This window comes from Desulfofundulus sp. (genome assembly GCF_049701015.1).
Classification (GTDB): domain Bacteria; phylum Bacillota; class Desulfotomaculia; order Desulfotomaculales; family Desulfovirgulaceae; genus Desulfofundulus.
This window is the reverse complement of sequence record NZ_JBNATZ010000002.1, coordinates 1-44,039: the sequence shown is the minus strand read 5'-3', so window position 1 is coordinate 44,039 and position 44,039 is coordinate 1. Positions and strand designations below refer to the sequence as shown.

Annotated in this window: 37 protein-coding genes and 1 pseudogene; 3 read left to right on the top strand and 35 right to left on the bottom strand. The window is 55.4% G+C overall.

Going from position 1 to position 44,039, the window contains the following annotated elements; genetic code table 11:
• The 6 genes and pseudogenes from ACPLUI_RS00440 to ACPLUI_RS00415 all read right to left on the bottom strand — a co-directional run.
• Nucleotides 1–146 (bottom strand): annotated as a pseudogene (locus ACPLUI_RS00440) (ribonuclease PH); the annotation flags it as partial.
• A gap of 66 nt (nt 147–212) precedes the next feature.
• On the bottom strand, nt 213–986 hold the full coding sequence (locus ACPLUI_RS00435) for an MBL fold metallo-hydrolase (RefSeq protein WP_424658301.1): 774 nt from the start codon (nt 984–986) through the stop codon (nt 213–215).
• Nucleotides 987–1,030: 44 nt separating this feature from the next.
• Nucleotides 1,031–1,804, bottom strand: coding sequence for an acyl-CoA dehydratase activase (locus ACPLUI_RS00430; protein WP_424658300.1), 774 nt, complete (start codon nt 1,802–1,804; stop codon nt 1,031–1,033).
• A gap of 14 nt (nt 1,805–1,818) precedes the next feature.
• Complete coding sequence (locus tag ACPLUI_RS00425; RefSeq protein WP_424658299.1) at nt 1,819–2,835, bottom strand: 2-hydroxyacyl-CoA dehydratase family protein; 1,017 nt, start codon at nt 2,833–2,835, stop codon at nt 1,819–1,821.
• Between the two features lie 56 nt (nt 2,836–2,891).
• A complete protein-coding gene (murI, locus tag ACPLUI_RS00420; protein ID WP_424658298.1) occupies nt 2,892–3,695 on the bottom strand; it encodes a glutamate racemase in 804 nt (267 codons plus the stop codon).
• 164 nt (nt 3,696–3,859) lie between these two features.
• Nucleotides 3,860–5,701, bottom strand: coding sequence for an N-acetylmuramoyl-L-alanine amidase (locus ACPLUI_RS00415; protein ID WP_424658297.1), 1,842 nt, complete (start codon nt 5,699–5,701; stop codon nt 3,860–3,862).
• Nucleotides 5,702–6,038: 337 nt separating this feature from the next.
• On the opposite strand from ACPLUI_RS00415, the gene ACPLUI_RS00410 reads away from it, so the two are divergent.
• Nucleotides 6,039–6,947: a L,D-transpeptidase family protein gene (locus ACPLUI_RS00410; RefSeq protein WP_424658296.1), complete on the top strand. Its 909-nt coding sequence runs from the start codon at nt 6,039–6,041 to the stop codon at nt 6,945–6,947.
• Nucleotides 6,948–6,953: 6 nt separating this feature from the next.
• On the opposite strand, the gene ACPLUI_RS00405 is transcribed toward ACPLUI_RS00410, so the two are convergent.
• The 7 genes from ACPLUI_RS00405 to ACPLUI_RS00375 form a co-directional block, all read right to left on the bottom strand.
• The gene (locus ACPLUI_RS00405) at nt 6,954–8,315 is read right to left on the bottom strand and encodes an APC family permease (protein ID WP_424658295.1); all 1,362 of its coding nucleotides are present in this window, start codon (nt 8,313–8,315) and stop codon (nt 6,954–6,956) included.
• A 1-nt stretch (nt 8,316) separates the two neighbouring features.
• Nucleotides 8,317–8,670, bottom strand: coding sequence for an SCP2 sterol-binding domain-containing protein (locus tag ACPLUI_RS00400; RefSeq protein ID WP_424658294.1), 354 nt, complete (start codon nt 8,668–8,670; stop codon nt 8,317–8,319).
• A gap of 32 nt (nt 8,671–8,702) precedes the next feature.
• On the bottom strand, nt 8,703–9,614 hold the full coding sequence (locus ACPLUI_RS00395; protein WP_424658293.1) for a quinate 5-dehydrogenase: 912 nt from the start codon (nt 9,612–9,614) through the stop codon (nt 8,703–8,705).
• A gap of 56 nt (nt 9,615–9,670) precedes the next feature.
• Nucleotides 9,671–11,398 carry a phosphoenolpyruvate--protein phosphotransferase gene (ptsP, locus tag ACPLUI_RS00390; RefSeq protein WP_424658292.1) on the bottom strand — a complete coding sequence of 576 codons (1,728 nt, stop codon included), beginning with the start codon at nt 11,396–11,398 and terminating at the stop codon, nt 9,671–9,673.
• A 199-nt stretch (nt 11,399–11,597) separates the two neighbouring features.
• Nucleotides 11,598–11,816 (bottom strand): hypothetical protein, encoded by a 219-nt coding sequence (locus tag ACPLUI_RS00385; protein ID WP_424658291.1) that lies wholly within the window; start codon nt 11,814–11,816, stop codon nt 11,598–11,600.
• 15 nt (nt 11,817–11,831) lie between these two features.
• Entirely contained in the window at nt 11,832–12,227 is a 396-nt protein-coding gene (locus ACPLUI_RS00380; RefSeq protein WP_424658290.1) for a hypothetical protein, read from the bottom strand.
• 80 nt (nt 12,228–12,307) lie between these two features.
• On the bottom strand, nt 12,308–13,003 hold the full coding sequence (locus ACPLUI_RS00375) for a zinc dependent phospholipase C family protein (protein ID WP_424658289.1): 696 nt from the start codon (nt 13,001–13,003) through the stop codon (nt 12,308–12,310).
• A 334-nt stretch (nt 13,004–13,337) separates the two neighbouring features.
• Here ACPLUI_RS00375 and ACPLUI_RS00370 point away from each other — a divergent pair, with 334 nt between their 5' ends.
• A complete protein-coding gene (locus ACPLUI_RS00370) occupies nt 13,338–13,586 on the top strand; it encodes a hypothetical protein (protein ID WP_424658288.1) in 249 nt (82 codons plus the stop codon).
• A 72-nt stretch (nt 13,587–13,658) separates the two neighbouring features.
• Here ACPLUI_RS00370 and ACPLUI_RS00365 read toward each other — a convergent pair whose 3' ends face one another.
• From ACPLUI_RS00365 to ACPLUI_RS00305, 13 genes are all read right to left on the bottom strand, one after another.
• Nucleotides 13,659–14,867 (bottom strand): argininosuccinate synthase, encoded by a 1,209-nt coding sequence (locus ACPLUI_RS00365; protein WP_424658287.1) that lies wholly within the window; start codon nt 14,865–14,867, stop codon nt 13,659–13,661.
• A 58-nt stretch (nt 14,868–14,925) separates the two neighbouring features.
• Nucleotides 14,926–15,861: an ornithine carbamoyltransferase gene (gene argF, locus ACPLUI_RS00360; protein WP_424658286.1), complete on the bottom strand. Its 936-nt coding sequence runs from the start codon at nt 15,859–15,861 to the stop codon at nt 14,926–14,928.
• Between the two features lie 124 nt (nt 15,862–15,985).
• Complete coding sequence (gene carB, locus ACPLUI_RS00355; RefSeq protein ID WP_424658285.1) at nt 15,986–19,252, bottom strand: carbamoyl-phosphate synthase large subunit; 3,267 nt, start codon at nt 19,250–19,252, stop codon at nt 15,986–15,988.
• A 22-nt stretch (nt 19,253–19,274) separates the two neighbouring features.
• On the bottom strand, nt 19,275–20,471 hold the full coding sequence (locus ACPLUI_RS00350) for an acetylornithine transaminase (RefSeq protein WP_424658284.1): 1,197 nt from the start codon (nt 20,469–20,471) through the stop codon (nt 19,275–19,277).
• Nucleotides 20,472–20,488: 17 nt separating this feature from the next.
• Nucleotides 20,489–21,376, bottom strand: a complete 888-nt coding sequence (gene argB / locus ACPLUI_RS00345) for an acetylglutamate kinase (RefSeq protein ID WP_424658283.1) — start codon at nt 21,374–21,376, stop codon at nt 20,489–20,491.
• A gap of 49 nt (nt 21,377–21,425) precedes the next feature.
• Complete coding sequence (argJ, locus tag ACPLUI_RS00340) at nt 21,426–22,640, bottom strand: bifunctional glutamate N-acetyltransferase/amino-acid acetyltransferase ArgJ (protein ID WP_424658282.1); 1,215 nt, start codon at nt 22,638–22,640, stop codon at nt 21,426–21,428.
• Nucleotides 22,641–22,853: 213 nt separating this feature from the next.
• Nucleotides 22,854–23,897 (bottom strand): N-acetyl-gamma-glutamyl-phosphate reductase, encoded by a 1,044-nt coding sequence (gene argC, locus ACPLUI_RS00335; RefSeq protein WP_424658281.1) that lies wholly within the window; start codon nt 23,895–23,897, stop codon nt 22,854–22,856.
• A 188-nt stretch (nt 23,898–24,085) separates the two neighbouring features.
• On the bottom strand, nt 24,086–25,363 hold the full coding sequence (locus ACPLUI_RS00330; protein ID WP_424658280.1) for an MFS transporter: 1,278 nt from the start codon (nt 25,361–25,363) through the stop codon (nt 24,086–24,088).
• 338 nt (nt 25,364–25,701) lie between these two features.
• Nucleotides 25,702–26,043 (bottom strand): carboxymuconolactone decarboxylase family protein, encoded by a 342-nt coding sequence (locus ACPLUI_RS00325; protein ID WP_424658279.1) that lies wholly within the window; start codon nt 26,041–26,043, stop codon nt 25,702–25,704.
• Between the two features lie 95 nt (nt 26,044–26,138).
• Nucleotides 26,139–27,419 carry a Wadjet anti-phage system protein JetD domain-containing protein gene (locus ACPLUI_RS00320; protein WP_424658278.1) on the bottom strand — a complete coding sequence of 427 codons (1,281 nt, stop codon included), beginning with the start codon at nt 27,417–27,419 and terminating at the stop codon, nt 26,139–26,141.
• A 23-nt stretch (nt 27,420–27,442) separates the two neighbouring features.
• Nucleotides 27,443–30,829: an ATP-binding protein gene (locus ACPLUI_RS00315; RefSeq protein WP_424658277.1), complete on the bottom strand. Its 3,387-nt coding sequence runs from the start codon at nt 30,827–30,829 to the stop codon at nt 27,443–27,445.
• 213 nt (nt 30,830–31,042) lie between these two features.
• A complete protein-coding gene (locus ACPLUI_RS00310; protein WP_424658276.1) occupies nt 31,043–31,669 on the bottom strand; it encodes a DUF4194 domain-containing protein in 627 nt (208 codons plus the stop codon).
• 15 nt (nt 31,670–31,684) lie between these two features.
• Entirely contained in the window at nt 31,685–33,109 is a 1,425-nt protein-coding gene (locus ACPLUI_RS00305; RefSeq protein ID WP_424658275.1) for a Wadjet anti-phage system protein JetA family protein, read from the bottom strand.
• 264 nt (nt 33,110–33,373) lie between these two features.
• Between ACPLUI_RS00305 and ACPLUI_RS00300 the strand changes: the two genes are divergently transcribed.
• Nucleotides 33,374–34,255, top strand: a complete 882-nt coding sequence (locus ACPLUI_RS00300) for a DMT family transporter (protein WP_424658274.1) — start codon at nt 33,374–33,376, stop codon at nt 34,253–34,255.
• Between the two features lie 32 nt (nt 34,256–34,287).
• Here the strand turns inward: ACPLUI_RS00300 and ACPLUI_RS00295 are convergent, their stop codons facing one another.
• The 9 genes from ACPLUI_RS00295 to ACPLUI_RS00255 all read right to left on the bottom strand — a co-directional run.
• Nucleotides 34,288–34,722: a Zn-ribbon domain-containing OB-fold protein gene (locus ACPLUI_RS00295; RefSeq protein WP_424658273.1), complete on the bottom strand. Its 435-nt coding sequence runs from the start codon at nt 34,720–34,722 to the stop codon at nt 34,288–34,290.
• Between the two features lie 9 nt (nt 34,723–34,731).
• Nucleotides 34,732–35,739: a hydroxymethylglutaryl-CoA synthase gene (locus ACPLUI_RS00290; RefSeq protein WP_424658272.1), complete on the bottom strand. Its 1,008-nt coding sequence runs from the start codon at nt 35,737–35,739 to the stop codon at nt 34,732–34,734.
• Nucleotides 35,739–36,917 (bottom strand): thiolase domain-containing protein, encoded by a 1,179-nt coding sequence (locus tag ACPLUI_RS00285; RefSeq protein ID WP_424658271.1) that lies wholly within the window; start codon nt 36,915–36,917, stop codon nt 35,739–35,741. The genes ACPLUI_RS00290 and ACPLUI_RS00285 overlap by 1 nt, the downstream gene beginning before the upstream one ends.
• Before the next feature lie 27 nt (nt 36,918–36,944).
• On the bottom strand, nt 36,945–38,099 hold the full coding sequence (locus ACPLUI_RS00280) for an acyl-CoA dehydrogenase family protein (RefSeq protein ID WP_424658270.1): 1,155 nt from the start codon (nt 38,097–38,099) through the stop codon (nt 36,945–36,947).
• Nucleotides 38,100–38,133: 34 nt separating this feature from the next.
• Nucleotides 38,134–38,913 (bottom strand): enoyl-CoA hydratase-related protein, encoded by a 780-nt coding sequence (locus tag ACPLUI_RS00275; protein ID WP_424658269.1) that lies wholly within the window; start codon nt 38,911–38,913, stop codon nt 38,134–38,136.
• A gap of 156 nt (nt 38,914–39,069) precedes the next feature.
• Nucleotides 39,070–39,939: a 3-hydroxyacyl-CoA dehydrogenase family protein gene (locus tag ACPLUI_RS00270; RefSeq protein WP_424658268.1), complete on the bottom strand. Its 870-nt coding sequence runs from the start codon at nt 39,937–39,939 to the stop codon at nt 39,070–39,072.
• 30 nt (nt 39,940–39,969) lie between these two features.
• Entirely contained in the window at nt 39,970–41,325 is a 1,356-nt protein-coding gene (locus ACPLUI_RS00265; RefSeq protein WP_424658267.1) for an acetyl-CoA hydrolase/transferase family protein, read from the bottom strand.
• A gap of 51 nt (nt 41,326–41,376) precedes the next feature.
• On the bottom strand, nt 41,377–42,561 hold the full coding sequence (locus ACPLUI_RS00260; RefSeq protein WP_424658266.1) for a thiolase family protein: 1,185 nt from the start codon (nt 42,559–42,561) through the stop codon (nt 41,377–41,379).
• Between the two features lie 45 nt (nt 42,562–42,606).
• Nucleotides 42,607–44,039: acyl-CoA dehydrogenase (locus ACPLUI_RS00255; protein ID WP_424658265.1), on the bottom strand; the 1,433-nt coding region annotated here is incomplete at its 5' end.

The following is a 44,039-nucleotide window of genomic DNA, read 5'->3' as shown; positions in this document are numbered from 1 at the left end:
GGGACCCTGTCCTCAACCGTAGCCGTACAGATGACCCGCGTATCTCCCACTTCCACCAACACTGATCCTTCGGCATACTTGTTAAAATTCCTGGTGATCTTCACCGGCCTGATCTGACCCGGTTTCCTGCCGTCCACCCTCTCCATAATTCTCCCCCTGTCTCTCAATGTTCCATTACTCAAGGTTCCATTATAGTATATCCATCAACCGTATTAATACAGGAAATATGTATCCCCCTCAGCAGCCAGCTCCACCGTACCACCAAAACCCGCCTCGGCTTCGGCCTTTAAAACCGCGAGATCGTATTCAGGATAGAAATGCGTGATGATAAGTTCCTTCACCCGGGCCTGCCGGGCCAGGATTCCCGCCTCCCGGGCAGTCATGTGCCGGCCTGCCAGGAAACCGGCATCCTTATCCAGACCCGAGGCTTCACACAGGAAGATACCCGCTTCCCCGGCCAGGGCAGCCAGTTCTTCGGTGGGTGCGCTGTCGCCGGAGTAAACAAAATAACCTGACCCTTCCACCCCTACCGAATAGGCGGGCAGAGAATGGCGCGCCGGCAGGAAGAAAAGCCGTACGGGACCAACGGACCCGCACCGTACCTTTATGCCGGGCGGGACTTCCTCTTCCGGCAGGCATTCGATGGGTACCACATCAAAAGCATCGGTACAGGCGGAGAACTCCTCAAAAATATGTGCCGGTTCCGAAGGCAAAAAAAGCTGCACTTTACGCCAACGGTGCTTCTCCCGCAGCCCCGCGGCGGTGGCATGACGCAAGCAGTGCAGGTCCACATAGTGATCGGGATGCAGGTGGGTTATCACCGCAGCCCGCAGGTCGCAGTGGTGGATAAACTGTACGAGACGGCTGAAAGTACCGTGACCGGCATCCAGCAAGATATTACCCCCGCCGTCCTGAAGGAGATAACCTGAACAGGCCCCACCTGCAGCCGGGTAGGGAGCCCAGCAGCCCAGAACGGTGATCCGCATTTACACACCTCCCATTTCCCACTTTTCTTCCGACTTCGGACTTTTCACTTCTCACTTCCCAACCTGGCTTCTACACAACACCCCACCGCCCCGGTATACTGGGGATTCTCCGGCACCACCACCAGCACCCCCAGCTCTTCAGACAGGATTTTCCTTAAAGCTTCATTCCGGGCGACACCGCCCGTAAAAACCAGTGTGTCGCTGAAAAGGCGCATCAGCATGGGCCGGATACGTTTAAAAATGGTGTAATTCACCCCGGCGGCCAGGGAACCGGTAGAGTGACCTTCAAGAACTTTGCCGATCAGCTCCGTTTCCCCAAAAATGGCGCAGGTGGAATTGAGATCCACGGGGTTCCGGTGATGGCGGCTGAGCTCGTCCAGGCTGATGTTCAATACGGCCGCCATATTTTCCAGGTAACGCCCGGTACTGGCGGCGCATTTATCGTTGGTCAGGAAATCCACGAGCCGCCCGCCCCGCACCAGGGCCACCTTGCTGTCCTGCCCGCCCAGGTCCAGGAGGGTGAAATCGGACAGCCCGGTAAGGTGAATCGCACCCAGCACGTGGGCCTTGATCTCCGGAATCACCCTGGCTCCTTTCAGAGCCACGGTCTGGCGTCCATAACCGGTGCTGACCACCGCCCGTGGCCTGGTTCCAGCGGGCAGGAGGGCTCCTAAATCCACCGCCAGCTGACCCTCTTCCAGCCGGCCGTGCTCCCGGTAAAAAGCGATGGTATCGTATTTTAAGAATTCCAGGCGGCCTTCTTCATCCATCAGGGCGATTTTCACATTCCTGCTGCCCAGGTCAATACCACAATACAAAAGAATACACCCCGTTACTGCAACATTTCAATAAAAGCATCCAGGCGCATGCGTGTGCGGGCATCCAGGCGGTTGGGCCTGTCCCCCTCGAGGGTGAGAACGGGGAGCTTGAGCCTCTGTCGTACTATCAAATCTTCAATTTGGCGGAAGCAAAAACTCTGGGCGTAGTGGATGACACCGTGCACCCGGCGTTTTTCCAGTTCCCGGGAGATATCTTCCAGGCGGTAAAAGATACCGTACGGGTAACTGTACAAACGATAACGTTCCACCAGATCCGCGGTCTCAAAGGGCAGGGTAAACTGACGCTGGGTTTCGTTATAAACCACCCGGGCACCCCGCTCCTCCAGATAATCGTAAAGATCGTCCATAATTGGAGGTACGCCGATGTAAGCCAGGCGAATTCTTTCCTGCCGGGGCTGCGCTTCCTTCAGCCGGGCCAGAAAGTCATCCACTTCCTGTTCAAATACGTCCGGATTTCCTTTAAAGTCGCTGCAGTTGACCTGGTACAGGTGGTTGTCCCACCCTCCAACCAGGTTTTCCTGCCAGGTCAGCCTGTCTATCTCCCATACCTTGCGGCGGATTTGATCCAGGCGCTCCCGGGCGCGGTTGACCGCAGTCCCGTCCACGCCAAAGCGGTCCATAAGTTTTTCGATTTGCAGGGCCAGGAGGTCCCGGTCGCGGTCAAAGGGATAGGCAAAGGGGATTACTTCCACACCAATCAACTCCAGGGTCTCCATCAGGGCATGGGTGTTGCTGCAGTCACCCTGGGTGACCGCCACCAGGGTGCGGATATCCCGGTGCCGCAGGACAGTGCTGTAAATCCCTTTGATCCAGGCACAGACATTCCGCGGATAACCCGCAAGTTCCGCTTCCTCCACCAGTTCCCCGGGATTGGGACTGGTTATGAAGACATTGTTTAAATCAACCGGGATGCATCCCGCGGCGTATATGACCTCCACAGGCACAGTGGTAGTAATACCCACCCGCCGGGACTTAAACTGCAAAGTTTCTTGAGTGCTCCTGTCACCCATAATAATGTCTCCTGGTAAATTAACGTACTTTTTAGCAATACCCCATAAATTCGACTTCAGTCAAGTTTTACCTGCCGGACTTCCGGAAGCTCCTCACCCAGGAATAGGCGGGCTGTTTCTTTAAATGCCCGGGGGTCTCCGCTGACAAAATAACGGTGTCTGGCCGGACCACCGGGATTATTTAACAACCCCAGGCGAAGCATCTCATCCCGGGCGGCCATGGTAGTGGCTTCAGCCGGGTCCACCAGCTTCACCTCCGGGCCGAGCGCTTCCCGGAATTCAGTTTCCAGAAAAGGGTAATGAGTACAGCCCAAAATCAGTGTATCAATGCCGGCCTTTTTCAACGGCCGCACATACCCGGCAACCGCCTCCAGAGCCTCCCTGGTACCGGCCCTGCCCGCCTCTACCAGTGGTACCAGGCGGGGAGCAGCCTGACTGAAAACTGCCAGCTCAGGATTCAACTCTTTCAAGGCCCGCTGGTAGGCCCCGCTTTTGATGGTAGCCTCAGTGGCAATAACCCCGATACGTCCCCCGGTACTCACCCGCACCGCTTCCCTCACCCCCGGCTCGATCAGACCGATCATGGGCACCGCATAAAGTTCCCTTACCACGGGCAGGGAAATGGAAGAGTTGGTGTTGCAGGCAAAAATGACGTATTTGACTCCGCAGGACACCAGGAAGGTGAGGATGCTACCGGCAAACCCGATTAATTCTTCAGGACTGCGGGGTCCGTAGGGTACGTGTGCGTTGTCTCCAAAATAGACGGTAGATTCCCCGGGCATCAGGCGAAAGACCTGCCGTGAAACCGTGAGTCCCCCTACTCCCGAATCAAAAAGACCAATGGGCCTGGGATCGCTCAATTTTAGGCTCTCTCCTTATCCTTTTAAATTATGCTCAGGAAAATACAACTTATATTTATTCAAGCAGGCGTCATCTTAGTTCAAGGGCTTACCCGGTTCAAAAAAGACAGGCCCGTGCAAGGACCTGTACCATCATAACACAGATTTTTTCTTCTGGAAAGTAACTAGCCGCCGGTTCCCTGGCCCATACGCTCACCCAGGTAATCCACAATGCCCTGGACTATGCCCTGTGCAGTCTGCTCCACAAACCAGTCCTGAGTCAACAGGGCGGACTCGCGGGGGTTGGTGATGTAGGCAACTTCCACCAGCACCGCCGGCATCGCCGAAGTGCGCAGAACGGCAAAATTAGCCTCCAGGACTCCGTCATCTTCCAACCCAAGCCTTTGCACCAGCTGAGCCTGGATGCGCCCGGCCAGCCTGCGGCTCTCCTCCCGGCGGTTGGGGTCTCCGCCGCCGGCAGGACTCAGGATATAGGTAGCCGTCCCCTGGACATCAGGGTTTACGTTGGCGTTGATATGGATGCTCACGAAAATTTCAGCCCCCGCCCGGTTGGCCATGTCCGTTCGCTCGTACAGTCCCACATCATAATCGCCGCTTCTGGTAAGTAAGGGCCTGGCTCCGCGGGCTGAAAGCAACTCAGCCACCCGCTGGGAGATCTTCAACGTAATATCCTTTTCCTGCAAACCGTTTGCTATAGCACCCGGGTCTGGCCCTCCGTGTCCCGGATCGACGGCTATAATCACATCCCGCAGGACATCGCCGGGGTCCGGAATATAAATCTGCATTTCCAGTGTTTTACCGTCTGCCGACAGGCTGGCCCGGTACTGCACCGGCCCCTTCACGTCAAAGACCAGGCGGGTAACATCCGGGGACTGGCTGAACCAGCCCACCCGCAACCTATCAACCGCATCAGTGTTCACGGGCATTTCCTTCGGCAAGTTACCAGGACAAACACCTGTTAAATCCACCACGAGACGGTCGGGAGAAGCCAGCCTGAAAATATTGTAAGTCATGGCCCCTCCGGCCGTCACCGTCACCCTTGTGACCTTACCCGCCGCAGCAACATCAAGCCCGGTCACAGCCGGACTCTGGCTCTGTTCACCCGGGCCGGCCTGCGGCTGGGAGCCTTGAGGCTGCTGCCCGGGTGAACTGCCCGCATCCCGGGACTGACCGCCAGTGTCGCCGGTCTGGGGACGTCCGCCGGGCAAACTCCGGGAGCTTTCCTCCCCCTGCACGGGCGGCGCGGGAACCGGAGTGCTGCCAGAACCGGTACTCCGGCCTTCCTCCTGAACATACCAGGCTACAATCCAGCCCGTTCCCCCACCGGGCAGCTGCACCTGATACCAGTCGGGAACCTTTCCTAAAACAGCCAGGCGCTCACCGCGGTTCACCTGGGTCACCACCGGGTTCTGCAAGCCCGGGCCGCTGCGTACATTAACTCTATTGCCCTGTACAACCACCTGCCCCGCAATACCGGAGTCGGACTGCCCGCCCCCCGGCGGAGCCACCGGTTCCACCCGGACGGCAAGGCTTTGCTGGTCCCATTCGACGCGGTAACCCAGCACCTCGGCCACATAGCGTACCGGCAGGTAGCTGCGCCCGTCCTTGAGAAGCGGTGCCACATCCATTTCCTTAGCCTGTCCGTTCACTGTCATGGTCCTGCTGCCCACTGTAAGCTTTACGGTAAGATTGCCCTTTATCAGCAAAACAGTGCCGGTATTTTTATCCCAATGGATATCCTTCTCAGCCACATTTAGGGCCAGGGCCAGGTAACGTAAAGGCACGTAGGTGCGTCCCCCGGCAATGAAGGGCGAGGCATCCATGGCAAAACTTTGTTCACTTACGAAATAGTTCTTTTCCCCCACTTTAAAAACTACTTCCTGCGTTCCACCGGCCGGGGAAGTACCCGGCCAGGATAACAACAACAAGCCTGCGGTCAGACAGGCAAACATCCCGCGGCCTAAAGAACGATAAAGTTTTCTCTTTTTCGTGATCCCAATCTTCATTCTCCCAACCCCAGCAAATGTTCGTCATAATCTGACACTGCTGGGTAAAGAATTCTCCATTAATCCTGGAAATCCTGCCAGAAAAAAATCAAAAAAAGGACCAGCTGCCTTAACTGGTCATTTTCTGGATATCTTTCAGTCTGTGTCATCCCGTTCCAGGGGCCGGCTGCTATCGAGACGGCCCGCCGCTGGGGAACCGGGTGGGGGCATTGAATGATGGGACGATGTTCCAGCGCTGCCTTTATTATGAATACGTCCCGCATAAAAAACAGCAGGAGGCAAATAACTAAGAGAAAGGGGGGTGGGTACGACGGGGAAGAAGAAGTGGTGTTTCTTGTTGGCTTCACTTGTATTCCTGTTAAACGCAGCCTCGCCGGCCAGCGGGAAAACACTGTCTATGGAAAGCTGTTGCTGTGAGCAGGAAGAGGTCCTCCACATGACAGGCTCCAAAACAGCATCCTCCGATGTGGCCCACCTGCAAAGGTTGCTGAACCGGCTGGGGTATTATCACGGACCGGTAGACGGCATCTTTGGCCCGGCCACGGCCCGGGCCGTGGAGGACTTTCAAAAAAACCGCAATCTCACACCTGATGGAATAGTGGGGCCGGCCACCTGGAACGCCATCGGCAAAATTGTCACCACGCCAGCCACCAGCCGGCAGGAGAGCCCACCGTCAGAGGAGGTAAGCATCCTCATCGATACCACGCGTCGTACCCTGACGGTTTTAGCGGGCGGCCGGCCCTACCGGCAGTACCCCGTAGCGGTCGGCAAGTACGAAACACCGACACCCCTGGGCAACTTCCGGGTGGTACGCAAGGCCATGAACTGGGGAACGGGCTTCGGCTCGCGCTGGCTGGAGCTTAACGTACCGTGGGGTCTCTATGGCATCCACGGGACCAACAAACCCTGGTCTATCGGAAGCTATGCCAGTCACGGATGCATCCGCATGCACAACCGGGACGTGGAGGAACTTTATCCCCGGGTTCCCGTGGGGGCGCAGGTGGTTATTATCGGCAACCCCTTTACCTACCGGGAACCTCCTTTTCGGGACCTGCGCCGGGACTTCTGCGGTTCCGACGTCATGGAGGTCCAGCGGACATTGGCCCGGCTGGGGTTGTTCAAAGGCAAGATCGACGGCACCTGGCGCTGGGACATGGAAGAAAGCGTTTACCGTTTCCGTGCCATGCACGGCCTCTCCCGGGACAATGTGATAGATAAACCGGCCTACCGGGCAATGGGGTTTTAAAGGGGGCTAAGTTTTTTCGCAACCGGCATCGGCCGGTTCCACCGCCGGGCGGCGGCGACGTGCCGGCCGGCGGGGCTGGTACTTGTTCTTCAAAGCCGGAACCACCTGGTGGACGTACCACCAGAGGACGATAAAACCGGCCAGAAGGTAAAGGCTTACATACAAGTCCGTGCACATCACCGCCACGGCCAGCCCGGCAAAGACCAGCGAGGTGAGGGCGGGGATAACCACGCCCCCTTTTACCCGGTAGGAACACTCAGCCTCCGGTGTTTTCTGTCTCAACCGGATCACCGCCAGGCCCGCCAGGGCATATACCACCGACTCCATGGCAGCCGCCAGGTTAACCAGTACCAGGTAATGGTGAGTTACCAGAACTACCACAGAGATGGTAACACCGGTGATAAAGACGGTGAGGATGGCCACCCAGGGTGTAAAAAAGCGCATACTCAGGCGGGAAAAAACGGGAGGCAGGACATACTCCCGGGCGGAAGCGTAAATAAAACGTGAAACGCTGATTAAGCCCGCATTAAATGTAGTAATCGAAGCGGCAAGACTCAGGACCAGCATCCAGAACAACCCTGACGGCCCGAGAACATGGCGTGCAAAAACCATCTGGGGGGCGGGTGACCCCAGCAGCATCTCACGGGGGGTAGAAGCAGTCATGGCCACGGTAAAAAGAGCGTAAACCACGCTCAAAACCCCAATGGCAAGCAGCATCCCCCGGGATACAAGGCGGCTGTGGGTGACCTCCTCGGCCAGGGGTGTCACCCACTCGAATCCAACAAAGAGGAAAACCCCAACCGCCACAGCATTGATGAAAGCCAGGGCACCGCCCGGAGCCAGGGGTGCGGTGAGCCTGAAGCCTACTTTGCTCAGGGCGATAAAGGCCAGGACCAGGAGGGAACCCATAAGTCCGTAGGTGATGAGGTCCTGGAAGGTACCGGCGATTTTAACCCCCCGGATATTCAGGCCGGTAACCAGCAGGAACATGCCCATAATCCAGGCGAGGGGCGGTACTGCAGGCAACGCAGCATTAAGGGCGCACGCCAGCACATAGCTCTCGGCTCCCACAACCCCCATCACCACCGCCATATACAGCAGAGAAACGGTCAGAGCGAGCCGGTCGTTGAAAGCCCGGGAGAAATAAAGCCGGATGCCGGCAGCGGAAGGGAGGCGGGCATTGAGTTCGGAAAAACACAACGCGGCCCCCGCGCACAACAAGCCGCCCGTGAGAATGGCCAGCCAGGCACTGTCCCCGGCCAGGAAACCGGCCACCTGCACGGCGGCCACAAAAGAGGAACTGGCCAGAGTGAGGCCAGCACTGGTTGCCACTACGGTACGCAGGGTGAGTACCCTTTTTAAACCCATTCTACTCACCCCAGATCATCAGGGAGATAAAATCCAGCCGCACAATATCATCCTCTGAACCGATGATTTTCAGCGTACCGTTCATATAGGGTTCTGTAGGGGTAATGTCGCCGTAAAAAAGGTCCGCCAGGGTCTCGCTGTCGGCGATTACCGTCAGGTCGGCCCGGGAGGGTGCACCTTCTTTAACTGATAACTCCCCATTCCGCAACTCCAGGGTATGCTGGGAAGGAATGTCGCTTGCCTGCACCAGGACTATCCGGTCCCAATCCCGGTTCATTATTTTCAGCCGCTCGTTTTTGTTGTACCCCTCCTGGAAGGCCAGGAGGCTGGCAGTAATTTCTTCGTGACTGGCCAATGGTGCCTACCTCCAAACAGATAGTGCAGATTCTAGCGCAGATATAGCACCCGGGGCTTAAAATCAAGGCGCCGTAAAAGGTCCAGGTAATCCCCGGGCGTAATTTCCTCCCAACGCTTTTGCAACAGGGCCACCAGAACCGCTTCCATGACATTGGTCCCAAAAGAACGCCCCTGAAACTCGGGCGTGGTGGTAACCAGACAGCCCGCTCCTTTTTCTTTTAAAAAGGCCACGTCATCAGCAGTGGTGGTGTTGGTAATAATAGTCTGCCCATCAAGCTGCGGCATGTAACGGCGTACCAGGTGAAAATCCCCGGCAATTACCTGTGCTTCCCGGTAATAATGCCCAAACTTCCTGACTTTTTCTTCATCCTGGGTTTCCTGTTTTTTCCCGGTGGGATAGAGCATATGAAAGGGTAACTTCGACATTTCAGGCAGCAGCCTGGCAGCCAGTTCTTCCAGCTCCTTGACCGTGCGAATGGGATAGGGAATACCGGCCGCGAAAATAAGATCCCCAAAGGTAAGATCGCAACCCAGCTCGTCAAAAGCCTCGGCCATCCCGAAGCGATCCACCGCACTCACCATCAGCACCCTGGTGCCGGGGGGGAGCAAATCCGTATGCTCCCGAAGATAATAAACAGCTTCCCTCTCCAGGGTGTTTTTCAAGCCACTGCCGTCCACAACCGGAGTCTTCCGGACGGCATCCATAAGCTTTTTGCCATCCCGGACCACATAACGGGTCCTTCCGGCGTACAGGTAGACATCAATACCACCCAACCCGATGGCATCCACTTTACCGTCCAGTTCTTCAAGCAACTGGATGGCCCGTTCAAAATCCCCGTCGGTACCCCGGCGGCTGATCTCGAAGCGTTCCCCCAGAAGCTCCACTTCCACCCGGTGATCCCGCCGGGATGAACCCAGGCTGACACTCACCACTCGTTTCAACGAAAGACCTCCATTTCCCAAACACACTGATCCTTAACCATTGTAACCAAATAGAGCTAAAAATACAAGCGCCGGCTTTTCATCTCTTGCTCCAAAAATCGGCGGACCTCTTCCGGTGCCGAGAGCTGCAGGGCTTGCAGGGCCACTTCCCGGGCTTCTTTTAAAGTGACCGCCCTGATTACTTTCTTAATTTCCGGCAGCGAACCCGCGGCCGCACTGAATTGATCCAGACCCAAACCCAGAAGAAGCATGGTGGCCAGGGGCTCCCCCGCCATTTCCCCGCACATGGCCACCTTCTTGCGGTTGTTACGGGCCACATCAATGACGTTCTTAACCAGGCGCAGGATGGCGGGGTGCAGGACCTGATGCAGAGGATTTATCCCTGCCGTAGCCCGGTCCACCGCCAGGGTATACTGTACCAGGTCGTTGGTTCCGATGCTGTAAAAGTCGACTTCGGAGGCAAAAAGTTCTGCGGTCAGGGCCGCAGATGGCACCTCCACCAGCAGGCCCACTTCGATCCGGGGGTCGAACTTTTGGCCGGCCCGGTCCAGTTCTTCCTGTGCCTGGCGGAGCATGGCCTTGACCCGGCGCAGGTCTTCAACCCGGGAAATGAGAGGGAACATCACTTTTACCCTGCCGAAAGCACTTGCCCGCAGGATCGCCCTGATCTGGGTGGTCAAGATTTCCTCGAAGTTCAAATTCAACCTTATTCCCCGGCAGCCCAAAAAGGGATTGGGTTCATAATGCGTAGGCTGAAAGAAGGGACTGGAAGGCCCTGCATAATCGAGCGTGCGGATAACCACCGGCCTTCCCCGCATCTTTTGCACTACCTGCAAGTAAAATTCGAACTGTTCGTCCTCACCCGGCATGGTATCCCGTCCCAGGAAGAGGTGCTCGGTACGGAAGAGACCAATTCCTTCCGCCCCCTGAGCCAGGGCACTATCCACTTCCCCGGGATGATCTAGGTTAGCGAACAGTTGAACACGGTACCCGTCCCTGGTTTCAGCCGGGAGGTCGGAAAGCATCTGCATTTCTTTTTTACAGGCCAGGTAGGTCTCCCGGCGGTGCTGGTACTCGGCCACCGTGGCAGGATCGGGGTTGAGAATGACCATACCTTTGCTGCCATCCACGATGATGAGGTCCCCGTTCTGTACCCGGTGTACAAAACGTCCCAGCCCCACTACGGCCGGAATTTCCAGAGACCGGGCCAGAATGCAGGCCGTACAGGTCCGGCCCCCCCTCTCAATGGCCAGGCCGAGAATGCGGGAACGGTCCAGCTGCATGCTGTCGGGGGCAGTCAAATCCCGGGCCACCACAATGGAATCTTCCTTCAGACGCGGTACCGGCGTCCAGGACTGGCCGAGCAGAATGCGCAACAAACGGCACCCCACGTCCCTGTAATCGGCTGCCCGCTCACGAAGGTACTCGTCGCCCGAATCCTCGAACATCTGAACGTAGTTGGTTACCACTTCACCCACGGCACCTTCTACATTGATACCGGACCGGATAAGATTTATAACTTCGGATTCAAAAGCGGCATCCTCCAAAATCATTAACTGGGCATGGAAGGTACCCGCCCGGTCCCGGCCGAGATCAGACATCGCCCGCACGTAAATACCGGCCAGTTCCTGGTGAGCCTGCCGGAGGGCGTGCTGCAGGCGGACGAGCTCCTGGTCAACCTCCTGGGGCAAAATGGTCTTCCGCTCAAACTCCAGTTGTTCCGGACGAAAGATAAAAACCCTGCCAATTGCAATCCCCGGTGCCCCGGCAATTCCTCTCAACATTTCGCTACCCCCCTTGAACCCTTATTTTTCAAAGAACAAAAATGGCCAGCAGTTGCTGGCACGGCTGGTACGATAAGAGCTGCTACTTCTAATATATTTTATTTTGAATTCGATGTGACTACCGTTTATTCCTCCCCATTTCGAACAAAAGAAAAAAATTTTTCTCGGAAGAAACAAGAACGGGAGGGAAAACCTCCCGCTACATTTCATCACTGATCCCGGGCACGACCATTTTCTTGTCCTGCCTGGCCTGTTCCAGCAGGGCCAGGGCCTCATCGGCCCCCTCCACGTAACCGGAACGCCACAGAGCCACCTGTGCCGGTGACAGTACAGGAGCTTCCACCTTTTCCCGAATGCGTTCCACCGCCTCATCGAAACTTTGCGGTGGCCCAAGACCGTCTTTTTTCCGCCGGTCCACACCCTCACCCCCACTTCAAACCTGCGCCCCGTGTTTTTCCAGTATGTCCACGGCGCCCCGGACCCTGTCTTCACTGGTAACAACCGTTACGAGAAACGCCCGCCCTCCCGCCGTACCGTAATCGTGTGCGGCCATGCCGCTAACCGAAGGGTCTGCAGCCTTGAGGACACGGGACTCACTGTTGGACAGGCTGTCGGTACCGGCGGAAAAAAGGGTCAAACCAGTAATGGTTTCCGCCCGGCCTGCGATGGCATAATTGACCTCCGCATTGTCCTCCACTCCGAAGCGGGAAACCCTGTCCAGGCTGATAGTCTCATAACCAGCAGCTTTCAATTCTTCTATGGCCCGCCGGGCTTTAGTGCTCGAAGGAAAGTAGGCCAGGATGGAACGCTCTCCCGAATTAAGCTGCATCACCATCACTCCCGACTTCTTTCCTGTTATTATGACCGCCGGGCCGCAAGATCATGCAAGTACAGCCTGTGTTGCAATTGCTACCGCTGGATATGCCGGTAAAAAAAGAGTAAAAACCCGGCCGTGGAACGCTGGGCCCGGGGCAGGAGGATGCTCGTCGCCTGGTGATATTTCTCCGCACCGGAAGAAGCCCGAACCAGGTGGTAATATTCCCTGGCCTCCCATGCATTGGCCGCCACCCACTCTTCGGGAGTCTGGCCCAGGTGGTACAGACCTCCCGAACGCACGCGGTAATAATGCTTTCGCTCCTTTACCCATTTCTCATAATCCAGATGCCCGTCGAAGAGCTGGCAGCAGGCGTGATGCGGAACACAGGCATCCTGTACCAGGTGCACGGATGCACCGAGCATAAATAAAGACTTGCGATAGTTTCCCTGCCGCCAGAACAAGAGCGCTTTCTCAAAATACTGCCTGCATTTTTGAGCCGCATTCGCCCACGCCCATACCCCTGTCCCCCGGAGGGGATCAAAATGATGGGTGGTGCTGCGCAGACCCCGGTCCGCCCAGGTGACCCCGGCATCGAGCTGGTCGGAAAACCGGTTGATTAACCGGGCACAGTCCCTGTAGCCGTCGTTATAAAGAATCACGCGTCCCTGTTCATTGCAAAAAACATGGGTATCACTGGCTCCCAGAACCTGTAAGGGAAGGTTTATGGATAACAGATAACGGGAGGCAGCAGTCACCGGATGGGTCAACCTGGCAACGTGAAGTTTCATTTCCCCACCTCATAGTTATTACCAGAAAGTAACCTTATTCATATTCTCCATGAACCATGAAAACCCCTTTATCATTTGTAAGGTTTGGGCAAGGGATTTTAAGTTTAGTATTTTTGAGACACGGGAAAATTGGGATTTAATTCACGAATTAATTTGCCTTATAACAATTATATGTTAAAATTATATTCAAGGCGGGGGGCGAGTACATGCAAAAAGGCTAACGATTCACAATCACCGGAAAGAGGCCAGATTCATCCATTGAACGAAAGAAAATTTATTTTAGTAAAAAAAGCACGTATGATAAGTCCACAGGCACCCCGTGGGAGGTGGGACCGTGAAACCTGCGCAAAACTTTAAATTTCTCACCGAATGTGGAATCAAAGCTACCCCCATACCGGGCACAAACAAGTACTTTATTGAATTCCAGGACGGCAGCAGCGTTTATGTGAATGAGAGGGCCTTCTTCAACCTCCTGAACTCCGGGGAAAGTACGGAAAACATCATCAGGCTGCTCCGTGAACAAAACCTCCCCCGCAATCATCCGGAACGGTACCAGAAATTATTCAGTACCAAAAAGCCGTGAAAGCTTGTCACGGCTTTTCAGCCTTTAAAAAGGTGGGCTTATTTTAAGCCCACCTTCCAGTTTTGACACCTGCTACAGTCTTAACCCCGCTTTTTTCTCCATCAGTGCCCGCACCTTCAAAGGTAAACCGAAAAGGTTTATAAAACCGGCAGCATCAGCCTGGTTGTATATTTCATCCCGGCTGAAGGTGGCCAGTTCCGGGTTGTAAAGAGAATAAGGCGAACTGACACCGGCCGGGGTGCAGTTGCCTTTGTAAAGCTTCATGCGCACCGTACCGGTCACCGTACGCTGGGTCACCTCAACAAAGGCGTCCAGAGCCTCCCGTAAAGGAGAGAACCATACGCCGTCATAAACCAGTTCGGCATAACGGGCGGCTACCAGTTCTTTGAAATGCATGGTCATCCGGTCAAGGCATATACTTTCCAGCTCGCGGTGGGCCAGGTAGAGGATGGTACCGCCGGGAGTCTCGTATACACCCCGGGACTTCATCCCCACCAGGCGGTTTTCCACCATGTCTACAATCCCCACACCGTTGGCCCCTCCGAAGACATTCAACTTCTCCAGCAGCGTCACCGGATCCAGTGATTCGCCATTGACCTGTCTGGGAATACCCTTCTCAAAATAGATTTCTACGTAAGTGGGTTGGTCAGGAGCCTTTTCCGGAGGCGTGGTCAGCAGGAGTACGTCCCCGGGCGGTTCTTTGGCGGGGTCCTCCAGGTCTCCACCTTCGTGGCTGAGGTGCCAGATGTTGCGGTCCATACTGTAAGGTCGTTCCCTGGTAACGGGAACAGGAATCCCCCGGGCCTGGGCGTAATCAATGGCATCCTCCCGGGAACGGATTTCCCACTCGCGCCAGGGAGCGATAATCCTGAGGTCGGGATTCAGCGCCTTCACTGAAAGCTCAAAGCGCACCTGGTCGTTCCCCTTGCCGGTTGCGCCGTGGGCCACGGCTTCCGCCCCTTCCCTTTCGGCCACTTCAACCAGCTTTTTAGCAATTAAAGGGCGTGCCATGGAGGTACCCAAAAGGTATTTGCCTTCATAAATGGCCCCCGCCCGCAAGGTGGGAAAGATGTACTCTTCTACAAATTCCCGTTTTACGTCCTCAATGTATATTTTGCTGGCACCGCTTTTTATAGCCTTTTCCTCCAGAGGGGCCAGTTCTTCACCCTGCCCCAGGTCGGCTACCATGGCAATGACTTCGTAGCCGTAGTTTTCTTTGAGCCAGGGGATGATGATGGAAGTGTCCAGTCCTCCTGAGTAAGCAAGAACTACCTTTTTCATAATGGTTAACTCCTTCGGAAATATTTTTTCGGAAATATTTTTTGTAACCCGGAACGTATCACGCCAGGAGGAGAGCCAGTACGGCCTTATGGGCATGCAGGCGGTTTTCCGCCTCGTCCCAGACAGCCGAGTGGGGCCCATCGATAATTTCCGGCGTTACCTCTTCACCACGGTGGGCGGGCAGGCAGTGCAAAAAGATAAAGTCGGGTTTGGCGTGGCGCACCAGTTCTTCGTTCACCTGGTAGGGGACAAAAACCCTCTGCCGTTGTTCAGCTTCCTGTTCTTGTCCCATACTGGCCCAGACATCGGTGACCACCACATCCGCCCCTGCAACCGCCGCCACCGGGTCGGTCAGGATTTCAATGCGGCTCCCTGTTGACAACGCGTCGGACCTGGCTGTCTCTACAATTTCCTCTCTGGGCTGGTAACCGGGGGGTGACGCCACGCTGATGTGCATGCCTGTTTTGGCACAGCCGATAAGCAGGGAATGACAGACGTTGTTGCCGTCCCCGACATATGCCAGCTTCAAGCCGGCCAGCCTGCCTTTGCGTTCCCGGATGGTCTGCAGATCGGCCAGGACCTGGCAGGGGTGCAGAAGGTCGGTCAGGCCGTTGATCACCGGGATATCGGCGTAGCGAGCCAGTTCCTCCACATCCGACTGGGCATAGGTGCGGATCATGATCCCGTCCAGGTAACGGGAAAGCACGCGGGCTGTATCGGCAATTGTCTCACCCCGGCCCAGCTGCAGGTCGCCGGCATTGAGGTACAGGGCATAGCCTCCCAGCTGGTACATGGCCACTTCAAAGGAAACCCGGGTGCGGGTGGAAGATTTCTGAAAGATCATGCCCAGGGTCTTCCCGGCCAGGTAAGGGTGGGGAATACCTTTTTTTTGTTTGGACTTCAACTCGTCGGCGAGATCCAGGATGGTCACAATCTCTTCGGGGGTGAAATCATGAAGGGAAAGGAGATCCCGACCTTTAAAGTTTTCCTTCACTGGTTAATCCCTTCCTTAAAATTAGAACTTCAAGATGAGGCAACCCGCTTCAGGTACGGCGTCGTCCCCCTCACCCATATGCTCTCCAGCACTGAACATTTTGAACCTGAGGAGAACCGGGATATCACGGTAAGGCCTCACGCTCCCGCACCAGCATTCCGGCGGTAAATTCCCGCACGCTTACGGGCCGGGGCTCCCCCCCGTGCTCCAGACACTGCAGCACCGTTGCCAGCACCCGGGCAGTATCCAGGGACGTCAGGCAGGGTACCCGGTACTCGGCAGCGGTACGGCGCAGGCGGAAGCCGGGCCGGGCGGGGTGCTTGCCCCGGGTGGGGGTGTTGATGACCAGGCTGACCCCACCTGAACGCAACAGGGCTGTCACATCCTCCACTTCCTGCACGGGTATGCCGGCAGCAGCAATGGCCCTCGCCGTTCCACCGGTGGCGTAAAGAGTGTAACCCAGGGCCGCATACTGGCGGATCACGGGCAGTGCTTCGATTTTATCCCTGTCGGCCAGGGAAACCAGCACCGCTTTCGGTGCACCAGGAGCAGAACCACCGGACGATTTAGTACCGTTCACGACCGGGGACGGACTTAAACCGCTGGCCACCATGGCCTTATAAAGTGCCCCGGGGAAAGTACGGTCGACTCCCATGACCTCCCCGGTGGACTTCATTTCCGGTCCCAGGGAAATTTCCACCTCACCCAGCTTTTCAAAGGAGAAAACCGGTGCCTTCACGGTAACGTAATCCGAAACCCTGCCCAGACCCGACCCGTAACCCTGATCGGACAGCTTTTTGCCCAGCATGGCCCGGGTACCCACCTGTACCATGGGCACAGCCGTCACCTTGCTTAAAATGGGCACAGTCCGGGAAGCGCGGGGATTCACTTCCAGGACATAGATGCCGTCTCTGGCCACCACGTACTGGATGTTCAGGAGCCCGCACACTTTTAGCGCCCGGCCAATCTGCAGGGTGTAGTCCACCACCTGCTCTATCTGGGCCGGGGTGAGGTTCTGGGGCGGGTATACGGCCATGCTGTCCCCCGAATGCACCCCCGCCCGCTCGATGTGCTCCATAATGCCGGGAATGAAAATATCCCTGCCGTCCCCTATGCCGTCGATTTCCACTTCCCGGCCCCGGATGTATTTGTCGACCAGCACCGGGTGACGGGGTGAAACCTGCACCGCCGTTTCCATATATTTTAGCAACTCCGGAGTGTTGTGGACAATCTCCATGGCCCGCCCCCCCAGGACGTAGGAAGGCCGCACCAGCACCGGGTACCCCAGGCTCTCGGCAATTTGCCGGGCCTGTTCCACGGTAAAGGCGGTACCTCCCTCTGTCTGGGGAATGCCCAGGCGGGATAAAAGGGCGCTGAATTTTTCCCGGTCCTCGGCGGCGTCAATGGATTCCACGGGCGTACCCAGCACCTTCACCCCGCGGGCGGCCAGCTCCCCGGCCAGGTTGATGGCGGTCTGGCCCCCGAACTGGACGATCACACCCATGGGTTTTTCCTTTTCCACCACGTTGAGGACATCCTCCAGGGTGAGAGGTTCAAAATAAAGCCGGTCGGCGGTGTCAAAATCGGTACTCACCGTTTCCGGGTTGTTGTTGATGATGATGGCCTCGACCCCTTCGGCCTGCAACCCCCAGACCGAATGTACCGAACAATAATCAAACTCAATGCCCTGGCCGATCCGGATCGGACCCGAACCCAGAACGATCACTTTAGGCCGGGAAGACACCATTACCTCATCCACGGCATCGTAGGTTGAATAGTAATATGGGGTGGCGGCCTCAAATTCCGCAGCACAGGTGTCCACCATCTTGTAAGCCGGGACAATGCCGTACTGTTTCCGAAGCGCACGCACCCGGTCGAAATCCAAACCGGTCAGCCGGGCAATATGGCTGTCGGCAAAACCATACGCCTTGGCCCGCCGGAGTAACTCGGGAGGGAGGGTGCGCCCGGCCGCCCGCAGCTCTCCTTCCAGAACCACGATGTTTTTTATTTTCTCCAGGAAGAAATAGTCTATGGCCGTAAGTTGAAATATTTCCCGCATGGCCCAGGCCCGGCGGAAAGCTTCGGCAATGGCAAACAGGCGCAGGTCGTTGGGGCGGGAAAGCAGTTGCTGCAGTTCCATTTCGCTCCAGCTGCCCGAACCCTTCCACTGCAGGCTGTCCACCCCGATTTCCAGGGAGCGCACCGCCTTGAGCAGGGCCCCCTCAAACGTGCGGTCAATAGCCATGACCTCGCCGGTAGCCTTCATCTGGGTACCCAGGGTGCGGTCCGCGCTGCTGAACTTGTCAAAGGGCCAGCGGGGTATTTTCACAACCACATAGTCCAGGGCCGGCTCGAAGCAGGCACAGGTTTTCCCCGTCACTGGATTGATGATCTCGTCCAGCCTCAAGCCGATAGCTATCTTCGCCGCGGTACGGGCAATGGGATAACCGGTGGCCTTGGAAGCCAGGGCGCTGGAACGGCTGACCCGGGGGTTGACCTCAATCACGTAATAGCGGAAGCTCTCCGGGTCCAGGGCGAACTGAACATTGCAGCCCCCCTCCACCTTCAAGGCCCGGATGATCTTAAGGGCGGCGGAGCGCAACAGCTGGTATTCCTTATCGGCCAGGGTCTGGGACGGCGCGACCACGATACTGTCCCCGGTATGGATACCGATAGGGTCGATGTTTTCCATGTTGCAGATGGTGATACAGTTGTCGGCTCCATCCCGCATCACTTCGTACTCTATTTCCTTCCAGCCGGCCACGCTCTTTTCCAGCAGCACCTGGCCGATGGGGCTCATCACCAGCCCCCGGTGGACGATGGCCTCCAGTTCCTGCGGACACGTAGCCATGCCACCCCCGGTACCGCCCAGGGTGTAAGCCGGCCGGACGATCAGGGGGTAACCGATTGCCCGGGCAAACTCCAGGGCCTGTTCCACGCTGGTGACCGTGGTACTTGGAGGTACCGGCTCACCTATGGCCAGCATGGTCTCCTTGAACAGTTCCCTGTCCTCCGCCCGGCGGATGCTGTCCAGGGAAGTGCCCAGCAGTTCCACACCATATTTTTCCAGCACCCCCTGGCGGGCCAGTTCCACGGCCAGGTTCAGCCCGGTTTGACCTCCCAGGGTGGGCAACAGCCCCTGGGGCCTCTCACGTTCGATTATGCGGGCCACGGTCTGCCAGGTAAGGGGCTCGATATAGATCTGATCGGCCATGTGGCTGTCGGTCATGATGGTGGCCGGGTTGGAATTCACCAGCACCACCTGAACCCCTTCCTCTTTGAGGGCCCGGCAGGCCTGGGTACCGGCATAGTCGAACTCCGCGGCCTGCCCTATAATAATCGGGCCGGAGCCAATAACCAGTACCTTGTTGATGTCTTGACGTCTGGGCATGGCTATCCTCCTGCTGCCAAAGTTACCGTTTCATCTCGGCCAGGACGCCGGCCAGGATTTCCACCGCCTCATCCACCTCGGCCTTTGTGATAATCAAGGGAGGAATAAAGCGCAGGATGTGATTGTCCACACAGTTAATTAACAAACCCCTATCCTGGCATTTGCCAACGATCTCCCTGCCCTCGACAGCCAGTTCCATACCCAACATCAGCCCCAGGCCGCGCACTTCCCGGATAAAGGGGAAACGGCCTGCCAGTTCCGAAAGGCGCCCCTTAAAATACGCCCCCACCCGGGCGGCATTCTCAATCACACCCTCATGGAGCAGGTATTCCACGGCGGCCAGCCCGGCCGCACAGGCGAGGGGGTTGCCCCCGAAGGTGGAAGCGTGGTCGCCGGGACTGAAAGCCGACGCCACCCTCTCCCTGGCCACCATGGCTCCGATGGGGAACCCTCCGCCCAGGGCCTTGGCCAGCGTAAAAATATCCGGCTCCACTCCGTAATGCTGGTAGGCCAGGAACTTACCCGTACGGCCCAGACCGCACTGCACTTCGTCAAAGATCAGCAGGGCATCGTAACGGTCACAGAGCTCCCGGGCCGCCTTTAAGAATTCAGGCGTGGCCACGTTCACCCCGCCCTCGCCCTGGACCGGTTCAAGCAGCACCGCACAGGTGCCGGAGTTCACGGCCCGGGAAAGGGCCTCCACATCATTGAAGGGAACGTACTTAAACCCCGCCGGAAGTGGTTCAAAACCCTTCTGGTACTTCGGCTGAGCCGTGGCGGTGATGGCCGCCAGGGTACGCCCGTGGAAAGATTTCAGGGCCGTGATGATTTCATATTTTTCCTGACCGCCGTGAATTTTACCGTACTTGCGTGCGAGCTTGATGGCCGCCTCGTTGGCCTCGGCACCACTGTTGCAGAAAAACACCCGGTCCCCGCAGGAATTTTCCACCAGCAACCGGGCCAGCTTCGCCTGGGGTTCTATATAGTAAAGGTTGGATACATGCATCAATTTCCGGGCCTGGGAAGTTATAGCCTCAACCACTGCCGGGTGGCAGTGGCCCAGGGAGCAGACAGCCAACCCGGCCACAAAGTCAAGGTACTCCTTCCCTTCGGCGTCCCAAACCCGCGCCCCCTGTCCGCTCACCAGGGCCAGGGGGAAGCGCCCGTAGGTCCGCATGACGTATTTATCGGTAAGCTCGATAATTTCCGCACCGGCCACATCTCATTCCTCCCTGCTCACCGGACCACCATGGTACCGATGCCTTTATCCGTAAACACTTCGAGCAAAATGGAGTGTGGTACCCGCCCATCCAGAATGTGCGTGGTGTTCACACCGCCGTAAAGGGCACGGGTACAGCACTCAACCTTGGGGATCATGCCGCCACCGATAATGCCTCTGGCGATCAAATCAGGTACATCGTCCGCCCGGATCACCGAAAGCAGGGAGTCTTTGTTTTCCCTGTCTTCCAGAATGCCTTCCACGTCGGTAAGGATAATCAGCTTGTCGGCACCCAGGGCCACCGCCAGTTCCCCGGCGGCGGTATCGGCATTGACATTGTAACTCTCCCCCTCGGGGCCCGCCGCCACGGGGGCCACCACGGGAATATAGCCTTCATTGATTAAGGTGTGAACGATAGCCGGGTTAACCTTTTTCACCTGACCCACGCATCCGATGTCCACCAATTCCACCGTCCCGTCGGGCTGGTACACCCTGCCGGGTTTCTTTACGGCCTGGAGCAGGCAGGCATCCTTGCCCGAGAGGCCGACCGCCTTGCCGCCGATGCGGTTGATCAGGGATACGATTTCCTTGTTCAACTTGCCCGCCAGGACCATTTCCACTATTTCCATGGTTTCTTCGTCGGTGACCCGCAGGCCGCCCACAAAGCGGGACTCGATACCCAGCTTCTGGAGCATGGCCGAAATTTCTGGTCCCCCCCCATGGACAATTACCGGATGCATGCCCACATACTTCATTAAAACAACATCGGTAAGCACGGCCTTTTTCAACCCGCAGTCCACCATAGCATGCCCGCCGTATTTGATAACCACGGTCTTACCGTAAAACTTCTTTATGTAAGGCAGGGCCTCCACAAGAATGGCCGCTTTTTCCTGTGCGCTGAGCAATCGGATACCTCCCCGGTTTAACCTTCCTTAAAAAAGCCAGGTACAGGCGTTATGTCCGGTAGCTGGCGTTAATGTTTACATACTCGCAGGTCAGGTCGCAGCCCCAGGCAGTCGCTTCATATTCTCCCGCCTTTAAATCCACCAGCACCCGCACCTCACGGCCCGCCAGCACAGACGAAGCTGCTTCCTCATCAAAGGGCAAAGCCACTCCATCTCTGGCCACCATTATGTCACCCAGGTATATATCCACGCGGTCGGGATCAAAGTGCGCACCCGAGTAACCCGCAGCGCAGATAATACGCCCCCAGTTGGCATCCTGGCCGTATATGGCCGTCTTAACCAGGTTGGAAGCTACCACCGCCCGGGCGGCCAGGCGGGCATCCCTCTCGCTGGCGGCATTGGTCACCTTCACTTCCAGCAACTTGGTGGCCCCTTCACCATCCCTGGCCACCGCGCGGGCCAGACGGGTGCATACTTCGGTCAGAGCGTCACGCAACAGGCGGTAATCTTCATTTTCAGCGGTAATTTCCGGGTTTCCGGCCAGGCCGTTGGCCAGGGCCAGGACCATGTCATTGGTGCTGGTATCACCATCCACGCTGATCATATTGAAGCTGCGGTCCACCGCATAACGAAGCATTTCCTGGAGACAGGGAGCGGAAACGGCCGCATCGGTGGTGATAAAACAGAGCATGGTGGCCATGTTAGGGTGAATCATCCCGGAGCCCTTGGCCATCCCCCCGACGGTTACCGTGTGCCCGCTCAGAGTAAGAGAAACAGCCGTTTCCTTTGGCTCGGTATCGGTGGTCATAATGGCTTCGGCAGCGTCCGAGCCCCCCCGGGGAGAGAGTTCGCGGGCCGCAGCGGCAATACCCGGCAAGATACGGTCCATGGGCATGGGCTGGCCGATAACCCCGGTCGAAGCTACCAGGACATCCTCCTCGGGAATATTCAATACACGGGCCGTTTCCCGGGTCATGGCCAGGGCATCCCTGATACCCTGCTCGCCATTGCAGGTATTGGCGTTGCCGCTGTTCACCACCACCGCCCGGGCCGAACCACTGGCTATGCGCTCCATGGTAACCAGCACTGGTGCACCTTTCACCAGGTTGGTGGTGAAGACTCCTGCAGCCCGGGCCGGAACCCCGGAAAAAATCAAGGCAATATCCCGTTTTCCTTTATATTTCACTCCAGCGGCCACTCCCGCGGCCAGAAAGCCCTGCGGGGCGGTGACACCGCCGCTTTTCTCTTCCCACGTACTGGCCAAGCCGGCATTCCTCCTTATCCACCTTGAAGATAGCACTTGCCTGCCGTTTGCACCCGCTCGCTTCGTTCCCCAGCACTCACCGGATCCAGATACCTGCGTAAGGATTGAAACTGCACACAATTGGCATTCAGCCATACCCAATAACTCTGGTTGCAGTCAGTGCCGGGTCAATGTCGCTCGCTCATGTGCAAACGGCAGTCATTTTTACCTTTGTTACGGATATACCCCCGGTCCGTAAAGCCCCGTATCCTCCGCCAGCCCGAACATTATATTCATATTCTGGACCGCCTGGCCGGCGGCTCCTTTGATCAGGTTATCGATGGCGGAAATGATTACCACCCTGCCGGTGCGCCGGTCCACCACCAGGCCAATGTCACAGTGGTTGGAGCCGGCCACCATCCTGGTCGCTGGCAGCATGCCGGCGGGCAACACCCGGACAAATTTCTCCTCCTTGTAAAATTCCCGGTAGAGGGCCAAAACTTCCTCCGTGCTCTTCAACCGGGTCAGCCGGGCGTAGATGGTGCTTAAAATACCCCGGATCATGGGCGTCAGGTGGGGAGTGAAGGAAACCAGCACCTTTTCGCCGGCCAGGGCGCTTAATTCCTGCTCGATCTCAGGGGTGTGACGGTGTACAGCCACCCCATAGGCCTTTATGCTCTCGTTAACCTCGCAGTAATGGGTGTTCAGAGACAATCCCCGCCCGGCCCCTGAAACGCCGGATTTGGAATCGATGATGATGGAGCCGGTATCCACCAGGCCTTCTTTTAACAGGGGGGCCAGAGCAAGAATCACGCTGGTGGGATAACAACCCGGATTGGCTACCAGCCGGGCGGTACGGATTTCGTCCCGGTGGATCTCCGGCAAGCCGTACACCGCTTGAGGCAAGAGCTCCGCAGCTATGTGTTCGACTTTATACCAGTCCCGGTAAACTACGGGGTCGTGCAGGCGAAAGTCCGCTCCCAGGTCCACCAGGGCCTTTCCCCCACCAATAACTTCCCGGGCCACCGCCATGGCATGGCCGTGGGGCAGGGCTGTAAAGATAACGTCGCTTCTGTCCACCAGGGCCGGCAAGTCCTGCTCTTCGCAAGCCAGGTCCACATACCCGTAAAGGTGCGGGTAAACCTCCCAGAAGGCCTTGCCGGCATAACTCTGGGTGGTCAACCCCACCAGTTCTACCTGCGGGTGGGCGCTCAACAACCTGACCAGTTCGGCACCGGCATAACCGGTTGCCCCGATAATGCTTGCTTTAATAGCCATAATCGTCAGGCACGGACCCGGACGGCCGGGCGCCGGAATCCCGGGTCGCCTCTTGAGACTCCTTTCTATAAAGGGATGGTTTTTTAAATATAATATAAAGGGATGATTTATAATTATACAATTGATTGTATAAAAATACAATCTTTAAAGATAAATAATTATTCCCCCCGTACTGGTTACAAAGATCATCAACTTTCAGCGCTCCACGGGAAACGCAGGATCAGGACCAAAGCCAGCAGGAGCCCCGCTACCGCCAGGAGGTTCAGGGCGTGAAATACGGCCGGCACGCCCAGGTGGTCGGCCAGTACCCCCAGCAGGGTTACGCCCACGCCCCCCATACCCACACCAAAGCCAATGGTGAAACCGCTGGCCAGCCCCTTGCGGTGGGGCATCAGCTGCTGCCCGAGGACGATGGTGGTCGAAAAGGTGCTGATCAGGGCCGCACCTATAAAGGCCAGGAGCACCAGGGCGGCCGGGCCGCCACCGGCATGGAGGAATAGATAAATCAGTGGAATGAGCAGCGCCATGGAACCGGCCATCACACGGGGTGCTCCCAGGACGTCGGTTAGAGGGCCCCCCAACAGGGTACCGAAAGCCCCGGCCAGCAGAAAGACGGATACAAAATAGCCGGCCAGGTGTGCATTGCCGTGCAAATAGTCGGTGTAATAAAGGGGTATGTAGGTGGAAAGCCCCGCGTGCAGCCAGGAACGAAAAATGATAAAAATGAGGAGCAGGGCGAAGGAAGCCAGTGTTCCTTTGTCCCATTCCACAACGGCAGTCCGGTTTTCCCCCGGGAGGGCCGTCCCGCTTCTTTCTTTTCCACCTGTAAGGTCCAAAGGACGCTCCGCCCCCCCTTCCTCCTGGAGGGAATTCAGGCGTGGCCAGTATAGCAGCAGGATGCCGGCGGTAAACAGAGCGGGCAGGATAAAATAAACCGTGGCCTTCGCTCCACCAAGGGTCAGAAGCCAGGCCATAAACAGGGAACCCAGGCCAAAACCCAGGTTGCCGCCCACCGAAAAAACTGCCATGCCGCTCCCCTTGCGCTTCCCGCTGACCAGGTTGGCCGCCCGGGAGCCTTCCGGGTGGTAGGCCGCCACACCCAGGCTGGAGATGGCCACTGCCAGCAATAGAACGGAGAACCAGGGCAGAAGGCCGGTAGAAGCCAGACCTGCACCGGCCACCAGACAGCCCGCCGGCAAAAGCCAGCGAGCCGGGCGCCGGTCAGCAAAATAACCGAAAACAGGCTGGATAACTGATGAAGCCACGTTGGACACAAGCACTAAAAGACTGGCCTGAGCATAAGTAAGAGCAAAGACCTGCTTTAATACCGGGAGCAAAGCTGGTAAAGCACCCTGGGCCATGTCGGTGACCAGGTGGCCCCAGGATAACAGCAGGAGCACACCGGCCACAGGCCTTTTCTGTCTGGCCGCTTTTCCCGCAGGCATTGTGCTGCTTGTTGCTTCCATTTTTGATGCGGACAAATATTCCACCCCCATTTATGTTGCAAACACCGGCTCCTCGCAGAGCTTTAACCTGACGATAACATCATTAAGGTTAATCTTACGCTTCTTTTCAACGCTGTGGCAATACCAGAAAGAGAGCAAATATGAAGTTAATATGTTAATATTCAATTCTTTTTACCGTTTTCGGGAGCTTTCAGGAACACAAAAAAACTGCCGTCTTTATAGAAAGGCGGGCAGTAACCATACCGGTCAAGTAACCGCATCATGCATGTTTATACTTCTTTCAAAACAGAAACACTGTTAAGCACAAAGCTTGCCTGAAAACAGGGCAGGGAACATCCCTAACTTTTTCCCGTCAGGGAGTCCAGTACCTGCAGCGCTTCCGTGGCGTAAGCGGCCGCCGGGCCGCCGCCCATCAATACGGCCACACCCACGGCTTCCATTATTTCTTCCCGGGTGGCGCCCAGCTCCAGGGCCTTTGCCACATGGACTGCGATGCAGTAGTGGCACCTTATGGCCACGCTAATGCCTATGGCAATCAACTCCTTTTGCCTGGCGCTGAGGGCTCCGTCACTGATGACGGCCTCGTGCAAATCCCGGAATCCCTTCATCACCCGGGGCAACTCTCTGGCCAGCTTGCCCACACCCTGGTTGAAGCTCTCCAGTGTTTTTTGTACGTCCATAATTTTCACCTCTTTATTATTTATACCTTAAGCTCTTTATCTATTCGACTCCTTAGCTAAAGTTTCCTTCCCACCGGATAATTTTATACCTTTGGCTACCCGGATTCACAGAGAGAGGACGGCGGCTCCACACACTCCTGTTCCAGACGCAGGCCCTCCTCGAGCATTTTTTGAATCACGGGGTGGAAGAGGCGGTAATCCGGGTCCCCCAGCAGAGCACGGAGGCGCCGGCCGTACGAGGTGGCAAAGGGCGAAGCAAACCGGCGGTATCGTTCCAGGGTGGACACATCCATGTACAGGGGCTTCAGCCCGGGCAGGCAGCGCTTCTCAAGGTGGACAAAAATGGAAAAGCCCCCGTAGTCAATGTCGCCCCAGTGGAAAAACGGCACCGCACGACCGGTACCGGCCAGATATTCCCGCAGTTTACTCAAAAACCGCCGGCGAACTGAATTATGATAACCCCCCAGGTATATGGCCAGAAATTGGTCGCGGCAGGTCTTAACGAACTGGTAAAAGGGGGTCAGGTTTTCAATAGTGATAATGTAATCGGCGGCAACATTTTTAACCGTCAGCCGGTCAACCATTTCCGCCGGCAACCCCAGGTCCGGGGAAAAATCTCCCACCCGCAGGGTACAGCCTTCAACTGCAAATTCCAGGTTACCGCTGATGAAAATGTGCTGGGGGTTGTCCACAACCCCCAGTTCGGCCAGAGCCTGATTGACCTCTGCGGCGCTAAGGGTGGCTTTGTTTCCCCCGCCGTCTTTTCCCCAGTCCGGGTGAAAATCACGGACAATTCGCGCCACAGTTGGAGCCAGATTGTTAAATGCCTTGCTATTGCCAAGCACCCGGAGGCTGAAAACCCGCCTGGGTATCTCCTCCTGCAAAAGGCTCAGCTCACGAATGACCATGAAAAGCTGCTCCGCATGCCCCCGGTCCGCAGGATCCAGGTAGGGCTGACTTTCCCCTTTTTCCATTCGCCGGGCAACAGTATGGAAGAATTCCTGCGCCCAAGGGGCCGCCCCCCGGGCATAGTCTCTGGCCAGGCGGGCCAGTTCCCTGAACTGCTCCGCCCTCGAACGCCGTTTCAGCCGGGCGTAGACCTCACCCAGGCGATCAATATTCAAGGCCACTTTCTCAATTAGATTGTTTTCCTCAAACTTGACCCAGCGAATCTCAATCAACCCCCGGAGCTCCAAAGCCAGGGCTGCCCCATTGATCTCTTCTTTATACCGGGCGGTGGTATCGTCAAAATAGCGGGGTATGGTCCGGGGGTTGAAATGAAGCCAGATGCGCCGGCTGCTCCCTTTGCCCCTGGCCAGGGCGCTGCGCTCATACTTGTCCACCAGAGTCTCCAGAATATAACGTTCGTAGTCCATTGTCATCACCAAAACCACAGAATCTAACCAGCCACCCTTTCCACAGCCTCAATCCGGCTTTCACCAACTGCTTCCTTAAACTGCTTGTAATCTTCTATCCAGCTGTTTTTACCATCGCGCATCACCAGGAGGGTGGTTGTCACATGGGGGCTGATAAACTCGCACTTGTCGGTAGGGGCTGCGATAATAGCCTGCATACCCATCTCATTGATAAAGCGCAGGGAATTTTCCATGCGGTCGACATCCATCCGGTTGAAGGCTTCGTCAAAGAGCATCAACCGGATGCTGTCCCGGTTGGTCTTGGCCCGGTAAAGTTGGGCAAAGGATGCCACAATGGCCACGTAATATGGGGTCTGAGTCTCACCCCCCGATTTTTCCCGACAGACCTTGCTAAAGGTAGAGGTTTCACCGTTGGCATGGGTAATTTTGATATCATAATCCAGAAAACTCCGGTAATCGGTGTATTCCGCAATGCTTTCGGGCAGGTACCTGGGCGACAGGTTGCTTATTTTATCAAACAACTCGTCCAGGGCCTCCCGGTGTCGCTGCTGAAAAACACTGTCAAAAAGGGAGATACCCCCCTCCACCATTTCCGTATCCTCGAGCATCTGGTAGAACTTGCGGTGCTTTTCGGAAGGGTATACCAGAAAGCGGTATTTATCTCCGCCAAAAGAAATACCCTTTAAAGCTTCGTTCAAGAAGTCAAATTCATTGCGGGCATTTTGAATGTTCTCACGCAGCTTGTAGATGAAGTGTTCCTTGAATTCCTCCTCGGCTTCCCTTTTGGCCTCGTTGATTTTCTCCTCATAGTCGGGCAGCTCGCTTCCCACCAGTTTCTTATATTCCTCTACCCACTCGTCATTCTCATCCGCTTCTATTCGCCCGCCGAACTGGTACTTGTTGTTATATTCGGCCTTGAGAAGTTCCAGGGCCTTTTCCTTGTTAAAAATAAGCGTTTCCACGCTCTTTCGGTTGAGGGTGAAGTTGGCCGCTACCTCCTGGGGTGAATGACGACGGATCTCCCGGGCGTAACGCCTTTCCCCCTCGGGCACAACATGGGAGTTCAAGGAGCAAAACAGCCGGAACTCCTCCTCCAGCCGGGCATGTTCGCCTTCCAGGGCCACCCGCTCCGTTTTTTTCTGTTCCAGGGTGGTGAGTAATTCTCCCTGCCGCTGGTTATATTTCTCAATCCGGCTGTTTAAGGCATCCATTTCCTGTTCCAATTGATCCAGCTTTTGTTGCAGAGCGTCGATGCCTGAAGTATCCACCCCGGCCAGCTCCCGTTCCCTGACGGAAAGCTCCCGCTGTAACGCGGATAGCTCCCGCCACGTACCCCGGTGCTCTTTCAGGAAGATATAATACTCCTCCCGGCTGCTTGTCATCTGGTTCAGCCTTTCCAGTCTTTCCAACCTGGAGAGCAATTCATTCCTTAATGCAGCAATCTCCTGCAGACGGGCTTCTTTGCGAGCAATCTGGCGGGCATAGGCCCGTTCACCGATAAAGGGGGTTTCGTACACTTCGAATTTAATCTGCCGGGCGGTATGATTGCTGTAGGTCATGCAGGTCGGGGTAATGGCCCGACGGTAATTTTTCAGTTCCTGTTCATTCTCACACTTGATCAGGTCGCCCATCAGCTGGTGGACGTAGGCCAGAGCATAGCGGTTCTGGGAGCGTACCTCGCAGGCCAGGGAGTTGGGTTCAATGCGGTTCAAATATTTCAATACCCGGCCGGTATTGACCAGGCCCACCCCTGAGATCCTCAGTTCCTTTTTGTGTTTTTCATAGACGGAAAGGGCATAATCAAAATGTTCCGGCTCCACAATCAGGTCGAAGCGCCGGGTGTTGAGCCAGCCTTCCACCGCGTCCTGCCACTTCTCGTCGGGAACTCCCAGAAGCTCGCAGAGCACCCCGGGCTCCACGTCAATGCCTTTCACGGCGCGGAATTTTTCCCGGATCAGATCCCGCAGGTCGGTCACCTTGCGGTCGTAAATATGCTTCTTGTTGCGCAGGCTGGCCAGTTCCTGCTGCAGGGTCTGCTCCTCCTGATCCAGCTCCTTCAGCTTGCGCCGGATTTCCCAGGCCTGTTCCTGCACCCTTTCCCGTACCCTCCTCAGTGTTTCCCGGCCCCGGTCAATCAACCGGCCCAGGGCATCGAGAGATTCCCCGTCACCGTGGGGCAGGGGTTGCCCCTCCCCAACCTGCCCGTCACCGGCCGCGGCCAGCCCCTGGAGCCCGTCCACCAGCTCCGCGAGCATACTGCGCTCAGCCGGTAAAAGCGAATCTTCCCCTGCCTCGTCCAGGAGTTGCACCAGCACCCGGCATTCCTCCCGGGCGGTTTTAGCTACCAGGCTGCAAGCGCGGGACAGTTCCTTCACCCGTTCCTTGAGGGTGCGGATCTCACCTTTCAAACGCTCCACCAGCTGCCAGGTGGTATTGACCGCCAGGGCGTCCCGGTAGGACCGCTCCTCCTCCCGGTAGCGTTTCAACCGCTCCCTGGCCCCGTCCAGAGCCTGGCTCAACCGGGCCAGTTCTTCTTCCAGGGCCCGGGCCTGTTCCAGATTGGTCTGCAGGCTGGCCGCCACCCCGTCCCGGTTGGCCCGCAGGATTACATAATCCTGGATCAGGGCCCTTTCCCGGTCCCGCTGGATCTCCCGGTATTTATCTCTAATACTTTCCAGAGCGGCTATTTTCTCCCTGGTCTGGGCCGCCAGGTCGCTGTACTCTTTGTATCGCTGAAGGTTTTCCCGCATAATATCGATATTTATTTGCTTTTCTTCCAATACGTAGGAGTAAACAAACTGGCGTATATCCGTAATCGGCTTGAAGGAGATGGCTTTTACAAAAAGGGTGAAGAACCGGTCCCCCAGGGAACCCAGCTTGTGGAGCAAATCAGCCTGGTATTTTTCCACCGTGGGATAAATGGTGGCCCTGCGGTCCCTAACCGCGGCCCGGAACTCCCGGATATTGCGGGGGTGCTTGCCCGCTAAAAAAAGGCTGTCATCGAGACGGCAGTCCTCGATTTTGAAAAAACGGCTTTCATAGGTCACGTCATCGGCGTAGGAATCAATCACGGCACCCAAGAGGAAGTAGTTTTGCCTGGAGGTATCATAGAATTCCAGAACCACATAGGAAGTGACGTCGCCCTGGCGTTCGTACTTGCGGCCGCTCTCGCTGTCCCGCCCGGTCTTACAGCGCACGTAACCCAACAAATCCCGCCTGGTCTCGTCGAAGGCGGAAATGTTAAATTTTACCCGCCGCAGGTCGGCCACCAGCACGTACTGGATGGCGTCCAGAATGGTGGATTTGCCGCTGCCGTTATCCCCGGTGATCAGGGTACTGCCCCGGATATGTATGGTTTCGTTGGTAAAATAGTGCCAGTTAATCAACTTGATGCCGGTTAATTCTTTCAATTGCACCAGCTCCTCAGCGCCTTTTTCCTGTTAAATACTCAGTTAACCCGGTGGATACGGCCCAACAACTCACCAAAATATGACTCCTCCTGTGTTTCAGGCTTAATTGAAACATCCGGTTTTAAGAAGAGCCAGTATCCCGGTGGGTACCGGGTCCCCGCTCACACTCCAGTGTTCACATAAGAGGCACACCGCATCCTTCCTGCAACGGTTCTACTGCATATTTCCGTTTTCCTCTTCCCGCTCTTCCTCCGCCCCGGCGCGGCGGTAGGTATCCAGTTTCTCGTACACCTGCCGGATGTCCTCCACCCGCAGGGCGAAGAGAATGGTGGGAAAGACTTCCAGTCGGCAGTCGGGGTCGGTGACCTCACCGTCCAGTACCCGCAGGATGTTGAAACGTTTGAGGAGGGCCATGGTTTCCCGCAGAGTCTTTTTGTCAATGGGCCGGTTGCGTATTTTCAGGGCCGCATACTTGTCCTGGATCTCCTGCACGGTGACCATTATGTTCTCCGTAACGTTGATTCGACGGCGCTTTTCTTCGTAACAGAGGCGCAGGATGAGGATGATAATGCTCTCTTCCAGTTTCAGGCGCAGCCGGTTATAGGCGAAATCGCTGAAGACACGGTAGACTCCAAAGGCCCGGTCCCCTTCCAGGCTCCAGCCTCCCAGCTTCAAATAGGCCCGCAGGAGGTCTTCGTGCCGTTCAATAAAATAGTAATCCCGGCGGTTTTCTTCGTTTTTGCGGGTGATGAATGTGCAGGAGAGAAGCCTGTTCACCACCCGGGTAAATTCTTCCCGCTCCGACGGAAGCAGGTGGTTCCAGTGTTCCAGCAGTTCCATCAGGCTCGTCCTTCCTTATTTTCTTTCAAAACGCAAATCTCTAAATTCAAAGCGGCCGCCGGCACAGGACACCCGGGACCTTCCTTCCCGGTGCACCCGGTAACCTACCTGGCGCGAACGCCCGTAAGCCGTAGCATAGATCAGTTTGATAAATTCCTCCACATCCTCGATGCCCAACTCCCGGGCGCAAATCTCCTTTCGCCCGGCCAGTTTTTCCATCACCCAGCCGTTGATCTTCTCGCGGGTCATGCGCCTTTCCAGTTGCTGCCGGAAGGAGCGCAGCCGCTCTCTACGGCGCTCCGGGTCAATTTCCTCCAGCTCTTGCACTTCCCGGGGCTGGTGCTGCCTGGCCGCCTCCCTCCCGGTATAGAGGGACTCCCGGTCCAGAAATCCCTGGGTGAAGAGGCTGAACAGGTGGTTCAGCTCTTCCGGAAGGTAGTCGTCGGGGCGCACGCCCTCCTGCACGCGCAACTCGGCCAGGAGTTTCAAAATTTCCATCAACTGGCCTTCCACGTCTTTACTGCTGTTCAGGATGTACTTCAACTGCTGGAAGGAAGCGTTGGCATAGCGGGCATTGCGCCGGTCGATTTCATCCAGCAGATCGTCCAGACCGATGTAGGCCTGGCGGATGTAGTCAATACGGCGGTAAATCTCCTGCCGCGCCGTGGGCAGATCCGGAAAACGCTCCCGCTGCACTTCCAGACCGGCCGTCCGGTCCACCCAGGCCGCATCGTTGTACCACTGGTTCAAACGGGCAACAATCTTCGGACGGTAGCGGGAAACGTTGTCCGAAGTTTTCAGGCGATGGTAGCTGCGGTCGATAATTTCCTCCATGTAGTCTTTAAAATGAATCTTTAAAATCTCCCGGGGCTCCTTTTCCGCCAGGACCCGTTCAATATAACGCTTGATGTTGTGATTTAAGGACTTCAAACCGTTGATCAGCTGCTCGGTCTGCTCATAGGCTTTTTCCAGAGCCAGGTTGCCCTGGCGGTCGGCCTCCTCGGAATGGAGCAAAGTGTAGGTGGCATAAACATATCCCTGGTATTCCACCTGCCGGTGGCGGCGGACCTTGTCCAGCACATCCAGGATTTTTATGGCATAATCGGGCAGGCTGATGTACTGCACGTAATTGCTGTACACCTCGCTGACCACCCAGCCCGTGGCCTCCAGCTTGCGAAGTATAAAAGCGGCCCTTTCCCGGGGCCCGGCCGGTGTATCAAAGGATTCCTCCCAGACCTCATCAGCCAGGGCCTGTTCAAAAAAGCCGTCCTTTTGTTCTATATAATCAAGAATCAGGTCAATGACCACCTCCCGTTCCATCCCGAAGGTGGTCAGCTGGTACTGGTCGTAAATGCGGAACAGGATGGCCGCGTAGTCTTGCTTTAAGGGGCTGGCCAGGACCGAAAAAAACCGCTCCGGGATGACGGCAAAGAGGTTCACTTCTAAACCCCTCCCGGGGAAATTTTGTAGCTGGAGTTGTTTTCGGCATCGCCGACAAAATTCCTCTTAATTGTATTAATTTTTCAGTGGGAAATCAAAAAACCATTTTAATCAATTGTCCTATAAACTATTGGGGTAATGGTACTGGCCCGCCCTCGGCGGGCAGGCCGGGAGGCAGTTACCTCAGTACATTTTAACCCGGGGAAATTCGCGTTTTGTTGTTAAAGATCATGTCCTGCATGGTATAATGGTGAGGGGATAAAAATGCAGAAACAAAAACAAACACCCGGGCGGCAGGGCCCGGGCGTAGCATTTGTATTGTTTTCCACTATTTGTTTTAGTATTGAACCTATCGCGGCCAAAGTCGCCTACCGGGGTGGTGCCACCGTCATGACCACTCTCACCCTGCGTTACTTTCTGGCCGCCGTAACCTTCTGGCTGCTCACCCTGGCGGGAGGTTGTCCCTTCAGGCTACCCCGCCGCCAGCTGCTGGCCGTAGTGGCTCTTTCCCTGGGAACTCAAACGCCGACCGTACTGGCTCTTTTCGAGGCTTTCCGCTACATACCGGCTGGAATGGCCATTTTATTTCTCTACTTCTACCCCACGGTGGTCACCATCCTGGCCTTTTTCTTTTTAAAAGAACCTTTCACCTGGCAGAAAGCGCTGGCCCTCTTGCTAACCCTTGCAGGATGTGCCGTAATCCTGGGACAGCCGGTGAAAACACTGGATCCACGGGGCGTGATACTGTCCCTGACCGCTGCTTTCACCTACGCAATTTTCCTGGTAGGTTCCACACGCCTGCTGGCCTCCATAGAAACCCCGGTATACAATGCCTGCGTTTCCACCATTCTGGCCCTCGCCGTGGGGGGACTTGCTCTCACCAGCAGGCAGCTGAACCTTTTCTTCAGCTCTCAAGCGCTGGTGGCCATCGGGGTGCTGGGCATCGTCTCCACCGTCCTGGCCATGGCGGCCCTTATGCGGGGGGTAAAGGAAATCGGGGCCTCCCGGGCAGCCATCATCAGCACCTTTGAACCGGTGGCTACAGCGGTGCTGGGGTTTCTGGTCCTGGGAGAAAGCCTGACCTCATGGCAGATGATCGGGGGAGCAGCCGTCCTGGCTGGCGTCTTCCTGCAAAGGCGGACGTAAGCTTTCCCGTTCCTCATGGACGACGGGAACCCTCACTGCTGTGCGACCCTTTCGAGCGGTCTGAATTTGAACCCGTAACGGACCACGCCTTCTTCCTCGTAAATCTTCCTGAAAACAGCCTTGACCGGCATACCGATGTAAATTCCTTTTTCCGGGGGATCTACCAGCTGGGCTATAACCCTGGGCCCTTCTTCGAGTTCGACCAGCACCACCGGGTAACTGCCCTGGCAATGTGCCTGCTCCGAAAACTCAGACGGTGCTCCACCCCCGGCAATAATTGTATACGAATAAACAACACCCCTGCCGCTCAGCGCCACCTCTTCAAACTCGGAACCCGTGAAGCAGTATTTACAGACGGCCTTGGGAGGGAAATTCACCCTGCCGCACTTCAGACAACGCTGGCCGACCAGCCGATAACGCTGCGGAATCGACCGCTGGTACATAGGAATGGATATGTGCGCACCCATATAATCACCTCAGATACTCTTTTTAAGCTTAAGGTAATGTATATAACTGATATACTTTTTCTCCCCGAGCAGCGCCTGGAATGACCTGGTTCTCGCCCGTAGCTGGGAGTTTAATTTAAAACTCAAGGCCTGGCTCCCCGCCCCCGCACCATACGAACCAACCAGTATTTTGTCACCGGCGGCCGCCTTATCCAGAACCCGACAGAGCCCCAGCAGGGCCGAACATGCCCCCGTGTCCCCAACCTGGCTATAAGTAAGGCCTTCATTAATTTGCTCCTCACTAAAACCCATCTTCTTGGCCAGGGCCACAGTAGTTTTAACATCATTCTGGTGCAATACCACATGGCGGTAGTCGGCGGGTTTTCTGCCAAGTTTATTTAAAAGCCCCCCTACAGAAGCTTTTACCGTCTCGTTATAGGCCATTGTTGAATAGGCCTTGACACCGATATCCCTGACATTCGTTTCCCCGGACAACCGGTAGCGCAGGCCCAGCGATTCGCCGGTATGGGCATATACTCCCTCAAATTCGAGGCCCTGTTCATCCCTGGTCAGGACAAAGGCACAGGCGGCCGCGCCAAAACCATGCTCCATATCTGTCGAAGCAGCCGCTGCCGGGGCGTCGGAAACAACTACCAGGGCATATTTTTGTTCCACCTGTGCCAGCAGGCCCAGGGCGGAGAGGAGCGCTTCCGTCCCCGCCAGGGTGGAATTGCCGTGCGTTCCGGTCAAAATGTTTTTATTTAAACCCAGGGCCTCAACAACGGTGCCCGCCATAACCTTTTCCTGGTAAGGGAAATTGGAAGAGGCCAGTGTCAACACGCCGATCCTGCCAATATCTATATCAGCGACGGCATCCCTGGCAGCTTCCACGGCCATGGTGATTGTGTCCTCATCAACATCCATGACAGCTTTTTCTTTAATTTCAGCACTGCAGCTCCCCAGGGCATTTATATATTCGTCCCTCTTAATCCGCAGGAACGGCAGGTAAGCTCCGTAAGATATGATACTTACGCTCATCACTCGTCCCCTCTCTGATAAATGAAAACTGCAGCTGTCCCACCGGACCCGCCCACATTATGCGACAGGGCAAACCTGGCATTTTTGATCTGCCGGCTGGGTTCCGCAGCTTCACCCCGCAACTGCCTGAATATTTCATAGGCCATACCGCAACCGGTGGCACCAATGGGGTGACCTTTGGCTTTCAAACCGCCGCTGGCATTGACCGGCAATTTCCCATCCAGCCGGGTCACCCCTTCTTCCAGCAGATAGTGTGCACGTCCTTCTTCACAAAAGCCCAGGTCGCCATAGGCGAGAATTTCCGCAATGGTAAAGCAGTCATGCACCTCGGCAAAATCAATGTCCCGGGGGCCGATACCCGCCTGCCTGTATGCCTCGGCAGCCGCTTTGCGCGTGGCAGCCAGGCGGGTAATAGAACCTCTATCATGAATGGCCAGGTAATCGCTGGCCGCGCCGAATCCCTTGAGGTAAACCGGCCTGCTGGTGAAACTCTTGGCTATCCTGGCATTACAGAGCAGGATAACCGCGGCTCCATCAGTAGTTGGGCTGCAGTCCCAGACGTTAAAGGGATGAGCAACCGGGACACCGTTCATGGCCTGCTCGAGGGTTATTGCTTTACGGAACTGCGCTTTTGGATTGGCCACGGCATTACTGTGGTTTTTCACGGCCACCATGGAAAGGTGCTCCCTCTTAAGGCCGTACTCATGCATATACCTGGTTGCCATCAGGGCATAAATACCGGCAAAGGTGGAACCGGCCAAGCGTTCATATTCCGTATCCCCGGAAACTCCCAGCCAGTACCTGCCTTTAGTGGAGGAAATATCCCGCATTTTCTCCACACCTGCGGCCAGTACCAGGTCAAATTTGCCGGAGGCCACCGCACAGGCTGCATTATACAGGGCAAATCCCCCAGAAGCACAGGCATTTTCAATACGAACCGCGTTCACATGAGGTAAACCCACATGTCCCATGAGTAACGGAGCCAGCTGGCCCAGCTGAAAACCGCTGCCGGCACTGAGACAGCCGATGTAAGCGGCCTGAATCATCTGGGGGTCCAGGCCCTGATCAACGCTCTGCAACATTTCCAGATATGCTTCGGCAAAGAGTTCCTTAACTCCCTTGGTCGGGAAATCCCCATAACGGGTCTGCCCGGCACCAATGATGGCTACGCCTTCCACTCGACGACACCTTCTTTCTCCAACAGCTTAGAGCTCAAATTCCTTGAGGAGCCTCTGAGCAATAATCATCCGCTGAATTTCATTGGTACCCTCATATATACGGGTAATCCTGGCATCACGGTAAAACCGTTCCACCGGAAAATCCTTCATATATCCCATACCACCGTGGATCTGAACCGCTTTATCAGCCACCCTGCCCAAAGCTTCAGAGGCAAATAATTTTACCATCGGCCCCTCTTTGACCACAGACATCCCCTGGTCCACCATCCAGGCCACCCGGTAGGTTAAAGCACGAGCAGCTTCGGTATCCGTAGCCATTTCCGCCAGCATCCACTGAATGGCCTGGAAACTGGCGATGGGCTTTCCAAACTGGATCCTCTGCTGGGCATACCTGGCGGAAAGTTCCACCAGCTTGTCACAGGCCCCTACACAACGGGCAGCCAGGGCCACCCGGCCTTTGGTCAGTATCTTTAAAGCACTGGCGTAGCCGCGGCCCACTTCTCCCAGTACGTTTTCCACCGGAACCTCGCAGTCCTCAAAAATTACTTCCGCCGTGTGGGAACCCCTCAGGCCCATTTTCTTTTCAATGGTGCCAATGGAGAAGCCGGGGAAATTCTTTTCCACCACAAAGGCGGTAAATCCGCCCCGGGACCCTTTTTCCCGGTCCGTTACAGCAATAACGGTGAAAATATCTGCCTCGGGCGCATTGGTAATGAAATGTTTCCGGCCGTTTAAAATCCACCTGTCGCCCTTCAAAACGGCCGTGGTTTTTATGTTGGTAGCGTCAGACCCGGCGTCGGGTTCCGTCAAGGCAAAGGCTCCCAGTTTTTTGCCGCTGGCCATATCAGGCAGGTACTTCCGCTTTATTTCTTCACTACCCAGCTCGACTATCCCGGTGGTGCCAATTCCCGTATGTGCCCCGATATAAGTGGTAAAACTCATATTGGCCCGGCCAAGTTCTTCCAGGAGAAGGCACCTTTCCACCATACTGAGGCCAAGGCCGCCGTATTCCTCGGGGATGCTCATACCAAACAGGCCCATTTCCTTTGCTTTATCAATCAAGTGCTGTGGAATTTTATCTTCCTCTTCGATTTGCTGGCTGTATTTTTCTACTTCGTTATCTACAAAATTTCTCAATGTACGCTTCATATCCCTGATCTCTTCTGAAATACTGAAATCCATAACCGGTCCTCCACTCTTTATTTTTGGGATCTGTTTATCTACCCTTGAATACCGCTTGACGCTTTTCAAGAAAGGCCGTGGTCCCTTCTATGCGGTCTTCAGTGGAAAAAGCTACGGTTTGAGCCAGCTTTTCGAAGAGAAGTCCCGAATTGATATCAGTATTGGCACCCACATTAATGGCCAGCTTGGCCAGTCCAACGGCCACCGGTGCCCTGGCAATGATCTTTTGAGCCATTTCCTTAGCTGCCGGCAGCAAATCTTCCGGCTGATCGACCACCTTATTTACCAGCCCGATCTCCCTGGCCTCCCGGGCGCTGATGATATCACCCGTAAAGATTAACTCTTTAGCCTTGCCAATGCCTACAAGTCTCTGCAATCTCTGTGTTCCACCGGCACCGGGTATGATACCCAGGTTGACTTCGGGCTGGCCCAATTTTGAGCGGCTGGTAGCAATTCTAATATCACAGGCCATGGCCAGCTCGCACCCGCCGCCCAGGGCAAAGCCATCTATAGCTGCAATCACAGGTTTATCCAGGTTTTCAATATCATTTAATGACTCCTGCGCCTCACTCTTTAAAACTTCCAGGGTCTCACGTTCTCTAAGCGACCTGATATCAGCCCCGGAAGCAAAAGCCTTGCCACCCGCTCCGGTTATGATCACAACACGCACGTCTTTATCAAATTTGCATTCCCGGATGGCACTCCGAATTTCAGCCCATGTTTGAGGATCCAGGGCGTTGCGCACCTCCGGCCGGTTAATGGTAAGCAGTGCGATATGACCCTCTTTTTCCAGCAAAATGTTCTTGTATGTCATCAAAACCACCTCTCCAAGAACTGCAATACCACCACAGCAGTGGTTCCTGTCTCACCGCCAGCAACCCGTGCGGAAAGGTCCACATAAAACCCGCCGGGAAGAACGGTTCCCGGCCGTTTCTCCCCGGCCCCTGATCAAGTTGAACAGTGAGCGTATTTACTTGCTGTAATCATAGAAGCCTTTACCGGTTTTGCGTCCCCATTCTTTTTTCAAAAACTTCTCCACAATTATCGGTGATGGTTTATACCTGGGGTCGCCGGTCTCCTGGTAACGCTCCATGCTGATGTAGTATGTCAGGTCGATACCGGTGAGGTCCAGGAGTCTAAACGGCCCCAGGGGGTGACCAAGAGCAAGAACGACTGCCGTATCAATGTCCTCATAAGATGCGATGCCCATATCGTATAAATAAAGCGCTTCATTTTTAATTGCGGACACTATGCGGTTCACTAAAAATCCATAGATCTCTTTTTTCAAAAGGACGGGCGTCTTCCCCATCTTCCTGGCAACTTCCATAACGGTCTGAGCAGTTTCTTCAGAAACATGCGGTCCTTTCACTACTTCAACCAGTTTCATCACCAGCGCCGGGTTAAAGAAGTGCATGTTGCACACCTTTTCAGGACGGCTGGTAGCGTCGGCAATCTTAGAGCTGACAATGTACGAACTGTTGGTTGCCAGAATCGTATGGGCCGGGCAGATCTTGTCCAGCTGCGCAAATATCTGGCGTTTGAGGTCCAGCTTTTCGATTACAGCCTCTATCACCAGGTCTGCATCCCTGGCGGCTTCGTTCAGATCACTGGTGAAGGAAAGCCTGGCCCGGGCGGCCCTGGCATCTTCTTCTGAAAGTTTCCCCTTGGCCACCCGTTCGGGTAGATAAGTGTCGGCAAACTGTTCAGCCTTTTGCAAAACTTCCTGGCTGATATCGGTGCACGTCACTTTAAAGCCGGCCAGAGCCGCACAGAGCGCTATTTGATGCCCCATGTTACCCGCCCCGACAACGCAGATCGACTTAACATCAGCAATGCCCATGTGTTCAATCACTCCTTCAAAACATTGTATTTAACCAACTAAACTCAATCTTTTATTGGTTCTGGTCCAGATCTTTAATTTCTCAGCCTGTTTGATTAATTCTTCTCTAAAGTCGGGGTGGGCGATACTGATCAACAATTCCGCCCGCTGCCAGGTGGATTTACCCTTGAGGTTGACCTTGCCATATTCCGTGACCACATATTGCACCACCGTTCTGGGTACGGTTACTATCCCGGCAGGTGCAATCATAGGCACAATCCTGGAAACCTTCCTGTCTTTTACTTTTTTAGTCGAGCTCAGGCAGATAAAGGCTTTACCGCCTTTTGAGCGAAATGCTCCATAAGTAAAATCGAACTGTCCGCCGGTCCCGGAAATATGCCGGGCCCCCACGGATTCCGAACACACCTGGCCATACAGATCTATCTCTATAGCATTGTTTATAGCAATTTGCTTGTCGTTCCTGGCGATCACATCCACATTGTTGGTATAATCCACCGGGTAAATCGCACATGCTGGATTATTGTGAATGAACTCGTAGAGCCTGGCATCACCAAGTGCGAAGGTGTAAACCATTTTAAACCTGTCTATCGTTTTCCTGGCCCCGGTTATCTTACCTGCTTCGTATAAATCGAGAAAGGAATTGCACAGCATCTCACTGTGTACACCCAGGTCCTTTAAATCGGAATCCGCCAGCATTTTACCTATGGTATTGGGCAGACCACCTATACCCAGCTGGAGACAGGCCCCGTCTTCAATTTCTTCCACAACCAGGGCTGCTATTTTTTTATCCACCTCGGTGGGAGGAATAGTAGGCACTTCAAATAGAGGTTCATTATTGCCTTCGACAATGTAATCCACTTCGGAGATGTGAATACCCTCTTGAAAACCCCCCAGGCAGCGGGGAGCATTCTCGTTTACCTCTACAATAACCGTCCTGGCCTTTTCACAGACCGCCCGTTCATATGAGCAGGAAACACTGAAATTAAAGAAGCCTTTTTCGTCCATGGGGGTGGTAACTATCATGGCCACATCGGGCCCGTCCTGCCCGCTCCGCACAATAGCGGGCGCCTCGGAATACAGACCGGGGATGTGATAAGCCAGCCCATCATTATGCAACTTCCTGTCAGCACCGCTGAAGAAACTGTTGTTGTAAATAAAGTGTTCCTGCTCCGGATCAGCAAGCGCCACCTGTACCGGATGTACTGCACAGACCCCTCTTACCTTGACATTGAACAATTCATTTTTCCGCCTGGCCAGTGCCTCATCCAGTACCCGCGGGGTCATGGCAAAATGGCTGTAAGCCACCCAATCGCCGGATTTCACCGCCTTTACGGCTTCGTCGGCAGTTACAAGCTTGCGCTTGTATTCTTCTTGATAGGCGTTCATGCTTTAACCCCCTTTTAATTAGCCGCTCACTTCCGGTTGGGTGAACCATGTTCAGCCAACCCATTCCCAAATGGCCGCAGCCCCCTGCCCGTGACCCACACACATGCTTTCCACCGCGAACCTGGCACCATAGTACGGCATTTCGTGCATCAGTGTGGTGGCTATCCGGGCACCTGTACAGCCCAGGGGGTGCCCCAGAGCTATGCCGCTACCCCGGGGGTTGAGTAACGGGTGGTTTCTAATCCCCAGCTTTTCAGTGCAGTACACAGCCTGTGAGGCGAAGGCCTCATTTATTTCCCAGAGGTCTATCTGATCCAGCGTCATGCCAGCCTGCTGCAAGGCCTTAGGGATAGCCACGGCCGGGCCGATGCCCATAATAGCGGGGTCCACACCAACAACTGCATAGGCTACGAGTTTCATTTTCGGTTTGAGGCCCAGCTCCTTGATCTTTTCCTTGCTGGCTACCAGAACAGCGGCGGCCGCATCGCTGATCTGACTGGAATTGCCGGCAGTTACCGTAGCTTTTTCATCCTGCAGAAAGACCGGTTTTAATTTGGCCAGTGCTTCCAGGGAAGTATCCGGTCTGATTCCCTGATCACGGTCAACCACCATTTTCCTGGTGCCACCGTCCTCTGCAGGGACCTCCGTTTCCACAGGCAGGATCTCTTCTTTAAACAAGCCTTCAACAGTGGCCTTATGAGCCTTCATATGGCTTTCATAGGCAAACTGGTCCTGCTTCTCACGGCTGATATTAAACCTGCGGGCAACCATTTCAGCCGTGTATCCCATTGAAATCATATTCGGGTCGCAGAATTCACCCAGCCTGGGATTGTGGTCGGAACAGGTTCCCATGGGAACGTGAGTCATATGCTGAACGCCTCCGGCTATTATCAAATCAGCCCACCCCATAGCTATGGTGGCAATAGCAAAGGATATGGTCTGCAACCCGGAGGCACACATGCGGTCCACCGTACAGCCGGGAACACTGTAGGGCATTCCGGCCATAATGGTTGCGTAGCGTCCGATATTGCTGCCCATTTCCTTCAACAGCGTGGTGCCACCCAAAATAACATCATCCACCTGTTCCCGTTTTTTCCCGGTTATACCTGCCCGCTCAAGCAATCCATTGATCACCAGAGCGGCCAGGTCGTCTGCCCTTATATTGGCAAACCAGGACTTTTTCCCAGCCTTGGCTATGGCCGTGCGAACTCCTTCCACCAGGTACACTTCTCTCATCTTTTGCAACAGCCCCTTTCTTTAGGGTGACAGGTATTCAGCAAATCAACTGATAACCAGGGCTTCTTCCGGGCATTCCAGGGCAGACTTATCCGCCTCTTTAATCTGGCTGGCCAGCATGTAAACATTGGGCAGAATGTTATTGATAAAATATCTGGCGGCAGCTATCTTACCCGCATAGTAGTTATAATCATGGTGATTGGCGCCCAACTCTTGAATTTTACGTCTGGCCACCAGCGCCTGATCCATTAATGATTCCGCGGCAAACAACTGAGCACAGCAGGTAAGGACACGGAGTGCATAAAGCGGAATCAACTCACCCTTTTCAGCCATATTTGCATAGTAAGAAGCGTACAGGTCCTTAATATCGGCCATACATTGGTAAGCTTTTTCCAATTTACTCATTTCTGAGACAAAGCCGTCTGCATCTTTATTCCGCTCGATAAATTCTTTCCGCTCCTCCAGCCAGCCGGCAAACGGCAGGCCGTCCTTCATCCTCATCTTGCGGCCGACCAGATCCATGGCCTGAATAAATGACGTCCCTTCCCAAATGGAAAGTATCTTGACGTCGCGAGCATACTGAGAAACAGGATATTCTTCCGTGTAACCAACGCCGCCGTGCACCTGGATGGCCAGCGCGACCATCTGCCACGCGGTTTCACTGGCGTAGGTTTTAATGAGCGGGGTTAAAATATCCGCAAATCCACGGTAGCGGGCCGTCTTTTCCTTGTCTGTGCTGTGTTCGGCAAAATCCAGGTAATAGAAACCCCTGAAGATCATGGCCCTGATTGCTTCAACCTGAGCCTTCATTTCCATGAGCATTCTTCTTATATCTTCATGTTTGATAATCGGCACCCGGCCCGCTTTGGGGTTGGTGAAAGGACGCCCTTGAATGCGCTCGGTGGCATAGCGGGAAGCAAAGTAATAAGCCGCGGCCATCTGAGCCAGGGCGTTATGGCCCGTCCCTATGCGCGATTCGTTCATCATATGGAACATCATGGCCAGTCCTTTTGACCTGCCTTCGCTGTCCGGCGGGTCCCCCACCAGGATCCCACGGCAATTATCATTTTCACCGAAACTCAACATGGCCGTGGCGGATCCTTTGAGCCCCATCTTTTTTTCAATAGCGATGCAGGTGACATCATTGGGCTCCCCGAGGCTGCCGTCATCGTTCACCCATATCTTGGGCACTATGTACAGCCCCAAGCCGCTGGAACCCGGCGCACCACCTTCCGGACGGGCCAGCACCATGTGAATTATATTTTCGCCCAGATCCACTTCGCCACCGGTTATAAACATCTTGGTGCCTTTGATTTTATATATCCTGGGGTCGCCGGTGGGATAAGCCCTCGTAGTGGCGTCACCTACATCCGACCCTGCGTTAGGCTCGGTCAGGCACATGGTGCCGCTCCATTTCCCGCTGAGCATATTTTTAAGGAACAACTTCCGGTCTTTATCCGTACCGAACCGGTAAATAA

Coding starts and splice junctions, on each gene's coding strand:
- ACPLUI_RS00265 (WP_424658267.1), bottom strand. CDS start 41,325: ATGAACGCCTATCAAGAAGAATACAAGCGCAAGCTTGTAACTGCCGAC.
- ACPLUI_RS00260 (WP_424658266.1), bottom strand. CDS start 42,561: ATGAGAGAAGTGTACCTGGTGGAAGGAGTTCGCACGGCCATAGCCAAG.
- ACPLUI_RS00330 (WP_424658280.1), bottom strand. CDS start 25,363: ATGGAAGCAACAAGCAGCACAATGCCTGCGGGAAAAGCGGCCAGACAG.
- ACPLUI_RS00405 (WP_424658295.1), bottom strand. CDS start 8,315: ATGGGTTTAAAAAGGGTACTCACCCTGCGTACCGTAGTGGCAACCAGT.
- ACPLUI_RS00270 (WP_424658268.1), bottom strand. CDS start 39,939: ATGGGCATTGCTGATGTTAAGTCGATCTGCGTTGTCGGGGCGGGTAAC.
- ACPLUI_RS00295 (WP_424658273.1), bottom strand. CDS start 34,722: ATGGGTGCGCACATATCCATTCCTATGTACCAGCGGTCGATTCCGCAG.
- ACPLUI_RS00290 (WP_424658272.1), bottom strand. CDS start 35,739: ATGAGCGTAAGTATCATATCTTACGGAGCTTACCTGCCGTTCCTGCGG.
- ACPLUI_RS00380 (WP_424658290.1), bottom strand. CDS start 12,227: ATGCAGCTTAATTCGGGAGAGCGTTCCATCCTGGCCTACTTTCCTTCG.
- ACPLUI_RS00415 (WP_424658297.1), bottom strand. CDS start 5,701: ATGAAGATTGGGATCACGAAAAAGAGAAAACTTTATCGTTCTTTAGGC.
- ACPLUI_RS00325 (WP_424658279.1), bottom strand. CDS start 26,043: ATGGACGTACAAAAAACACTGGAGAGCTTCAACCAGGGTGTGGGCAAG.
- ACPLUI_RS00375 (WP_424658289.1), bottom strand. CDS start 13,003: ATGAAACTTCACGTTGCCAGGTTGACCCATCCGGTGACTGCTGCCTCC.
- ACPLUI_RS00275 (WP_424658269.1), bottom strand. CDS start 38,913: ATGACATACAAGAACATTTTGCTGGAAAAAGAGGGTCATATCGCACTG.
- carB (WP_424658285.1), bottom strand. CDS start 19,252: ATGCCCAGACGTCAAGACATCAACAAGGTACTGGTTATTGGCTCCGGC.
- ACPLUI_RS00425 (WP_424658299.1), bottom strand. CDS start 2,835: ATGGGTGACAGGAGCACTCAAGAAACTTTGCAGTTTAAGTCCCGGCGG.
- ACPLUI_RS00320 (WP_424658278.1), bottom strand. CDS start 27,419: ATGGACTACGAACGTTATATTCTGGAGACTCTGGTGGACAAGTATGAG.
- argC (WP_424658281.1), bottom strand. CDS start 23,897: ATGGCTATTAAAGCAAGCATTATCGGGGCAACCGGTTATGCCGGTGCC.
- ACPLUI_RS00300 (WP_424658274.1), top strand. CDS start 33,374: ATGCAGAAACAAAAACAAACACCCGGGCGGCAGGGCCCGGGCGTAGCA.
- ACPLUI_RS00435 (WP_424658301.1), bottom strand. CDS start 986: ATGCGGATCACCGTTCTGGGCTGCTGGGCTCCCTACCCGGCTGCAGGT.
- ACPLUI_RS00365 (WP_424658287.1), bottom strand. CDS start 14,867: ATGAAAAAGGTAGTTCTTGCTTACTCAGGAGGACTGGACACTTCCATC.
- ACPLUI_RS00280 (WP_424658270.1), bottom strand. CDS start 38,099: ATGGATTTCAGTATTTCAGAAGAGATCAGGGATATGAAGCGTACATTG.
- ACPLUI_RS00310 (WP_424658276.1), bottom strand. CDS start 31,669: ATGGAACTGCTGGAACACTGGAACCACCTGCTTCCGTCGGAGCGGGAA.
- ptsP (WP_424658292.1), bottom strand. CDS start 11,398: ATGTTGAGAGGAATTGCCGGGGCACCGGGGATTGCAATTGGCAGGGTT.